Origin of the sequence: Ramlibacter agri (assembly GCF_012927085.1) — a bacterium.
Taxonomy (GTDB): Bacteria; Pseudomonadota; Gammaproteobacteria; order Burkholderiales; family Burkholderiaceae_C; genus Ramlibacter; species Ramlibacter agri.
The window spans coordinates 110329-164603 of the sequence record NZ_JABBFX010000006.1 but is presented as its reverse complement, the minus strand read 5'-3'; the positions used below and the strand labels follow the sequence as shown (position 1 = coordinate 164603).

At 68.8% G+C, this 54275-nt stretch carries 55 protein-coding genes (2 of these 55 only partly in view); 28 read left to right on the top strand and 27 right to left on the bottom strand.

Annotated elements, in window-relative coordinates:
* The 3 genes in view from HHL11_RS33600 to HHL11_RS33590 are tightly spaced (at most 17 nt apart) and all read left to right on the top strand, a layout consistent with a single transcriptional unit that may run on beyond the window.
* Positions 1-408, top strand: partial view of a MarR family winged helix-turn-helix transcriptional regulator gene (locus tag HHL11_RS33600; protein WP_169422991.1) — the 3' portion only. Its footprint begins 87 nt before the window's first position; 408 of the gene's 495 nt are visible here — the last part of the coding sequence; the start codon falls outside the window, past its left edge; the stop codon is at positions 406-408.
* Positions 405-1934, top strand: coding sequence for an MFS transporter (locus HHL11_RS33595; RefSeq protein WP_169422990.1), 1530 nt, complete (start codon positions 405-407; stop codon positions 1932-1934). The genes HHL11_RS33600 and HHL11_RS33595 overlap by 4 nt, the downstream gene beginning before the upstream one ends.
* Positions 1935-1951: 17 nt before the next feature.
* A complete protein-coding gene (locus HHL11_RS33590) occupies positions 1952-2464 on the top strand; it encodes a GNAT family N-acetyltransferase (protein ID WP_169422989.1) in 513 nt (170 codons plus the stop codon).
* 67 nt (positions 2465-2531) lie between these two features.
* Here HHL11_RS33590 and HHL11_RS33585 read toward each other — a convergent pair whose 3' ends face one another.
* From HHL11_RS33585 to HHL11_RS33560, 6 genes are read right to left on the bottom strand one after another with little or no spacing between them, the layout of a single operon-like run.
* Positions 2532-3200, bottom strand: a complete 669-nt coding sequence (locus HHL11_RS33585) for a helix-turn-helix domain-containing protein (RefSeq protein ID WP_169422988.1) — start codon at positions 3198-3200, stop codon at positions 2532-2534.
* A gap of 1 nt (position 3201) precedes the next feature.
* Complete coding sequence (gene lipA, locus HHL11_RS33580; RefSeq protein ID WP_169422987.1) at positions 3202-4197, bottom strand: lipoyl synthase; 996 nt, start codon at positions 4195-4197, stop codon at positions 3202-3204.
* Positions 4198-4210: 13 nt separating this feature from the next.
* A complete protein-coding gene (lipB, locus tag HHL11_RS33575; RefSeq protein ID WP_169422986.1) occupies positions 4211-4867 on the bottom strand; it encodes a lipoyl(octanoyl) transferase LipB in 657 nt (218 codons plus the stop codon).
* A 4-nt stretch (positions 4868-4871) separates the two neighbouring features.
* On the bottom strand, positions 4872-5174 hold the full coding sequence (locus tag HHL11_RS33570; RefSeq protein ID WP_169422985.1) for a YbeD family protein: 303 nt from the start codon (positions 5172-5174) through the stop codon (positions 4872-4874).
* A complete protein-coding gene (locus tag HHL11_RS33565) occupies positions 5174-6061 on the bottom strand; it encodes a D-amino acid aminotransferase (protein WP_240980542.1) in 888 nt (295 codons plus the stop codon). The genes HHL11_RS33570 and HHL11_RS33565 overlap by 1 nt, the downstream gene beginning before the upstream one ends.
* Positions 6062-6080: 19 nt before the next feature.
* Positions 6081-6524 (bottom strand): CopD family protein, encoded by a 444-nt coding sequence (locus tag HHL11_RS33560; protein WP_169422983.1) that lies wholly within the window; start codon positions 6522-6524, stop codon positions 6081-6083.
* A 110-nt stretch (positions 6525-6634) separates the two neighbouring features.
* Between HHL11_RS33560 and HHL11_RS33555 the strand changes: the two genes are divergently transcribed.
* From HHL11_RS33555 to HHL11_RS33505, 11 genes are all read left to right on the top strand, one after another.
* Positions 6635-7117: an ATP synthase subunit I gene (locus HHL11_RS33555; RefSeq protein ID WP_169422982.1), complete on the top strand. Its 483-nt coding sequence runs from the start codon at positions 6635-6637 to the stop codon at positions 7115-7117.
* Between the two features lie 6 nt (positions 7118-7123).
* Positions 7124-7993 (top strand): F0F1 ATP synthase subunit A, encoded by an 870-nt coding sequence (gene atpB / locus HHL11_RS33550; RefSeq protein ID WP_169422981.1) that lies wholly within the window; start codon positions 7124-7126, stop codon positions 7991-7993.
* 93 nt (positions 7994-8086) lie between these two features.
* Positions 8087-8350, top strand: a complete 264-nt coding sequence (gene atpE, locus HHL11_RS33545; RefSeq protein ID WP_112189215.1) for a F0F1 ATP synthase subunit C — start codon at positions 8087-8089, stop codon at positions 8348-8350.
* Positions 8351-8416: 66 nt separating this feature from the next.
* Positions 8417-8887 carry a F0F1 ATP synthase subunit B gene (locus tag HHL11_RS33540; RefSeq protein WP_169422980.1) on the top strand — a complete coding sequence of 157 codons (471 nt, stop codon included), beginning with the start codon at positions 8417-8419 and terminating at the stop codon, positions 8885-8887.
* 12 nt (positions 8888-8899) lie between these two features.
* Positions 8900-9430 carry a F0F1 ATP synthase subunit delta gene (locus HHL11_RS33535; RefSeq protein ID WP_169422979.1) on the top strand — a complete coding sequence of 177 codons (531 nt, stop codon included), beginning with the start codon at positions 8900-8902 and terminating at the stop codon, positions 9428-9430.
* Between the two features lie 33 nt (positions 9431-9463).
* Complete coding sequence (gene atpA, locus HHL11_RS33530; protein WP_169422978.1) at positions 9464-11017, top strand: F0F1 ATP synthase subunit alpha; 1554 nt, start codon at positions 9464-9466, stop codon at positions 11015-11017.
* Between the two features lie 71 nt (positions 11018-11088).
* Positions 11089-11967, top strand: a complete 879-nt coding sequence (atpG, locus tag HHL11_RS33525; RefSeq protein WP_169422977.1) for a F0F1 ATP synthase subunit gamma — start codon at positions 11089-11091, stop codon at positions 11965-11967.
* 41 nt (positions 11968-12008) lie between these two features.
* On the top strand, positions 12009-13418 hold the full coding sequence (gene atpD / locus HHL11_RS33520; protein WP_169422976.1) for a F0F1 ATP synthase subunit beta: 1410 nt from the start codon (positions 12009-12011) through the stop codon (positions 13416-13418).
* The gene (locus HHL11_RS33515; RefSeq protein WP_169422975.1) at positions 13419-13847 is read left to right on the top strand and encodes a F0F1 ATP synthase subunit epsilon; all 429 of its coding nucleotides are present in this window, start codon (positions 13419-13421) and stop codon (positions 13845-13847) included.
* 167 nt (positions 13848-14014) lie between these two features.
* Entirely contained in the window at positions 14015-14443 is a 429-nt protein-coding gene (locus tag HHL11_RS33510) for a F0F1 ATP synthase subunit epsilon (RefSeq protein ID WP_169422974.1), read from the top strand.
* On the top strand, positions 14440-15015 hold the full coding sequence (locus HHL11_RS33505) for a GrpB family protein (protein WP_169422973.1): 576 nt from the start codon (positions 14440-14442) through the stop codon (positions 15013-15015). Before HHL11_RS33510 ends, HHL11_RS33505 begins: the two co-directional genes overlap by 4 nt.
* 9 nt (positions 15016-15024) lie before the next feature.
* Here the strand turns inward: HHL11_RS33505 and HHL11_RS33500 are convergent, their stop codons facing one another.
* The 4 genes from HHL11_RS33500 to HHL11_RS33485 form a co-directional block, all read right to left on the bottom strand.
* Positions 15025-16128, bottom strand: coding sequence for a hypothetical protein (locus tag HHL11_RS33500; protein ID WP_169422972.1), 1104 nt, complete (start codon positions 16126-16128; stop codon positions 15025-15027).
* A complete protein-coding gene (locus HHL11_RS33495; protein ID WP_169422971.1) occupies positions 16125-17849 on the bottom strand; it encodes a molecular chaperone HscC in 1725 nt (574 codons plus the stop codon). Before HHL11_RS33495 ends, HHL11_RS33500 begins: the two co-directional genes overlap by 4 nt.
* Before the next feature lie 88 nt (positions 17850-17937).
* Positions 17938-18807, bottom strand: coding sequence for an NAD(P)H-hydrate dehydratase (locus HHL11_RS33490; RefSeq protein WP_169422970.1), 870 nt, complete (start codon positions 18805-18807; stop codon positions 17938-17940).
* Positions 18804-19565 (bottom strand): histidine phosphatase family protein, encoded by a 762-nt coding sequence (locus HHL11_RS33485; protein WP_169422969.1) that lies wholly within the window; start codon positions 19563-19565, stop codon positions 18804-18806. The genes HHL11_RS33490 and HHL11_RS33485 overlap by 4 nt, the downstream gene beginning before the upstream one ends.
* A gap of 165 nt (positions 19566-19730) precedes the next feature.
* Between HHL11_RS33485 and HHL11_RS33480 the strand changes: the two genes are divergently transcribed.
* The gene (locus HHL11_RS33480; RefSeq protein ID WP_169422968.1) at positions 19731-20831 is read left to right on the top strand and encodes an ABC transporter substrate-binding protein; all 1101 of its coding nucleotides are present in this window, start codon (positions 19731-19733) and stop codon (positions 20829-20831) included.
* A gap of 9 nt (positions 20832-20840) precedes the next feature.
* Here the strand turns inward: HHL11_RS33480 and HHL11_RS33475 are convergent, their stop codons facing one another.
* The 3 genes from HHL11_RS33475 to HHL11_RS33465 are packed head-to-tail and all read right to left on the bottom strand — an operon-like array spanning position 20841 to position 22846.
* Positions 20841-21350 carry a TPM domain-containing protein gene (locus tag HHL11_RS33475; RefSeq protein WP_169422967.1) on the bottom strand — a complete coding sequence of 170 codons (510 nt, stop codon included), beginning with the start codon at positions 21348-21350 and terminating at the stop codon, positions 20841-20843.
* On the bottom strand, positions 21350-22252 hold the full coding sequence (locus HHL11_RS33470) for a TPM domain-containing protein (protein WP_342593320.1): 903 nt from the start codon (positions 22250-22252) through the stop codon (positions 21350-21352). The genes HHL11_RS33475 and HHL11_RS33470 overlap by 1 nt, the downstream gene beginning before the upstream one ends.
* Before the next feature lie 3 nt (positions 22253-22255).
* Positions 22256-22846, bottom strand: a complete 591-nt coding sequence (locus tag HHL11_RS33465) for a LemA family protein (protein ID WP_169422965.1) — start codon at positions 22844-22846, stop codon at positions 22256-22258.
* A 53-nt stretch (positions 22847-22899) separates the two neighbouring features.
* Between HHL11_RS33465 and HHL11_RS33460 the strand changes: the two genes are divergently transcribed.
* Genes HHL11_RS33460 through HHL11_RS33450 form a run of 3 tightly spaced genes read left to right on the top strand, consistent with a single transcriptional unit; the run spans position 22900 to position 25120 of the window.
* Positions 22900-23667: a hypothetical protein gene (locus tag HHL11_RS33460; RefSeq protein ID WP_169422964.1), complete on the top strand. Its 768-nt coding sequence runs from the start codon at positions 22900-22902 to the stop codon at positions 23665-23667.
* A gap of 8 nt (positions 23668-23675) precedes the next feature.
* Positions 23676-24128: a YybH family protein gene (locus HHL11_RS33455; RefSeq protein ID WP_169423025.1), complete on the top strand. Its 453-nt coding sequence runs from the start codon at positions 23676-23678 to the stop codon at positions 24126-24128.
* An 8-nt stretch (positions 24129-24136) separates the two neighbouring features.
* On the top strand, positions 24137-25120 hold the full coding sequence (locus HHL11_RS33450) for a YheT family hydrolase (RefSeq protein ID WP_169422963.1): 984 nt from the start codon (positions 24137-24139) through the stop codon (positions 25118-25120).
* Positions 25121-25197: 77 nt separating this feature from the next.
* Here HHL11_RS33450 and mrdA read toward each other — a convergent pair whose 3' ends face one another.
* The 4 genes from mrdA to HHL11_RS33430 all read right to left on the bottom strand — a co-directional run bounded on the left by mrdA (position 25198) and on the right by HHL11_RS33430 (position 29978).
* A complete protein-coding gene (mrdA, locus tag HHL11_RS33445) occupies positions 25198-27375 on the bottom strand; it encodes a penicillin-binding protein 2 (protein ID WP_169422962.1) in 2178 nt (725 codons plus the stop codon).
* Positions 27372-27890: a rod shape-determining protein MreD gene (gene mreD, locus HHL11_RS33440; RefSeq protein WP_169422961.1), complete on the bottom strand. Its 519-nt coding sequence runs from the start codon at positions 27888-27890 to the stop codon at positions 27372-27374. The genes mrdA and mreD overlap by 4 nt, the downstream gene beginning before the upstream one ends.
* Positions 27887-28834 carry a rod shape-determining protein MreC gene (gene mreC, locus HHL11_RS33435; RefSeq protein WP_169422960.1) on the bottom strand — a complete coding sequence of 316 codons (948 nt, stop codon included), beginning with the start codon at positions 28832-28834 and terminating at the stop codon, positions 27887-27889. Before mreC ends, mreD begins: the two co-directional genes overlap by 4 nt.
* 100 nt (positions 28835-28934) lie before the next feature.
* Entirely contained in the window at positions 28935-29978 is a 1044-nt protein-coding gene (locus tag HHL11_RS33430; RefSeq protein WP_169422959.1) for a rod shape-determining protein, read from the bottom strand.
* 173 nt (positions 29979-30151) lie between these two features.
* On the opposite strand from HHL11_RS33430, the gene gatC reads away from it, so the two are divergent.
* From gatC to gatB, 3 genes are read left to right on the top strand one after another with little or no spacing between them, the layout of a single operon-like run.
* Positions 30152-30451: an Asp-tRNA(Asn)/Glu-tRNA(Gln) amidotransferase subunit GatC gene (gene gatC / locus HHL11_RS33425; RefSeq protein WP_169422958.1), complete on the top strand. Its 300-nt coding sequence runs from the start codon at positions 30152-30154 to the stop codon at positions 30449-30451.
* Complete coding sequence (gene gatA / locus HHL11_RS33420; protein WP_169422957.1) at positions 30448-31911, top strand: Asp-tRNA(Asn)/Glu-tRNA(Gln) amidotransferase subunit GatA; 1464 nt, start codon at positions 30448-30450, stop codon at positions 31909-31911. Before gatC ends, gatA begins: the two co-directional genes overlap by 4 nt.
* Positions 31912-33357 carry an Asp-tRNA(Asn)/Glu-tRNA(Gln) amidotransferase subunit GatB gene (gene gatB / locus HHL11_RS33415; RefSeq protein WP_169422956.1) on the top strand — a complete coding sequence of 482 codons (1446 nt, stop codon included), beginning with the start codon at positions 31912-31914 and terminating at the stop codon, positions 33355-33357.
* A 54-nt stretch (positions 33358-33411) separates the two neighbouring features.
* On the opposite strand, the gene HHL11_RS33410 is transcribed toward gatB, so the two are convergent.
* The gene (locus HHL11_RS33410) at positions 33412-34071 is read right to left on the bottom strand and encodes a DUF4124 domain-containing protein (RefSeq protein WP_169422955.1); all 660 of its coding nucleotides are present in this window, start codon (positions 34069-34071) and stop codon (positions 33412-33414) included.
* A 19-nt stretch (positions 34072-34090) separates the two neighbouring features.
* On the bottom strand, positions 34091-34768 hold the full coding sequence (gene pyrE / locus HHL11_RS33405; RefSeq protein ID WP_169423024.1) for an orotate phosphoribosyltransferase: 678 nt from the start codon (positions 34766-34768) through the stop codon (positions 34091-34093).
* A gap of 10 nt (positions 34769-34778) precedes the next feature.
* On the opposite strand from pyrE, the gene HHL11_RS33400 reads away from it, so the two are divergent.
* The 3 genes from HHL11_RS33400 (at position 34779) to HHL11_RS33390 (ending at position 37102) form a co-directional block, all read left to right on the top strand.
* Positions 34779-35570: an exodeoxyribonuclease III gene (locus HHL11_RS33400; protein ID WP_169422954.1), complete on the top strand. Its 792-nt coding sequence runs from the start codon at positions 34779-34781 to the stop codon at positions 35568-35570.
* Positions 35571-35708: 138 nt separating this feature from the next.
* Positions 35709-36884, top strand: a complete 1176-nt coding sequence (locus HHL11_RS33395; RefSeq protein WP_169422953.1) for a sensor histidine kinase — start codon at positions 35709-35711, stop codon at positions 36882-36884.
* A 53-nt stretch (positions 36885-36937) separates the two neighbouring features.
* On the top strand, positions 36938-37102 hold the full coding sequence (locus HHL11_RS33390; RefSeq protein WP_169422952.1) for a hypothetical protein: 165 nt from the start codon (positions 36938-36940) through the stop codon (positions 37100-37102).
* A gap of 42 nt (positions 37103-37144) precedes the next feature.
* Here the strand turns inward: HHL11_RS33390 and HHL11_RS33385 are convergent, their stop codons facing one another.
* Entirely contained in the window at positions 37145-38296 is a 1152-nt protein-coding gene (locus tag HHL11_RS33385; RefSeq protein ID WP_240980541.1) for an extracellular catalytic domain type 1 short-chain-length polyhydroxyalkanoate depolymerase, read from the bottom strand.
* 190 nt (positions 38297-38486) lie between these two features.
* Here HHL11_RS33385 and HHL11_RS33380 point away from each other — a divergent pair, with 190 nt between their 5' ends.
* Positions 38487-39641, top strand: coding sequence for a sensor histidine kinase (locus tag HHL11_RS33380; protein WP_169422951.1), 1155 nt, complete (start codon positions 38487-38489; stop codon positions 39639-39641).
* Between the two features lie 55 nt (positions 39642-39696).
* On the opposite strand, the gene HHL11_RS33375 is transcribed toward HHL11_RS33380, so the two are convergent.
* From HHL11_RS33375 to HHL11_RS33365, 3 genes are all read right to left on the bottom strand, one after another.
* Positions 39697-39912, bottom strand: a complete 216-nt coding sequence (locus HHL11_RS33375; protein WP_169422950.1) for a hypothetical protein — start codon at positions 39910-39912, stop codon at positions 39697-39699.
* Between the two features lie 93 nt (positions 39913-40005).
* Positions 40006-40959: a transglutaminase-like domain-containing protein gene (locus tag HHL11_RS33370; RefSeq protein ID WP_169422949.1), complete on the bottom strand. Its 954-nt coding sequence runs from the start codon at positions 40957-40959 to the stop codon at positions 40006-40008.
* A gap of 132 nt (positions 40960-41091) precedes the next feature.
* On the bottom strand, positions 41092-42402 hold the full coding sequence (locus tag HHL11_RS33365; protein ID WP_240980540.1) for a cation:proton antiporter: 1311 nt from the start codon (positions 42400-42402) through the stop codon (positions 41092-41094).
* A 129-nt stretch (positions 42403-42531) separates the two neighbouring features.
* Between HHL11_RS33365 and HHL11_RS33360 the strand changes: the two genes are divergently transcribed.
* Positions 42532-42690, top strand: coding sequence for a hypothetical protein (locus HHL11_RS33360; RefSeq protein ID WP_169422846.1), 159 nt, complete (start codon positions 42532-42534; stop codon positions 42688-42690).
* A 14-nt stretch (positions 42691-42704) separates the two neighbouring features.
* Here the strand turns inward: HHL11_RS33360 and HHL11_RS33355 are convergent, their stop codons facing one another.
* Both HHL11_RS33355 and HHL11_RS34225 read right to left on the bottom strand, forming a co-directional pair.
* Positions 42705-44072 carry a chloride channel protein gene (locus tag HHL11_RS33355; RefSeq protein WP_240980539.1) on the bottom strand — a complete coding sequence of 456 codons (1368 nt, stop codon included), beginning with the start codon at positions 44070-44072 and terminating at the stop codon, positions 42705-42707.
* A 43-nt stretch (positions 44073-44115) separates the two neighbouring features.
* Positions 44116-49992 (bottom strand): autotransporter-associated beta strand repeat-containing protein, encoded by a 5877-nt coding sequence (locus HHL11_RS34225; RefSeq protein ID WP_205964814.1) that lies wholly within the window; start codon positions 49990-49992, stop codon positions 44116-44118.
* A 120-nt stretch (positions 49993-50112) separates the two neighbouring features.
* On the opposite strand from HHL11_RS34225, the gene HHL11_RS33310 reads away from it, so the two are divergent.
* Positions 50113-50826, top strand: a complete 714-nt coding sequence (locus tag HHL11_RS33310; protein ID WP_169422948.1) for a response regulator transcription factor — start codon at positions 50113-50115, stop codon at positions 50824-50826.
* On the top strand, positions 50792-52741 hold the full coding sequence (locus HHL11_RS33305; protein ID WP_169422947.1) for a sensor histidine kinase: 1950 nt from the start codon (positions 50792-50794) through the stop codon (positions 52739-52741). The genes HHL11_RS33310 and HHL11_RS33305 overlap by 35 nt, the downstream gene beginning before the upstream one ends.
* Here HHL11_RS33305 and HHL11_RS33300 read toward each other — a convergent pair.
* The gene (locus HHL11_RS33300) at positions 52722-54002 is read right to left on the bottom strand and encodes an NnrS family protein (protein ID WP_169422946.1); all 1281 of its coding nucleotides are present in this window, start codon (positions 54000-54002) and stop codon (positions 52722-52724) included. The two genes, HHL11_RS33305 and HHL11_RS33300, sit on opposite strands and share 20 nt — an antisense overlap.
* A protein-coding gene (locus tag HHL11_RS33295) for an adenosylcobalamin-dependent ribonucleoside-diphosphate reductase (RefSeq protein WP_169422945.1) crosses the window boundary here: on the bottom strand, positions 53999-54275 show its 3' portion. The gene runs 2132 nt beyond the window's last position; the window shows 277 of its 2409 coding nt (coding positions 2133-2409); its start codon lies beyond the right edge, outside the window; it ends in the stop codon at positions 53999-54001. Before HHL11_RS33295 ends, HHL11_RS33300 begins: the two co-directional genes overlap by 4 nt.

The window sequence follows — 54275 nt, the reverse complement described above, 5'->3', positions numbered from 1 at the left end:
TTCCACGCGGTCTACAACCTGGAGCGCCGCATCGAGGAGGTCGTGGCGCCCTTCGGCCTGAGCATGCGCGAGTACCTGGCGCTGGCCATCCTCAACACCCGCGGCGGCGAAGCCATCCAGCCGTCCGAGCTGAGCGCCTCGCTGGACGCCACCCGCACGCAGATCACGCGCCTGCTGGATGGCCTGGAGCAGCGCAGCCTGATCAAGCGCAAGCCGAAGGTGGAGGACCGCCGGGGCCTGGAGCTCGAACTCACGGCGGCCGGCCGCAAGCTGTTCGCCCAAGCTTCTCCAGCGATGCACGAGGCCTACCGCAGCTGGTGGTCCGGCTTCGAGCCGGCGGCGTTGGACGGCATGATCCAAGGCCTGCGCGCCCTGAACAAGGCGACGGCGGACGAGGGCGAGGAATGAGCGCGACGCTGGTCAGCCACGACCTGCGCAAGCGGCTCGCGATGAACCTGCTGGGCCTGGCCGTGGGCGTGGAGTTCTTCGAGAACCTGATGTTCGTGTTCGCCGCCGGCCACATCCTGGGCGGCGTCGAGGGCGCGCCGCACGACCTGGTGGCCATCCAGGGGAGCTATGCCGCCGGCAGCCTGCTGATGATCGTGCAGCAGCAATGGCTGTCGCGCCGCTTCGGCTATCGCCGCTACGTCGCGGCTTCGCTGGCGCTGTTCCTCGCCGGCTGCCTGGCGAGCGGACTGAGCACCAGCGTCGGCGGCCTGGCCGCAGCGCGCTTCGTGCAAGGGCTGGGCGGCGGCGCGCTGTTCACCAGCAGCCGCATCCTGGTCAACCTGATGTTCCCGCCGGCCGAACGGGCGCCGGCCGTGCGCGTCTTCATCCTGTGGGTGTTGGGCAGTACCGCGGCCGCGCCCATCGTGGCCGCGTGGCTGGTGGACGCCGGCGGCTGGTCCTGGGTGTTCTTCGGCGCGATGCCGCCGGCGGCGATCGCGCTCGTGGGTGCGGCCTGGCTGTTGCCGGATGCGCACCCGCAGGCGGCGCGGCAGCCCTGGCCGCTGCTGGCGCTGGCCGGCTTCGCGCTCGGTGTGTTCGCACTGCAGTGGCTGCTGCTCAGCGCGCGCTACGACTTCCTCTCGCAGCCTGCGCACCTGCTGGTGCTGGGCGTGGCCGCGGTGGCCGCGATCGCCGCCTTCTTCTGGCACCAGTGGCGGCACCACGCGCCGCTGCTGCCCTTCCGCGAACTGGGCAACCCGACCTTCCTGATCGGGCTGGGGCTGTACTTCGTCTACTACCTGCTGTCCAACACCGGCAGCTACCTGTTCCCCGTGTATGCGCAGCAGGGCCTGGGCTTCTCGATCGAGGCGACGGGCTGGATGAACAGCGCTTCCTCGCTGGTCTCGCTGCTCGCGGTGTTCGTCTACATGCGGGCCGCGCGCCGCTTCCCCGACCGGCGGCCCCAGCTGGCGCTGGGCCTGGCGGCGCTGGTGTTCTCCGCCTGGTGGTTTGCGCAGATGCCGGCCGGCGTGGCGCACGCGCAGCTCTGGCCGGGCCTGGTCGCCAAGGGCGTGTTCGGCATGCTGGCGATCCTGCCGGTCGCCAACCTTACCTTCAGCCAGCTGGGCGAGCGCTGGGGCCAGGGCTATGCCACGAAGAACCTGGTGCGGCAGCTCGCGTCTTCGCTGGCCACCGCGGTCGCGGCGGTCGGCCTGCAGGAGCAGCAGCTGGACGCGCGGGCGGAACTGCTGCCGCACGTCTCGCCCGACCGGCCCGAAGTGGCGCAGTGGCTGCACGGCATGGAAGGCGTGCTGGCAGCCCGCGGCTACGGCGCGCAGGACGCGCACCAGGGCGCGCTGGAAGTGCTGTCGCGCACCGTCGACCAGCAGGCGCAGCTGGTGGCCTGCGAGCACCTGTACCTGGTGCTCGCCGCGATCGGCCTGGTCGTGGCTGCGGCCGTGCTGCTGCAGCGGCGCTTCAAGTGAGCCTATGCTCAGGGGTCATGGCCTCCCACGCTTCCGTCCGTCCCATGCAGCCCGCCGACCTGCCGCAGGTGCTGGCGCTGCAGGAGCAGGCTTATGCCGGCGCGGAGTTCGAGCCGGAGCGGGTGGAGGTGTACACCAACCGCATGCGGCTGGCGCCGGCGTTCTGCCTGGTCGACATCGCGCCCGGCGGCCGGCTGCTCGGCTACCTGGTCTCGCACCCGTGGCGTGAAGCCGCGCCGCCGGCGCTGGACGCCTTGCTGCCCGTGTTGCCGGCGGACGCCGATTGCTGGTACCTGCACGATTGCGCGGTGGATGCTGCCGCCAAGGGGCGCGGCGTGGCCGCGCGCCTGCACCACGTGGCGCTGGATCGCGCGCGGGCCCTGGGCTTGCGCAAGGCGGCGCTGGTGGCGGTGGGGACCGCCGCGGGATTCTGGAAGCGCCTGGGCTACGCGCCGCGTGCACTGCCCGGGATGGCCGAGCGCCTGGCCGACTATGGCGAAGGCGCGGTGTACATGGAACGCGCGCTGTAGGCTCGTCATTCCCGTGCAGGCGGGAAGCCAGGGCGCCCCAGGTTCCCGCCTGCGCGGGAATGACGAATCAGAGCTTCTTGAGCGCGGCGGTCAGGGCCGAGGGCGAGCGATAGCCCGTGCGCCGCGCGACCTCGTTGACCGGCAGGCCGAGATCGCGCAACTGCCTCGCCCGCGTGAGACGCTGCAGCCGCAGCCACTGCAGCGGCCCCATGCCTTGCGCCTCGTGGCAGCGCAAGGCGAACTGGCTGGAACTGAGGAAGACGCGTTTCGCCAGCTCCTCGACGTTCAGCGGCTGTTCGAGCCGCGCCTGCGCCCAGGCCGAAAGCGCCGGCCAGTCGATGCGCCGGCGCGGACGCCTGCTCGCGATCGGCGAACGCCACGCATCCAGCAGCAAGGCCGGCGCATGCGCCAGCGCGAGCGACTGGCCGTCCGCGACGACCTGCGCGAGATAGCGCGCGAGCGCACCGACCTGCTGCGGCCGGAAGGGCAGGGCGCCGCATTGCGTCCAGAGGGGATCGGCGCTATCGAGCACCAGGCAGCGGCTGCCGCGCGCGGATTCGAAATCGTGGCGCTCGCCGGGCGCGACCAGCAAGGCGTCGCCAGCCGCGACGCGCTGGCCGCGGCCTTCGACTTCCAGTTCGAGGATGCCTTCGAGCCCGACCAGCAGCTGGTGATGGTCGTGGGAATGGCTGCCATGGGCAGCCCCATAAGCGCGCAATGTCAGCGCGCCGAGCATGTCAGGCGTGGCCGACTTCCACGCCAGCCGCGTGGGCCTGCTGGTCGGCGTGGTACGAGCTGCGCACCATCGCGCCGACGGCGGCGTGCGTGAAGCCCATTTCGTAGGCCTTGGCCTCGAACATCTTGAAGGTGTCCGGGTGCACGTAGCGCCGCACCGGCAGGTGCGACATGGTCGGCGCCAGGTACTGGCCGATCGTCAGCATGTCGATGTCATGCGCGCGCATGTCGCGCATCACGTTAAGGATTTCCTCGTCGGTCTCGCCCAGGCCCACCATCAGGCCGCTCTTGGTCGGCACGCCGGGGTGCAGCGCCTTGAACTTCTTCAGCAGGTTCAGGCTGAACTGGTAGTCGGAGCCCGGCCGCGCTTCCTTGTACAGGCGCGGGATCGTCTCCAGGTTGTGGTTCATCACGTCCGGCGGCGCGGCCTTCAGGATTTCCAGCGCGCGGTCGTCGCGGCCGCGGAAGTCGGGCACCAGCACCTCGATGGTGGTCTGCGGCGACATTTCCCTTGTCTGGCGGATGCACTCGACGAAGTGGCCGGCGCCGCCGTCGCGCAGGTCGTCACGGTCCACGCTGGTGATCACCACGTACTTGAGCTTCAGCGCGGCGATGGTCTTGGCCAGGTTCTCCGGCTCGTTGGCATCCAGCGGGTCCGGGCGGCCGTGGCCGACGTCGCAGAACGGGCAGCGGCGGGTGCACTTGTCGCCCATGATCATGAAGGTGGCCGTGCCCTTGCCGAAGCATTCGCCGATGTTCGGGCAGCTGGCTTCCTCGCAGACCGTGTGCAGCTTGTGCTCGCGCAGGATCTGCTTGATCTCGTAGAAGCGGGAATTGGACGAGCCGGCCTTCACGCGGATCCAGTCCGGCTTCTTCAGCACCTCGCCGGCTTCCACCTTCACCGGGATGCGCGACAGCTTGGCCGCGGCCTTCTGCTTGGCGCTGGCCTGGTAGGTCTCGACGGACTGCGCCTCGCGCACGACGGGGTTGGAGCTCATGGAATCCTTGCGGTCAGGGAGCGAGCAGCGCCGCGAGCTTGTGGCCGAGGCGCAGGGCCGCTTCCTCCCAGGTGGTGGAAACCCCGATTGTAGAGAGGGCTACGGTTTCCAGCCCGGGATAGCCGCAAGGGTTGATCCGGCTGAAGGGTTCCAGGTCCATGTGGACATTGAAGGCCACGCCGTGGTAGGTGCAGTGGCGGGAGACCTTGATGCCGAGGGCGGCGATCTTGCCCAGCCCGGCGAACTGGTTGCCGGCGGGCAGCTTGGCGTGGCCGGCCGGGTCGTCCAGCCGCACATAGATGCCTGGCGCCCCACTCACCCGGTGCCCGGTGACACCGTAGTCGGCCAAGGTCCGGATCACCGCCTCCTCGACCCGGTAGACGTATTCCTTGACGAAGTAGCCCGCCCGCTTCAAGTCCAGCAGCGGATAGGCCACCACCTGGCCGGGGCCGTGGTAGGTCACCTGGCCGCCGCGGTTGGTCTGGACGACGGGAATGTCCCCGGGCGCCAGCAGGTGGTCTTCCTTGCCGGCCAGGCCCTGCGTGAACACCGGCGGGTGCTCACACAGCCACAGTTCGTCGGGCGTATTGGCCTGGCGGGCCTCCGTGAAGGCCGCCATGGCCTGGTACGTGGGCAGGTAGTCCACCCGCCCCAGCACCTTCAATTCCATGGATTTACAGGACGACCTTGACCATCGGGTGCGAGGTGAGCGCCCGATAGAGTTCGTCCAGCTGCTCACGGCTGGTGGCCGTCACCGTGATGGTGACGCCCAGGTAATTGCCCTTGCTGCTGGGACGCAGCTCCACCGTCGACGCGTCGAAATCAGGATCGAAGCGCTCGGCGATCTGCGTCACTTCGTGCACGAAGCCATCCGTCTTCACGCCCATCACCTTGATGGGGAAGCGGGACGGATATTCGATCAGCGAATCCTTGCGCGGATCGGGCTGCGGGGTCGGCGGGTGGATGGAGGCGGACATTAGTGGGTCGAGAGTTTGGCCTGCTGGTAGCCAGCAAACAGCTTCTCGTAGATAGGGCCGGGTCGGCCGTTTCCAACCGGCTTGCCGTCCAGCACCGTGCAGGGCAGGACTTCCTTGGTGGCCGAGGACAGCAGGATCTCGTCGGCGGCCAGCACTTCCTCGCGCGAGACGCGGCGCAGCTGGAAGGGGATGTTGGCGTTCTTGCACAGCTGTTCCAGCAGGCCGTAGCGGATGCCTTCCAGCACCAGGTTGTCCCGCGGCGCGCCCAGCACCACGCCGTCCTTCACCACCCAGACGTTGGACGAGGAGGCTTCGCTGAGGAAGCCGTCGCGGAACATGATGGTCTCGGTGGCGCCGACGTCGGCGCTGATCTGCCGCGACAGCACCGCGCCGGCCAGGCTGGTGCTCTTGATATGGGCCTTCTTCCAGCGGAAGTCATCCGCGGTGACGCAGGTCGCGCCCTTGGCGCGCTCCTCGGCTGGGTAGATGGACAGCCGGTTGACCATGGCGAACACGGTCGGCTCGATGTCCTTGGGCATCGCGTGGTCCCGCATCGCCACGCCGCGCGACACCTGCAGGTAAACGAGCTGGTTGGTCTCCTCGGCCTTCTTGCCGACATGCTTGGCGTAGGCGGCGATCAGCTGGTCGACCAGGCCACGCCAGCCGGCCCGGTCCATGGGGTTGGGGATGCGCAGTTCGTCCAGGCTGCGTTCCAGCCGGGCCATGTGCTCGTTGAAGCGGAACGGGCGGCCGTCGTAGGCCGGCACCACTTCGTAGAGGCCGTCGCCGAAGATGAAGCCGCGGTCGAGCACGCTGACCTTGGCGTCGCGGATGTTGCTCCACTCACCGTTGAGATAGCAGGGGAGGGCGGGGATCGGTTCGGTCATGGCCCGATTCTGCATGTTCTCAGCGCCACAGCATGACCGCGGCGATCGCCAGCCAGCCCAGCCCCAGGTTGAACTTCACCAGCACGACGATCTGTTGCACCCGCTTGCCGCCTTCGGGCCAGTTCTGTGCCGCCACCGCCTGCTTCAGGCGCCGCCACGGCGCGGCGACGACGTGGCCGAACACCAGCATCATCAGCACGCCCAGGCCCGCCATCGCGTGGAAGCCGGGCGGCGCGTGCGCCCCCACTTCGAGCAGCATCGGCACCCCCGTGGCGAGCAGCACCACGATGCTCACGGCGACCACGACGAAGAAGCGCGCCATCACCGCCACCACCAAGGGGAGCCTTTGCGGCGGCTGCAGCTGCGCGTGCAGCGCGGGGCGCAGGGCGAGCACCATGAAGGCCATGCCCCCCATCCAGAAGATGGCGGCGGCGACGTGCAGGAACAGGAAGAGGTTGTGCATGGGCGACAGGGTAGCCGGGGGGCTGGCGGAGCGTTGCTCGTTTCTACTTATAATGGGAGGCTTTCCCAAATTCTCGGGGCAATCAAGCGGCGTCGGATGCCAAGAAGAAGATGCCAACAAAAAGAATCGATCCGCTGCCCGAGGAACAGGAGGAGGCTTCCCCCGTCCAGCCGTTGACCGCCGAGGAGGCGCGTCGCGTGCGTGAACAGAACCCGCCGGTTTCGCCGTGGTGGGTGGTGGCGGGGCAAGCCGGGGTGGGCGTCGTGGCCGCATTGGTGGCCTGGGCGCTTACCGGAAAGCATTACGTTGGGTGGTCGGTCGCGTACGGGGCATTGGCTGTGGTGGTACCTGCAGCGGTGTTTGCGCGAGGCCTGACCGGGAGGGTTTCATCGCTCAACGCCGGAACCGCGGCAGTCGGGTTCCTGCTTTGGGAGATGGTCAAGATCGCCTTGACGATCGCCATGCTGTTGGTGGCGCCAAGGGTGGTGGCGGGGTTGAGCTGGCCGGCATTGCTGGTGGGCCTGATCCTCGCAATGAAGGTTTACTGGGTGGCACTCGCATTCGCGCCCAAGCCCAAGAAGACATCGAGCTGAAGAAACATGGCTGCTGAAAACATGGCTGCGGAAGCCGCCGAACACGGACAGACCGCGGGCGAATACATCGTCCACCACCTGACGTTCTGGCAGAACCATCCGCCCAAGAACGTCGTCGACTTCTCGGTCTTCAACTGGGACTCGATTTTCTGGGCGTTGTTCCTGGGCGTCCTGACCTGCTTCATCCTGTGGCAGGCCGCGCGCAAGGCGAGCTCCGGCGTGCCAGGCCGCTTCCAGGCCGCCGTCGAAGTGCTGGTGGAAATGGTGGACGCGCAGGCGCGCGGCATCGTGCACAACGCCACCAGCCGCAAGTTCGTCGCCCCGCTGGCGCTCACCGTGTTCGTCTGGATCATCATGATGAACACGATGGACCTGCTGCCGGTGGACCTGATCCCCGCGATCTGGGGCGCCCTGCACCACGATCCGCACCATGCCTACATGCGCAGCGTGCCGACCGCGGACCTCTCCATCACCATGGGCCTGTCGGTCTCGGTGCTGCTGATCTGCATCTTCTACAACATCAAGATCAAGGGCCTGGGTGGCTGGGTCCACGAGCTGTTCAACGCTCCCTTCGGCTCGCACCCCGCGCTGTGGATCCCCAACTTCCTGATGCAGGTCATCGAGTTCATCGCCAAGACCGTGTCCCACGGCATGCGGCTGTTCGGCAACATGTATGCCGGCGAACTGATCTTCCTGCTGATCGCCATGATGGGCGGCGCCTTCTCCATGACCGGCACCGGCATCGGCCTGGCCATCGGCCACATCATCGCGGGCTCGGCCTGGGCGATCTTCCACATCCTGATCATCGTGCTGCAGGCCTTCGTGTTCATGATGCTGACGCTCGTCTACGTCGGCCAGGCCCACGACTCGCACTGATTTAAAGAAGCTTGAGTCGCGGCATGGCCGCAGAACAAGAACCGCCTTCGTTTCCCTTTTTCTCGTCAACCACCAAAGTCCTTAGGAGCAATCATGGAAGTCATTAGCTTTGTCGCGCTGGCCGCTGGCCTGATCATCGGCCTGGGCGCCATCGGTGCCTGCATCGGCATCGGCATCATGGGCAGCAAGTACCTGGAATCCGCCGCCCGCCAGCCCGAACTGATGAACGAGCTGCAGACCAAGATGTTCCTGCTGGCCGGCCTGATCGACGCCGCCTTCATTATCGGCACCGGTATCGCCCTGTGGTTCGCCACCGCCAACCCGTTCCTGGGCCAGATCGCGAACCTGCCGAAGTAAGTCACCCCATCCTTCGGTTCCACGCATCCCCGCACGCAATTGGCGGCGGGAGCAAAGGATGAAAAAGTGAGCATCACCGGTACCCTCATCATTCAGATCATCGTCTTCCTGATCCTGGTCGGGTTCACGATGAAGTTCGTGTGGCCGCCGATCACGGCTGCGCTGGACGAGCGTGCGCGCAAGGTCGCCGATGGCCTGGCCGCCGCCGACAAGGCGAAAGCCGACCTCGCCGCCGCCGACAAGCGGGTGGAAGAGGAACTGGCGAAGTCGCGCAACCAGGTGGCCCAGCAGCTGGCTGACGCCGAGCGCCGCGCCCAGGCGATCGTGGACGAGGCCAAGGGCCGCGCCACGGAAGAAGCCAACAAGATCGTCGCCGCCGCCCGCGCCGAAGCGGAGCAGCAGACGGTCAAGGCCCGCGAAGCCCTGCGCGAGCAGGTGGCCGCGCTGGCGGTGAAGGGCGCCGAGCAGATCCTGCGCAAGGAAGTCAACGCCGGCGTGCACGCCGACCTGCTCAAGCGCCTGCAGACCGAGCTGTAAGAAGGACCCGCCATGGCTGAACTCGCCACCATCGCCCGCCCGTACGCCGAGGCCCTGTTCGACGCGTCGAAGAACGACCAGAACGGCACGGCGCAGTGGCTGGAAGCTCTCGCCCCCGTGGCGGGAAATGAGCAGCTGCTGCAGTTCGCGGGCAACCCGAAGGTCAGCAACCAGCAGGTGTACGACCTCGTCGCCGACGTCGCGCGCGTGCAGTTGCCCGAAGCGGGCAAGAACTTCCTGCGCACGGTCATCGACAACGGCCGCCTGGCCGCGTTGCCCGAAATCGCCGAGCAGTTCCGTGCCATGGTGAACGCGCAGAGCGGCACCTCGGACGCCATCGTCTACAGCGCCTTCCCCATTGCCGCCGACCAGCTTGGCGCCGTGGGCACGGCCCTCGAGAAGCGCTTCGGGCGTAAGCTCAATGTCACCGTGCAGCAGGACGCCGACCTCATCGGCGGCATCCGCGTGGTGGTGGGCGACGAAGTGCTGGACACCTCGGTGAAGGCCCGCCTGGAACAAATGAAAGTCGCGCTGACGGCCTGAAGCCGTTACGCCCCAAGGACCAAGGAACGAGACATGCAGCTCAATCCCGCAGAAATTAGCGAACTGATCAAGAGCCGGATCGAAGGCCTGGCCGCCAGCGCCGACATCCGTAACCAGGGCACGGTGCTTTCCGTGACCGACGGCATCGTGCGCGTCCACGGCCTGTCCGATGCGATGGCCGGCGAAATGCTGGAATTCAAGGCCACTGCCGACGGCACGCCTACGTTCGGCCTGGCGCTGAACCTCGAGCGCGACTCCGTCGGCGCCGTGATTCTGGGCGAGTACGAGCACATCTCCGAAGGCGACACCGTCAAGTGCACGGGCCGCATCCTGGAAGTGCCCGTCGGCCCCGAACTGATCGGCCGCGTGGTGAACGCCCTGGGCCAGCCCATCGACGGCAAGGGCCCGATCAACGCCAAGATGACGGACGTGATCGAAAAGGTCGCTCCCGGCGTGATCGCCCGCAAGTCCGTGGACCAGCCGGTGCAGACCGGCCTGAAGTCCATCGACTCGATGGTGCCGATCGGCCGCGGCCAGCGCGAGCTGATCATCGGCGACCGCCAGACCGGTAAATCGGCGGTGGCGGTCGACACGATCATCAACCAGAAGGGCCAGAACATGGTCTGCGTCTACGTGGCCATCGGCCAGAAGGCGTCGACCATCAAGAACCTGGTGCGGGCCCTGGAGCAGAACGGCGCGATGGAATACACCATCGTCGTCGCGGCTTCCGCGTCCGAATCCGCCGCCATGCAGTACGTGTCCGCGTACGCCGGCTGCACGATGGGCGAGTACTTCCGCGACCGCGGCCAGGACGCGCTGATCATTTATGACGACCTGTCCAAGCAGGCCGTTGCCTATCGCCAGGTGTCGCTGCTGCTGCGCCGTCCCCCGGGCCGCGAAGCCTACCCCGGCGACGTGTTCTATCTCCACAGCCGCCTGCTGGAGCGCGCGGCTCGCGTGAACGAACACTACGTCGAGCAGTTCACCAAGGGTGAAGTGAAGGGCAAGACCGGTTCGCTGACCGCCCTGCCGATCATCGAAACGCAGGCCGGCGACGTGTCCGCCTTCGTGCCGACGAACGTGATCTCGATCACCGACGGCCAGATCTTCCTGGAAACCAGCCTGTTCAACGCCGGCATCCGTCCCGCCATCAACGCGGGTATCTCGGTGTCCCGCGTGGGCGGTGCGGCGCAGACGAAGCTGATCAAGGGCCTGTCCGGCGGTATCCGTACCGACCTGGCGCAGTACCGTGAACTGGCTGCCTTCGCGCAGTTCGCTTCCGACCTCGACGCCGCCACCCGCAAGCAGCTGGATCGCGGTGCGCGCGTGACGGAACTGCTGAAGCAGGCCCAGTACAGCCCGCTGCCCATCTCGCTGATGGCGGCTTCGCTGTTCGCGGTGAACAAGGGCTACTTCGACGACATCGACGTCAAGAAGGTCCTGCCGTTCGAGCACGGTCTGCACCAGTTCCTGAAGGACAAGAACGCGGCGCTGCTGAACAAGCTGGAAACCAACAAGGCCATGGACAAGGATGCCGAGGCCGAGCTGACCAGCGCGGTCGAAGCGTTCAAGAAGACCTTCGCCTAACGTCCAGTAGTTTTGCGGGACAGACCAGCGAGCGAAGCGGCTGCTCTGTCCTCAACTGATTAAGGAAGACGATGGCTGCAGGCAAGGAAATTCGCGGCAAGATCAAATCGGTGGAGAACACCAGGAAGATCACGAAGGCCATGGAAATGGTGGCCGCGAGCAAGATGCGCAAGGCGCAGGAACGCATGCGTGCGGCCCGGCCTTACAGCGACAAGGTTCGCAACATCGCCGCCAACCTCGGCAAGGCCAACCCGGAGTACACGCACCCGTTCATGAAAGTGAACGACGTGAAGGCTGCGGGCGTCATCGTGGTCTCCACGGACAAGGGCCTGTGCGGCGGCCTCAACACCAACGTGCTCCGCGCGGTCACGCAGAAGCTGCGCGACCTGCAGGGCGAGGGTTCGAGCGTCCAGACCGTTGCCATCGGCAACAAGGGCCTGGGCTTCCTGAACCGCATCGGCGCGCAGGTGGTCTCGCACGTCACGCAACTGGGCGACACGCCGCACCTCGAACGCCTGATCGGGCCGGTGAAGGTGCTGCTGGACCAGTATGCCGAGGGCAAGCTGAACGCCGTGTACCTGTCGTACACGAAGTTCATTAACACGATGCGCCAGGAAGCGGTCGTCGAGAAGCTGCTGCCCCTGGATGCCGGCAAGATGGAAGCCGAGGACAAGGCCGCCGGTGGCGAGCACGGCTGGGACTACATCTACGAGCCGGACGCGAAGACCGTGATCGACGAGCTGCTGCTGCGCTACGTCGAAGCGCTGGTGTACCAGGCGGTGGCCGAGAACATGGCCTCCGAGCAGTCCGCCCGCATGGTGGCCATGAAGGCCGCGACGGACAACGCCGGCAACCTGATCAACGAACTCAAGCTGGTCTACAACAAGACGCGCCAGGCCGCGATCACGAAAGAGCTTTCGGAGATCGTGTCCGGGGCCGCGGCCGTCTAGGCCGCCTTTCCAGCTTACTGTTTAAATATTTGGAGCAACGAATGGCTCAGGCTCAAGGAAAAATCGTTCAGTGCATCGGCGCCGTGGTGGACGTCGAGTTCCCGCGCGACGCAATGCCGCGCGTGTACGACGCGCTGAAGATGGAAGGCAGCCCGCTGACGCTGGAAGTGCAGCAGCAGCTGGGTGACGGCGTGGTGCGTACCATTGCCCTCGGTTCGTCCGACGGCCTGCGCCGCGGCTACACCGTGTACAACACCGGCGCGCCGATCACGGTGCCGGTCGGCAAGGCCACCCTCGGCCGCATCATGGACGTGCTGGGCAACCCCATCGACGAGCGCGGCCCCGTGGACCAGGCCCTGACGGCCCCGATCCACCGCAAGGCCCCCGCGTACGACGAACTGTCCCCCTCGCAAGAGCTGCTGGAAACGGGCATCAAGGTGATCGACCTGATCTGCCCGTTCGCCAAGGGCGGCAAGGTCGGCCTGTTCGGCGGCGCCGGCGTGGGCAAGACCGTGAACATGATGGAGCTGATCAACAACATCGCCAAGGCCCACTCCGGCCTGTCGGTGTTCGCCGGCGTGGGTGAGCGCACCCGTGAAGGCAACGACTTCTATCACGAGATGGCCGACTCCGGCGTCGTGAAGCTGGACAACCTGGGCGAGTCGAAAGTGGCCATGGTGTACGGCCAGATGAACGAGCCCCCGGGCAACCGCCTGCGCGTGGCCCTGACCGGCCTGACCATCGCCGAATCCTTCCGCGACGAAGGCCGCGACGTGCTGTTCTTCGTGGACAACATCTACCGCTACACGCTGGCCGGTACAGAAGTGTCCGCGCTGCTGGGCCGCATGCCTTCCGCCGTGGGCTACCAGCCGACGCTGGCCGAGGAAATGGGCCGCCTGCAAGAGCGCATCACGTCGACCAAGGTCGGCTCGATCACCTCGGTGCAAGCCGTGTACGTCCCCGCGGACGACCTGACCGACCCGTCGCCTGCCACGACCTTCGCCCACCTGGACTCCACCGTGGTGCTGTCGCGTGACATCGCTTCGCTGGGCATCTACCCCGCCGTGGACCCGCTGGACTCGACCTCGCGCCAAGTGGACCCCAACGTCGTCGGCGAAGACCACTACACCACGACCCGTTCGGTGCAGGCCACCCTGCAGCGCTACAAGGAACTGCGCGACATCATCGCGATCCTGGGCATGGACGAACTGGCGCCGGAAGACAAGCTGGCCGTGGCTCGCGCTCGCAAGATCCAGCGTTTCCTGTCGCAGCCTTTCCACGTGGCCGAAGTGTTCACGGGCTCGCCCGGCAAGTACGTGCCGCTGTCCGAGACCATCCGCGGCTTCAAGATGATCGTGGCCGGCGAATGCGACCACCTGCCCGAGCAGGCGTTCTACATGGTCGGCACGATCGACGAAGCCTTCGAGAAGGCCAAGAAGCTGGCGGCCTAAATGGTTGACGCGACGCACACGATCCACGTCGACGTGGTGAGCGCCGAAGAGCAGATCTTCTCCGGTGAAGCGCGCTTCGTCGCGCTGCCCGGCGAGGCTGGCGAACTCGGCATCTACCCGCGCCACACGCCGCTCATCACGCGCGTGAAGCCGGGCTCCGTGCGCATCGAGATGGCCGACGGCAACGAGGAATTCGTGTTCGTCGCCGGCGGCATCCTGGAAGTGCAGCCGAACAAGGTCACCGTGCTCTCCGACACCGCCATCCGCGGCAAGGACCTGGACGAGGAAAAGGCCAACGAGGCGCGCCTGGCCGCCGAGGAAGCCCTGAAGAACGCAAAGAGCGACATCGACATCGCCCGCGCGCAAAGCGAGCTGGCGATCGCGGTTGCCGAGATGGCGGCCCTGCGCCGCTTCATCACCAAAAAGTAATGACCAGGGGACGGACCAGAAGTGAAACGCTGCTCGGTCCCCTCTGAATAAGAACGCGCTAAAAACCAGCGCACTGAGCCCCGTGCCGCAAGTCACGGGGCTTTTTTACGTCCGGCGCCTGCCAGCTCTGCTGGCAAACCTGGGCCGCTGAGGGTACAAACGCGGGCATGGCGGAACCGGACCACACCATCCATGTCGACATCGTTAGCGCCCACGAGTCCATCTACGCGGGCGAGGCGCGCTTCGTCGCCTTGCCGGGCGAGGCCGGCGAGCTGGGCATCTACCCGCGCCACACGCCGCTGATCACGCGCGTCAAGCCGGGCGCCGTGCGGGTCGTCAAGCCGGACGGCGAGGAGGAGTTCGTGTTCGTCGCCGGCGGCATCCTCGAAGTGCAGCCGAACCGCGTCACCGTGCTGTCGGACACGGCCATCCGCGGCAAGGACCTGGACGAGGAGAAGGCCAACGAGGCGCGGCACGCGGCCGAAGAGGCGCTGCGCAATGCCAAGAGCGAAGTCGACCTCGCGCGCGCACAGTCGGAGCTGGCGGTGGCGGTGGCCGAGATGGCGGCGCTGCGCCGCTACCTGCACAAGAAATGAAGCTGGCGATCACGATCGTTCCGCCGCAGCGCTCGTGGGCCGGCGAATTCGCCGGCGCGGCCAGGAAGCTGAGAGACGCGCTGGGTGGACTGGCGCTGCGCATCGACCACATCGGCTCGACCTCCGTGCCGGGACTGGCGGCGAAGGACATCATCGACGTCCAGCTCACCGTCGGCGCACTCGAGCCGCAGCTCGATGAAGCGCTCGTTCGTGCCGGCTACGAACGCCTGCCGCACATCACGCAGGACCACGTGCCACCGGGCGCGACCGAAGATCCGCGGCAATGGGCCAAGTGGTTCTACAAGCCGCGGCAAGGCCGGCCCGTGAACCTGCACGTGCGCGTCGCAGGCTGCGCGAACCAGCGCTATGCCTTGCTGTTCCGGGACTACCTGCGCGCCAACGCGGCGGCCGCGGCCGCCTACCAGCAGGTCAAGCTCGCACTGGTGGAACATCACGCAGACGACGTGGATGCGTACTACGCGATCAAGGATCCGGTGTGCGACGTCATCATGGCGGCGGCGGAGGCTTGGGCTGCGCATACCGGTTGGGCCGCTGGGCCGACGGACCAGTGAACGCCGTGTTCAAGGCGGACCGAGTTTCATCGGCTCGCGCTTCAGGCCCAGGCCATCCGGCTCGCGGTTCGCTGGCGCCCGGCCGTCTGGCAGCAGGCGGTAGTTGGCCGGCGCGGGATCGCGCAGCGCTGGCGGCGCCAACCGCGACGAGCTTGGCACCTCGCGCACTGGTGGCGTTGGACTGGACCGCGGCTCGGACAGCTTGGCAAGGATCCCGACCGCGACGGCGATGAACCACACGGCGCCGAAACTCCAGCTTGCGCGCTTCAACATCGGCATGTTGACCGGACGCTTGTGGCGGCGCCGGCGGCCATGAAGCCATCGCCTCCAGTTCGGCACATCCGCGTCCCAGCGCTTCCACGCCTCCAGCTGCTGCGGCCGGGTGACCACGTGCAGCCAGGCCGGAAAGGCGCCCGCCAGCTGCGTGCCCAGCGGCAGCCAGGCCAGCAGGTCCGAGGTGGCCGGCCTCGCGTCGGCGCGCAGCGCGCGCAGCACGTCGCGCTGCGTTCCGCGCACGGCGAACTCCTGCAGGTCGAAGGTCGCGAGTTCGTCGATGGCCTGGTCCAGCACCCGCCCCGGGTGCCCCAGCCACAGCAGGCGCGAGCGATCGTCCTGCCAGCCGAAGGCTTCCACCGCCGGCACGAACAGCCGCTCGTGGCCCGGCCGCCAGCCATTGGCCAGGAGGGATGCCACGCCCCATTCGAAATACTGGCGGGCGTCGAGGCTGGACAGGCGTTCGTCCCGCAGGCAGTGCGCGAGCAAATCTTCCGCCTCGTCGTTGCTGGCGAGGGGTGGCGGCTGCTGCAGGCACTCCAGCAGCAGGTTCAACACCTGGGCGCCGGAGTCCTCCGCGCTCGGCGCGGGCTGCGGCGCCGCGCTTTGTTGCGGAACGGCCGCTTCCTGCGCGACCGGCTGCGCCACGGAAGCCTCGCGCTCCTGCGACTGCAACCAGCCCAGGAGCCGCTCGTACGTTTCCCGCAGCTCCTGGAAAGCTTCCGCCTGCGTCGCCTGGTCGATCCTCTTCAGCTCGCGCGCATAGGCGCGGCGCACGTCCTGCACGGTCGCATCGGGGCGCAGCTGCAGGCGGGCGAAGAGGGCGCCGGCGTCGCTCATGGCCGCGGCGCGGGTTCGTCGTCCAGCACGCCGTTGCGCTCGATCTCCTGCAACTGCTGCTCCAGCTGCTCGCGGGCGGCCGCGACGGTACGGCGGTCCTGCGTGCCCAGCGCCGCCTCGAAAACGAGGATCTGGTTCGCGAGCCACTCGCGCACTTCGCCGCGCAGCATCTGGTAGATGCGTTCGGCGCGCGCCAGCGCCGTGCGGTTCTCCAGCATGTCGCGCGGATGGATCTTCAGTTCGTCCAGCGCCTTCAGGCGGCGGGCGATCTCCGCTTCGTCCATCACGCCGGGGTTGCCTTCGATCAGCACGGCGAACTTGTCGCCGGTCTTCTGCACGGTGGCTTCCACCTGCAGCAGGCCGTTGACGTCGTAGGTGAAGCGCACGTCCACCGGGCAATCGTTCGCGCGCCCCGGAGGCAGCGAGATCGCCAGCTGCCCGAGGTGAACGTTGTCGGCCACCATGCGCGACTCGCCCTGGAAGATGTGCAGGTCGATCCGCGCCTGGTCGGTCTTGGTCGGCCAGTAGGTCTTGACGCGGCTGATGGGGACCGGGCTGTTGCGCTCGATCACCGGGTCGAAGTGGCCGCTGGAGTCCTGCGTGGCGGACAGCTTCTTGCTGACCGCGACGCCCAGCGAGTAGGGCGCCACGTCGGTCATCACCACGTCGTCCAGCGCGGCGTCGCGGGCCTTCAGGCCGGCCTGCACCGCGGCGCCCAGCGCGACGACCTCGTCGGGGTTGAAGTCGAGGGCCGGAAAGCGGCCGAACATGCTGGTCACCAGCTTGCGCACCAGCGGCATGCGCGTCGCGCCGCCGGCCAGCACGATGTTGTCCAGTTCGCTGCTGCGCAGGCGCGCATCGCGCAGCGCGCGCTCCACCGGCGCGCGCAGCCGCTTCAGCAGGGAGGCGCCGGCGTCCGCGAGCAGAGCCTCGGTGATTTCGAGGCGCAACGTGCGGTCGTCCTGCGAGACCAGCATCGTCGCGCTCGCACTGGTGCTCAAGGCGCACTTCGCGGCTTCCGCCTGGCCGGCGAGCCGCTGCATGAACAAGGCGTTGCGCCGCAGGTTCGGGGAAAGCTCGTGTTCGGCGAAGAAGCGGTCGACGAGCGCGTCGACGAAATCCTCGCCGCCCAGGAAGTTGTCGCCGGCCGAGGCGCGCACTTCCATCACGCCCTCGAACATCTCGAGGATGGAAACGTCGAAAGTGCCGCCGCCGAGATCGAACACGAGGAAGCGGGTCTCGGCCCCGAGCTGGTGGATGCCATAGGCGAGCGAAGCCGCCGTCGGTTCGTTCAACAGCCGCTCCACCTTCAGGCCGGCCAGTTGGCCCGCGGCCCGCGTGGCCTTGCGCTGCGCGTCGGAGAAGTAGGCGGGCACCGTGATGATGGCTTCGGTGACGGGCTCGCCCAGCGCCGCTTCGGCGTCGGCCTTGAGCGACTTCAGCACCAGTGCCGACAACTCCTCGGGCCGGAAGGACTGCTTGCCCAGCGCGAAGGTCTTGTTGCTGCCCATCGCGCGCTTGAAGGCGCGCGCGGTGCGGTCCGGGTGCGTCTGCACGCGCTCGCGTGCGGCGCGGCCCACGAGGATGGAGCCGTCCTCGTCGACGCTCACGCATGACGGCGTGAGGACTTCACCCAGCGCGTTTGGCAGCAGCTGCGGCTTGCCGTCGCGCCAAACCGCCACCAGGCTGTTGGTGGTGCCCAAGTCGATTCCGACGATCATTCGCCCTGCTCCTCCCGCGCCGATCCTACTGGATGGGCCCCGGGACGGCCCGATCAGGAAGGAGGAGTGTGGCGGGCAGGCAGCGTGCTCAGGACAAGGCCTGCATCAGCGCCGGCACTTCCGCCGCGAGGTCCCGCGCGAGATAGCCCACCGCGCCGATCCGCGCCCCCAGCGCCGCGCCGGCGCGGGCATGCAGTGCGACGCCCCACACGGCCGCCTGTTCCGGCGGCGCGCCGCGCGCGGCCAGGCCGGCGACCAGGCCCGCCAGCACGTCGCCCGATCCGGACGTGGCCAGCCCCGGTGTTTCGGCACTATGACGCCAGGCGCGCGCGTCAGGGGACGCGATACAGGTGGTCGCGCCTTTCAGCGCCACGACCGCGTTCCAGGCGGCGGCCTGCCGCGCCGCCACCTCCATCGGCCGCTCGTGGATCTCCTGCTTGTCGCCGCCCGTCAGGTGCGCCATCTCGCCCGCATGCGGCGTCAGCAGCACCGGTTGGCGGAAGCGCAGGCCATTGCGCACGCAATCCATGGCCAGCGCATCGAGCACGAAGGTGGAGCCCGCGAACAGCGCCAGCAGGTCCTGCACGAACATCGCGGTGGCCAGGGTGTCGGCCATGCCGGGACCGACCAGCACCGCCGCGGTGTCGGCGGCGCAGGAGGCGAGGGCGCGGAAGCTGCCGGGTTGCGGCCCGCCGCTGCTGGTTTCCGCCAGCGGCACGACGCGCGCTTCCGGCAAGGCCGCGGCCACCAGTGCCCAAGCCGATTCCGGCGTGGCGACGACCAGCTTGCCGGCGCCGGCCCGCAGCGCCGCTTCCGCCGCCAGCACCGCCGCGCCCGGCACTTCCCTGCTGCCCGCGACCACGAGGACGCTGCCGCGGCTTTCCTTGTCGCCGTCCCCGTCCACCGCGGGCAGGGGCCAGCCGCGCAGCAGCGCCTCGTCGACCTCCCGCGCCGTCATGGCTTGGGCGCAGCTGGCGCATCGGGCGCCGCCGTGACCGGCGCGCCGGACTCGAGCAGCGGCGCGATGAAGTTCACCAGGTCCAGCACCAGTTCTTCGCGTTCCGTATGCAACTGGTAGGAGGTGATCGCGCAGTTGGGCACGTCGCCCATGCGGTCGATCTCCAGGATCTTCGCCTCGTCCAGGTTCTCGACCAGGTAGCGCATGCAGTTGACGATCACCTGGTGCGCCACCACCAGCACGCGCTCGCCGGCATGTTCGCGCGTGATCATCTCCGTCATGCTGCGCAGGCGCAGGATCACGTCGCACCAGCTTTCGCCGCCGGGTGGCCGGAAGTAGAACTTTCCTACGTGCCGCCGCTGCTGATCGAGCTCCGGGTACTTCTGCTGGATCCCGAACCTGGTCAACCGGTCGAGGACGCCGAACTCCTTCTCGCGCAGCCGCTCGTCCACCCGCAAGCGAACGTCGCGCCCGGAGCGCAGGCCGGCCTGCTCCATCAGGTGGCGCGCGGTGTCGCGCGCCCGCGCGTAAGGCGAGCAGAGGATCACCTCGGGCCGCAGCCCGGGCGGCAGCTGGCCGAACCAGCGGCCCAGCGCCAGCGACTGCTGCACGCCCAGCTCGGACAGCGGCGTATCGATGTCGCGGAATTCGATGTCGATCAGCGCCAGGCCGGCGGCTTCCGCCGCGTCGCGGGCAACGTTGCCCGCGCTCTGGCCGTGGCGCGCGATCCAGAGGACTTGCGGCCATTGGACTCTCATGGCCAGCCAGTCTGGCCCAGCGGGCCTGGCGGCGCTGTGGATGGAGCTTGGCGGACGCTGTAGGAAGCGGGCGCGGCACGGGCGTTAGGAAAAAGTCTTAAGGGGTAGCTCCCGATGCACCGTCGCGCTGTAGGCGTATGGTCTCCGCTGCTGTAGAGAGGACCCATGCGCATTCTTGCCTGTTCGCTGCTGCTCGTCGCGGCCTCCGCCTTGGCGCAGGACATCGTCGTCGGCCAGTCCGCTCCGCTCACCGGCGGCAATGCCGACCTCGGCAACGACATCCGCAACGGCGCGCTCGCCTATTTCGCCAAGGTCAACGCCGCGGGCGGCCTGCCCGCGGGCAAGCTGAAGCTGGTCACGCTGGACGACCGGAACGACACCAAGCTGTCGGCGGAGAACACGCAGAAGCTCGTGGCGGATCCTTCGGTGGTGGCGCTGTTCGGCTATGCGTCCTCCACGCTCAGCATCCCGGCGATGCCGATGGTGGTGGAGAACCGCATTCCCTTCTTCGCGCCCTTCACCGGCGCGGACACCATCCGCAAGCAGAACGAGTACGTCTACACCGTGCGCTCCACCTATGCGGACGAGATCGAGAAGATCATCAACTTCTGGGGCAACCTCGGCACGACCAAGGTGACGGTGCTGCACTACGACGACGCCGTGGGCAAGCAGAACTTCGAAACGGTGGCCGCGGTGCTGCAGAAGTTCGGCCGCAAGCCCGTGTCGGTGCAGATCAAGCGCAATGCCGACATCACCGACGCCAACGTGCATGACGTGATCCAGTCCGATCCCAGCGTGCTGGTCATCACGACGCTGTATGCGCCGGCGGCGCAGATGATCCGCAAGCTCAAGGCCGCCAACCGCGCGACCATGGTCACCAGCCTGTCCTTTGCCGGCGCCAGCCAGCTGGCCAAGGCGCTGGGCCCGGATGCGACCGGCGTGTCGGTGGCCATCACGGTGCCGCCGCCGCGCACGCAGAGCGTGCCGGTGGTTCGCGAGTGCGGCGACGCCTGGTCGGCGGCCGGGCACAAGGAGATGATGTCGGTGACCGCGCTGGAAGCGTGCATCGCCGCCAAGGTGCTGGTGGAAGGGATGCGGCGCTCCGGCAAGGACTTGACGCGCGCGAGCCTGCATCGGTCGCTGACTGCGCTGGGGCGCTATGACGCGGGCGGATATGTCGTCGACTTCAAGCCGAACTTCCACCATGGCGGCAGCTATGTCGGAATGGCGCTGTTGAAGCCGAACGGCGAAGTCCGCGACAACTAGCCGCGCCGATCACCGGACCACGGGTTCGTCCGGCAACTCGTTCGGGTTGGCTTCGCCGGGCGCCAGGGGAAAGTGCGCCACGAGCAGCGTGGTGACTTCGTCCACGGCCCGCCCCAGCCCTTCCTCGAACTGCCCGCCCTGGAACGCCGAGCGCATGCGCTCCACCAGCTGCGTCCATTGGATCGCGTCGATGCGCGCATTCAGCCCGCGGTCCGCCACGATCTCGATCGCGTGCTCCGCCAGCAGCAGGTAGATCAGCACGCCGTTGTTGTGCTCGGTGTCCCACACGCGCAGCTTGCCGAACAGGGTGACGGCGCGGTCGTGCGCGGTGTGCCCGCGCCAGACATAGCCGAAGGGCAGGCCGGACTCGACGCAGATGCGCAGCTCGCCGCTGTGGCGCGTCTCGCTGGCCGCCACGCGCTGGCGCAGGCGTTCCAGCGCCTCGGGTGGCAGCGCGCGGCGGGTGTCGGACTCATCGTGCCAGCGATGGCGGAACAGGCGCAGCAGCTTGTGCAGCATCACCACCGCCCCGAGGCGCCGCCGCCGCCGAAGTCGCCGCCACCGCCGGAGCTGAAGCCACCGCCGCCGCCGCTCCAGCCCCCGCCGCCACTGCCTCCACCCCAGCCGCCGCCGCTGCCCGGGAAGAACACCGGCCCGCCCCAGCCGCGCCGGCGCATGCCGCCGCCGAAGCCGGAGAGCAGGGAGAACAGCAGCGCGATCACGCCGGCGATGAGCGCGATGAAGAGGCTGGACGACATCAGCATCGCGACGAAGCCGACCCCGGCGCCGGTGGCCAGCGAACCCAGCTTGCTGCCCAGGATGGCGCGCAGGATGCCGCCCACGATGGGCGCGAACACGAACAGGAAGATCGCCGCCGCGCCCCAGTCGAAGCCGGCGGGCCCGCGCGCATTCCGCGCGCTGGGCTGCGCGGGCGCCGGCAGCGGCTCGCCGCTGATGCGCGCGATCAACTGGTCGGCCGCGGCTTGCAGGCCGCCGGCGAAATCGCCTTGGCGGAAGCGCGGCACCATCGCGTCTTCGATGATCTGGCTTGCGGCCAGGTCGGGCACCGCGCCTTCCAGCGTCTTCGCCACCTCGATGCGCGCGGTGCGGTCGTTCTTGGCGACGATCACCACGATGCCATCACCCACGCTCTTGCGTCCGACCTTCCAGGCGTTGGCCACGCGGTTGGCGTAGCTCGCGATGTCTTCCGGCTTGGTGGTGGGCACCATCAGCACGACGATCTGCGTGCCCTTCTTCTGCTCGAAGGCGGCGAGCTTTTCCTCCAGGCCCTTGCGCTGGATCGCGTCGAGCGTGTCGGTCTGGTCGATGACGCGAGCGTTGAGCTCCGGCACCGGCAGCACGCCCTGCGCTCCTGCGCACAACGCCAGGAGCGCCAGCAGGAAAGCCAGGAAGGTGCGCACCACTTACTTCTTCGTCCCGAAGTCCACCGTCGGCGGCTGCGAGATCTGCGCTTCGTTCTGCACCGTGAAGTTCGGCTTGGGCTGGTAGCTGAACACCATCGCCGTCAGATTGCTGGGGAAGCTGCGGGCCAGCACGTTGTACTCCTGCACCGCCTGGATGTAGCGGTTGCGGGCCACGGTGATGCGGTTCTCGGTGCCTTCCAGCTGCACCCGCAGGTCGCGGAAGGACTGGTTGGACTTCAGGTCGGGGTAGCGCTCGCTCACCACCAGCAGCCGCGACAGCGCGCTGGAGAGCTCGCCCTGCGCCTGCTGGAACTTCTGGAAGGCCTCGGGGTTGTTCAGCGTCTCCGGCGTCACCTGCACCGAGGTGGCCTTGGCGCGCGCCTCGATGACCTTGGTCAGCGTGTCCTGTTCGAAGTTGGCTTCGCCCTTGACCGTGGCCACCAGGTTGGGTACGAGGTCGGCGCGCCGCTGGTACTGGTTGAGCACTTCGCTCCAGGCGGACTTGGTCTGCTCGTCGAGCCGCTGGAAATCGTTGTAGCCGCAGCCGGACAGCGCAAGCACGCAGGCGAGGATCGCGAACCATCTTTTCATGCGTGGAACCATCCTTCCTTGGATCAGGGCGGGGCAACGGTAGCATAGATGGGATGCGCCAGGACCCGCTTCAAGTGCTGCACGCGGGCTTGCGCCCCGTTTCTTCTTCTTCCGCCACCAAGCCGCGGCTGGTGATCGCCGGCGCCACCGGCACGCTGGGCAACGAGGTGCTGCGGCGACTGGGCGGCTCGACCCGCTATTCCCACACGCAGGTGCTGGCGCGCGAACCCGTCGTGGAAAGCGTGCGCGGCCTGCAGGTGCGGGTCGTGCCCGGCGACGATCCCGCCACCTGGCCCGCCACGCAGGCGGAAGAGGCGGTGGTGCTGTTCGACCCGCCGCGGATGTTCTACGAGCGCGAACGCGCGCTGTGGACGCCCGCGCCGGAGCAGTTGCTGGCGCTGGCCCGCTGGCTGCTCGCCAGCGGCGTGCGCACCTTGGCCGTGGTGCTGCCGCATGCGCCGGGCCAGTTGCCCGACGCGCTGAAGCGCGGCCTCGCGACGCTGGACGAACAGGCGCTGGCCTCGCTTGGCTTCGAGCGCGTGCTGCTGCTGCGATCGGCGCAGAAGCCCGGCGCCGGCCCGCGCCGCAGCTTCCCGAGCCGCCTGGCGCACTGGATGCTGGGCATCTTCAGGTACATGGTCCCCAGCCACGAGCAGCCGGTGCGCGCCGTCAAGGTGGCGGAACTGCTGGCGGCGTCGCTGCGCCTGGCGCCAAGGGGCATCCATGTGGCGCCCCCGGAAACGGTGTGGCTGGCGGGCCAGGACAACACCGAAAAGGTGGCGCGCGACTGGCTGGCCGGAACCTTGGCAAAATGGCCCTGACGGCAACCATGCGCAAGTCCAAACTCCAGGCCGCCAGCCTCGAAGGCGATGCGGACGACATCGAAGCAGCGTTCTACGCGGCGCTCCAGAACGGCGACATCGACAAATTGATGGCGTGCTGGGCCGACGAGGACGACATCTTCTGCATCCACCCCGGCGGGCCGCGGGTGGTGGGCGCGACCGCGATCCGCGCCACCTTCGAATCCATGTTCTCCAACGGCGGCGCCGTGCGGGCCTGGCCCGAGCGGGTGCGCAAGACGGAGTGCGTCGGCAGCAGCGTGCACAACGTGCTGGAACGCGTGGAGGTGCTCTCGCCGCAGGGCCCGACCCAGGCGTGGGTGATCGCCACCAATGTCTACCACCGCACGGCGCAGGGTTGGCGCCTGGTGGCCCACCATGCCAGCCCGGGCACCACGAGCGAGATCCAGGAAGTGTCGGACGCGCCGTCCATTCTCCATTGACGCCGGGGATGCAAGACTACCGAGCACCTTTGTGGCTGCCCGGCGGCAACCTGCAGACGATCTGGCCGGCGCTGTTCGCGCGCCGCACCCGCGGGCCCGCGCCCGACTACCAGCGCGAGCGCTGGTTCACGCCCGACGGCGATTTCCTCGACCTCGACTGGCTGCAGGCGCCGGTGACCAACGACACGCTGCTGGTGTTGTTCCACGGCCTGGAAGGCTCCTCGCGCAGCCACTATGCCGAGGCTTTCGCGGACTTCGCCGCCCGCAACGGCCTGGCCTATGTGGTCCCGCACTTCCGCGGCTGCAGCGGCGAGATCAACCTGGCGCCGCGCGCCTACCACTCGGGCGACGTCGAGGAGATCGGCTGGATCCTGGCGCAGTTGCGGGCGCGCCATGCGGGGCCCATCCTGGCGGTGGGCATCTCCATGGGCGGCAACATGCTGATGCGCTGGGCCGGCGAGGTGCAGGAGGATGCGGCGCGCAGCGTCACGGCGGTGGCTTCGGTCTGTTCGCCGCTGGACCTGGCGGCGGGCGGGCGTGCCATCGGCCGCGGCTTCAACAAGATGGTCTACGGAACCATGTTCCTGCGCACCATGAAGCCCAAGGCGCTGCTGAAGTGGTCGCAGCACCCGGGCCTGTTCGACCGCGACGCGCTGCTGGCCGCGCGCGACCTCTACGAATTCGACCAGGTATTCACGGCGCCGGTGCACGGCTTCAAGGGGACCACGGACTACTGGACGCAGGCCTCGGCGCTGCCGCGGCTGGAGCGCATCCGCGTGCCGGCGCTGGCGCTGAACGCGCGCAACGATCCCTTCGTGCCGGCCGACAGCCTGCCGAAGGCGCGCGAGGTGGGGCGCTACGTCACGCTCTGGCAGCCGCGCTCGGGTGGCCACGTGGGCTTCGCTTCCGGCTTCCCGCCGGGGAATGTGTGGACGATGCCGGACGCGGTGGGCGGCTGGCTGCTGTCGCACGTCTCGCGTCATGGCCGGTAACCGTTGACGTGTAGGGTGCGTAGCTTCGCTGCGCACCGCGCGAGGTAGTGCCCGGTGCGCAGCAAAGCTGCGGCACCCTACGGCCTGGCGGGCGGGCGCGGCGGCGGGGCTGCGGCCGAAGCCGCAGGCACGGGTGCTGCCGGTGCCGGAGGCGCCGCGGGCTGCGTAGTAGCCGCCACCGCCTGCGCGAAAGCCGGATGGATCCCCGTCGCTGCCACCGTGCGCACCTGCGCCGGCGGCACGTTGCTGGCCAGCTTCGCGGCCGAGGCCGGCGAGGTCGGGGCGCCCGGGGTGGCGCCGCCGCCGGCCGGCGGCCAGGCGACGTCGGCGGCCTGGCGCGGCTGGCCGACCGGGGTGGAGGCCTTGCCCTGGCGAACCAGGGCGATGTCCTCGTCACTGGGGTACAGGCCCTGCAGGTAATAGTCGAACACGCGGCGGGCGATCGGCGCGGCGGCCGAGGCGCCGAAGCCCCCGTTTTCCACCACCATGGCAATGGCGATCTTCGGGTCTTCCGCCGGCGCGTAGGCGATGAACAGCGCGTGGTCGCGATGGCGCTCGTCGACTTCGCTGGCCTTGTACTTCGCGTTCTGGGCGATGGTGATCACCTGCGCCGTGCCGGTCTTGCCGCCGCTGGTGTAGCCGGCGCCCTTGAAGGCCGCGGCGGACGTGCCCTCGATGTTCACGCCCACCATCGCCTTGCGGATGATGGCCACGTTCTCCGGCTTGGCGGTGAGGCGGCCGACGTGCTGCGGCTGCACCGGCTCCACCTTCTTGCTCACCACGTCGATCACTTCCTTCACCAGGTGCGGCTTCATGCGCGAGCCGTTGTTGGCCAGCGTGCTGACGGCGGTGGCCAGCTGCAGGATGGTGAAGTTGTTGTAGCCCTGGCCGATGCCCAGCGAGATGGTCTCGCCGGCGTACCACTTCTGCTGCTCGGGCCGCTTGTAGGCGGCGCGCTTCCAGGCGGTGGACGGCAGCAGGCCCTTGGCCTCGCCGGCGATGTCGATGCCGGTGATCTCGCCGAAGCCGTATTGCTGCAGCTGGTCGTGGATCAGGTCCACGCCCATGTCGTTGGCCAGCTGGTAGTAGTAGGTGTCGCAGGACAGCACGATCGACCGGTACATGTCGATCACGCCGTGGCCGCCTTCCTTGTCGTCGCGGAACTTGTGGCCGCCGAACCAGAAGAAGCCGGGGTCGTTGATGGCCTGCTCGGGCCGGCGCTTGCCGGTTTCCAGCGCCGCCAGCGCCATGTAGGGCTTGAAGGTGGAGCCGGGCGGGTAGGTGCCGCGCAGGGCCCGGTTCAGCAGCGGCTTGTCGATGGACTCGTTGAGCGCCTGCCAGTTTTCCTGGTCGATGCCGTCGACGAACAGGTTCGGGTCGAAGGTGGGCTTGGAGACGAAGGACAGCACTTCGCCGGTGTGCGGGTCCAGCGCCACCAGCGCGCCGCGGCGGTCGCCGTACAGGTCTTCCACCAGCTTCTGCAGCTTGATGTCCAGCGACAGCCGCACCGTGTTGCCCGGCGTCGCCGGCGTGCTGGCCAGCTTGCGCATGGCGCGGCCGGAAGCCGAGGTCTCCACCTGCTCGACGCCGGTGATGCCGTGCAGCTGCTGCTCGAAGCTCTGCTCCACGCCCAGCTTGCCGATGTATTCCGTGCCCCGATAGTTGGACTGCTCGTCGTCGGGCCAGTCATCCATCTGCTTCTTCTCGGCCTGGTTGATGCGGCCGATGTAACCGATGGCGTGGCTGGCCAGTTCGCCCCAGGGGTAGCTGCGGAACAGGCGGGCCTTGATCTCGACGCCGGGGAAGCGGAAGCGCTGGGCGGCGAAGCGGGCCACTTCCTCGTCCGTCAGCTTGGTGCGGATCGGCACCGAGTCGATGCTCTTGCTTTCCTCCAGCAGCTTCTTGAAGCGGCGGCGGTCGCGCGTCTGGATCTCGATCACCTGGCCCAGCTGGTCGATCAGCGGGTCCAGCGCCTGGTTCACCTTCGAGGGCGTGATCTCCAGCGTGTAGGCGGAATAGTTGGTGGCCAGGACGACGCCGTTGCGGTCCAGGATGAGGCCTCGGTTCGGCACGATCGGCACGATGGCCGTGCGGTTGGCTTCAGCCTGCTCGTCGAGGTCCTGGTGGCGGACGACCTGCAGGTAGACCAGGCGCGAGACCAGCAGCACGAAGCAGACGAGCACCGCGGCGCTCGCCACCAGGACCCGGCCGCGGAAGCGGGACAGGTCCTGTTCGACATTTCTCAGTTCAGTCACAGCGGCCGATTTTCATCGGGATCCGGTGCCCTGCGCTGCGGCAGGAGTAAGAGCACGCTCACTACCGGCCAAAGTGCGGCTTCCAGCACAGGTGCCAGCAGCAGGGTCGGGCCCGGGTAGCTGCCGCCCGCCAGCATCCGGATGGCGATCTCGATCGCGTGGGCGGCCACGAACAGCGGCAGCACCTGCAGCGCCTGCGACGGCACCGTGAACCACAGCAGCCGGCGGTGGATGGTGATCGCGAAGAAGCTCAGCGTGGTGTAGGCCAGCGCATGCTGGCCCAGCAGTGAGGCCTGGTGGACGTCGATGGCCAGCCCGAACAGGAAGGCGGCGACCACGCCCACGCGCAGCGGCTGGTGGACGCTCCAGAACACGATGACGACCGCCAGGAAGTCCGGCATCCAGGGGATGCGGCCCACCGGCAGCATGTTCAGCATCATCGCCACGATGAGGCTGAACCAGATGAAGAGCGGGTTGGCCGGCAGCAGCAGCTGCTGGCCCTGGCGCATGATCATGGCTTGGCGGCTCCCTTTTGCAGCGCGCTGCGCTTGCCCGGCGCCGTCGGCGGGGCGTCCTCGGGCTGCGGCCGCGGCGGGATCTGGTTCAGCAAGGGCTTCAGCACCATCACGTGCCGCGCGCCATCTACCAGCGCCTGCGGCTGGCAGGAGATGCGGGCGAAAGCCGAATCGGGCCGCCGCTCCACCTTCTGCACCTTGCCCACCGGGATGCCGGGCGGGTAGACGCCGTCCACGCCGCTGGTGGTGAGCAGGTCGCCCTCCTGCACGTCCGCGTTGGCGGCCATGTAGCGCAGTTCCAGGCCGCCGCTGCCATGCGCGCCGGCGTCGCCGTAAGCGATGCCGCGGGCGCCGGTGCGGGTGTTGATGATCGGCACCGCCTGTTCGCGGTCGGTCACCAGCGTCACTTCGCTGATCAGGGGATGCACCCGCGTCACCTGGCCCAGGACGCCGGATTCGTCGATCACCGGCGAACCGGCCTCGATGCCGGCCATCACGCCCTTGTCGATGATCACCTTGCGGGTGTACGGATCGGCGGCGTCATAGAGCACTTCGGCCGCGGTGGAGGGCGTGGTCAGGCGCTCGCGCAGGCCCAGGAGCTTGCGCAGTTGCGCGTTCTCGATGGTGAGCTGCTCCACCTGGTTGGCGCGCTGCGCCTGCAGGATCAGCTTGCGCCGGGCTTCCTCTTCATCGACCTTGGCCTGGTGCAGCCCGGAGAAGTAGTCGCCGACATAGCGCACGGCCAGCACCGGCCGCATGGCCAGCCACTGCGCCGGGAACACCACGAGGGCGACCGCGGACCGCACCGGCTGCGTGATCTTGAAGCGGGCGTCCGCGACCATCAGGAACAGCGCCAGTGCGCTGCACACCATCAGCTTGGAAAGCGCTGACGGGCCCTGCTTGAAAAACGGCGGTGGGGTTCGGTCGAGGGTGCCGAGAGGCATGACGGAATGACTTCGCTTCGCTCAATGACGAAATGACATGGATCGTATTGTCATGCCAGCCGCAGCCGGCGTGTCATGACGCGCGAAGCGCGTCATTCCGTCATTCGGACGTGAAGATCGAACCCAGCCGTTCCATGCGTTCCAGCGCGATGCCGCAGCCTCGCACGACGCAGGTCAGGGGATCTTCGGCCACCAGCACCGGCAGGCCGGTTTCCTCGGCGAGCAGGCGGTCCAGGTCGCGCAGCAGCGCGCCGCCGCCGGTGAGCATCATGCCGCGTTCGGCGATGTCGGCGCCCAGTTCCGGCGGGGTCTGTTCCAGCGCGTTCTTGACGGCCGACACGATGTTGTTCAACGGGTCGGTCAGCGCTTCCAGGATCTCGTTGGAGCTGATGGTGAAGCTGCGCGGCACGCCCTCGGAGAGGTTGCGGCCCTTCACTTCCATTTCCTTCACCTCGCTGCCGGGGAAGGCGGAGCCGATCTGCTTCTTGATGCTTTCGGCGGTGGGCTCGCCGATCAGCATGCCGTAGTTGCGGCGGATGTAGCTGATGATGGCTTCGTCGAACTTGTCGCCGCCGACGCGCACGGAGCCCTTGTAGACCATGCCGCCCAGCGAGATGACGCCCACTTCCGTGGTGCCGCCGCCGATGTCGACGACCATGGAGCCCGAAGCTTCGGACACCGGCAGGCCGGCGCCGATGGCCGCGGCCATGGGTTCCTCGATCAGGTAGACCTCCGACGCGCCGGCGCCGAGCGCCGATTCGCGGATGGCCCGGCGTTCCACCTGGGTGGAGCCGCAGGGCACGCAGATGATGATGCGCGGGCTGGGCTTCAGGACGGACCGGGGGTGGACCATCTTGATGAACTGCTTGAGCATCTGCTCGGTCACGGTGAAGTCGGCGATCACGCCGTCCTTCATCGGCCGGATGGCTTCGATGTTGCCGGGCACCTTGCCCAGCATGGCTTTGGCTTCATGGCCGACCGCCTGGATCGACTTCTTGCCTTGGGGGCCGCCTTCGTGGCGGATCGCCACCACGGAGGGCTCGTCCAGCACGATGCCTTTGTCGCGAACGAAGATCAGGGTGTTGGCCGTGCCCAGGTCGATGGCCAGGTCGGTGGACAGGTAGCGTCGGAATGCTCCGAACATTTGGGGGAATCCTCGTTTCTTCTGTGAAAGCGGCCGCTTTGCGCGGCCGTTGCACCAGGCGGCGGAGCACCGTCGCCGAAGGCGGGATAATACCCGATCCCCTATGCTCGACAGCCAGCGCGGCAATGCGCTTGGTTACACCTTGTTAGGGCGCAGGCCGCCCGCCACGAACCATGTCCCTGAATTCCCAAGACATCAGCCGGATCGCGAACTTAGCACGGCTGGAGCTGACTCCGCAGGAGAGCGAGCGCATGCTCTCCCAGATCAACGGCTTCTTCGACATCGTGGAAAAGATGCGCGCCGTCGACACCACCGGTGTCGAACCGTTGCCGCATCCGGTGGCAACCGTGCAGGAAGTCGCACTGCGGCTGCGCGAGGACGTGGCGAACCCCGCCATCGACCGCGAAGCCAACCAGCAAAGCGCGCCCGCCATCGAACGCGGCTTGTTCCTGGTGCCAAAGGTGATCGAATGACGCAGTTGCACGACCTGACCGTCGCCCAGCTGGCGCAGAAGCTGAAGGCCAGGGAAGTTTCCGCGGTCGAGGCCGCCGGCCATTTCCTGGGCCGGGTGAAGGCCCAGGCCGACCTGGGCGCCTTCCTGGCGACCAATGAGGACGCGACCCTGGCCCAGGCACGGGCCGCCGACGCGCGCATCGCCGCCGGCGAGGCCGCGCCGCTGCTGGGCGTGCCGATCGCCCACAAGGACATCTTCGTCACCCAGGATTTCCCCAGCACCGCCGGCTCGAAGATGCTGGAGGCCTACCGCTCGCCCTTCGATGCCACCGTGGTCAGCAAGCTGGCCGAGGCCGGCGCGGTGAGCCTGGGCAAGCTCAATTGCGACGAGTTCGCCATGGGCTCGTCCAACGAGAACTCCGCTTACCAGGTGGTGAAGAACCCCTGGGACAAGAGCCGCATCCCCGGCGGCTCCTCGGGCGGCAGCGCGGTCGCCGTGGCGGCGCGCCTGGCGCCGGCCGTGACCGGCACCGACACCGGCGGCTCCATCCGCCAGCCGGCCAGCTTCTGCGGCATCACCGGCATCAAGCCGACCTACGGCCGCGCCTCGCGCTACGGGATGATCGCCTTCGCTTCCAGCCTGGACCAGGCCGGCCCGATGGCGCGCACGGCCGAAGACTGCGCGCTGCTGCTGTCGGCGCTGTGCGGCCCGGACCTGGACCGCGACTCCACTTCGCTGGACGTGCCGGCGGAAGATTTCACGCGCGGGCTCGATGGCTCCGTCGCCGGCCTGCGGATCGGCGTGCCGAAGGAATTCTTCGGTCCCGGCCTGTCGGACGACGTCCGCTCCGCCCTCGAAGGAGCGCTGAAACAGTACGAGGCGCTCGGCGCCCGCATCGTCGAAGTCTCGCTGCCTCGCACCGAGCTCGCGATCCCCGTGTACTACATCATCGCCCCGGCCGAGGCGAGCTCGAACCTGTCGCGCTTCGACGGCGTCAAGTTCGGCCACCGCGCCAGGCAGTACGGCGACCTGCTGGACATGTACAAGAAGACGCGGGCCGAAGGCTTCGGCGACGAAGTGAAGCGCCGCATCATGATCGGCACCTACGTGCTTTCGCACGGCTACTACGACGCCTACTACCTGCAGGCGCAGAAGATCCGCCGCATGATCGCCGACGATTTCCAGCAGGCCTTCAAGCAGTGCGACCTGATCGCCGGCCCGGTGGCGCCCAGCGTCGCCTGGAAGCTGGGCGAGCACGGCAACGACCCGCTGGCCGACTACCTGGCCGACATCTTCACGCTGCCCGGTTCGCTGGCGGGACTGCCGGGCATGAGCATCCCCGCGGGCTTCGGCGTCGGCGGCATGCCCGTGGGCCTGCAGTTGATCGGCAACTACTTGCAGGAAGGGCGTCTCTTGAACGCGGCCCACAAGTTCCAGCAGGCCACCGACCACCACCTGCGCCAGCCGGAAGGCTTTTAAATGAGCAAGCTCGTCCAAGGCTACGAAGTCGTCATCGGCTTCGAGACGCACACCCAGCTGTCCACCGACAGCAAGATCTTCAGCCGCGCGCCGACGCAGTTCGGCGCCGAGCCCAACACGCAGGCTTCGCCGGTGGACCTGGCGCTGCCCGGCACCTTGCCCGTGATGAACAAGGGCGCGGTCGAACGCGCCATCCGCTTCGGCCTGGCGATCGGCGCGCACGTGGCGCCGCGCAGCATCTTCGCGCGCAAGAACTACTTCTACCCGGACCTGCCCAAGGGCTACCAGATCTCGCAGTTCGAGATCCCGGTGGTGCAGGGCGGCAACGTGGAGTTCTACCTGGGCGACGAGAAGAAGTCGGTGCGCCTGGTGCGCGCCCACCTCGAGGAAGACGCGGGCAAATCGCTGCACGAGGACTTCATCGGCCAGTCCGGCATCGACCTGAACCGCGCCGGCACGCCGCTGCTGGAGATCGTGACAGAGCCCGACATGCGCTCGTCCGACGAGGCGGTGGCGTACGCGAAGGAACTGCACAAGATCGTCACCTGGATCGGCATCTGTGACGGCAACATGCAGGAAGGCAGCTTCCGCTGCGACGCCAACGTGTCGGTGCGCAAGCCCGGCTCGCCTTATGGCACGCGGCGCGAGATCAAGAACCTGAACTCCTTCAAGTTCATGAAGGAAGCCATCGACTTCGAGGTGCGCTGGCAGATCGAGCAGATCGAGGATGGCCACGAGATCGTGCAGGCCACGGTGCTGTTCGATCCCGACACGGGCGAGACGCGAGCGATGCGAACCAAGGAAGACGCGGCCGACTACCGCTACTTCCCGGACCCGGACCTGCCGCCGCTGGTGATCGCTTCCGACTGGGTCGAGCGGGTGAAGGGCGAGATGCCGGAGCTGCCGCGCGTGATGGCGGCGCGCTTCGTCGCCGACTTCGGCCTGCCCGAATATGACGCCACGACGCTGACGCAGAGCAAGGCGATGGGCAGCTACTTCGAGGAAGCCGCGAAGGCCAGCGGCCAGGCGAAGCTGGCCAGCAACTGGATCATGGGCGAGGTGTCGAAGCGACTGAATGCCGCCGACATCGCCATCGAGCAGGCGCCGGTGCAGGCCGCCACCCTGGGCAAGCTGATCCAGCGCATCCAGGACGGCACGGTATCGAACAACGCCGCGCGCCAGGTGTTCGATGCGCTGTGGAATGGCGAGGGGAGCGAGGTCGATGCGGTCATCGAGGCCAAGGGCCTGAAGCAGATGAACGACAGCGGCGCGCTGGAGAAGATCATCGACGAGGTGATCGCCGCCAACGCCGCCAACGTCGAACAGGTCCGCGCCGGCAAGGACAAGGCCTTCAACGCCCTCGTGGGCCAGGCCATGAAGGCGAGCAAGGGCAAGGCGAACCCGCAGCAGGTCGGCGACATGCTGCGGAAGAAGCTAGGGGCCTGAGCGGGCGGTGCGCAGCGAAGCTGTGCACCCTGCACGGCTGCAGCCGCGACGGCGTCAGGGTTTCGCCGGCGTCGAACTCGCCGCTGCCGCGACCCCGGCCTGCGCGGCCCACACGGGTTTCAGCTTGGCCAGTTCATCGTCGAAGCGCGCGTTCACGCGCGCTTTTTCTTCGTCCTGGCCGGCAATGAAGCGCCGCTGCGAAGCGGTCTGGCTGTCGTTCTCCTCCAGCTGGCGCCGCAGCAGGCCCGGCATCTTGGAGGGGTTCTTGTTGTAGAACTCCTTCTCCTGCAGCAGCTGCGTGCGCTCCTTCTGCAGCGTGGTCACGCGCTGCTCGGCCACCTGGGTCGCCTCGTCGATGGAACGCAGCGCCTTCGCGCGTTCGCCGTCGTGGATGCCCCGATTCGGGTAGCGCAGGGCCAGTGCGCGCAACACGCGCTTTTCCTCGGCTTGGCGCTGCAGCTCGTCGGCCTTCTTGCGCTCCTGCGCCTCGCGCGCTTCCCGCTCCTCGTTCGTCCACGTGGGCGGCACGACCTGGCGGACCGTGCCCGAGTTGTTCAGCAGCTTCTGCTCCCGGTCGCTGCAGTCGGCGATGTAGCGGTCCGACGTGATCCGCTTGCCCTTCGCGTCGATGCAGGTGTAGATGCCCTGGGCGTGGGCCGCGCCCAGCACCGCAACCAGTCCGGCCGCCAGCGCGGCCTGCTTCCAAGCACCCATCGACGTTCTCCCCCTTGCTTCAGCCGGCCCCGTAACGGTCCCGGTATGCCAGCACCTTTGCATGATGCGTGCCCAGTTCCGCGCCGTTGGCCCCCAGGTAGGCCAGCAGGTCTTCCAGCTTCGCGATGGTGCAGACCTGCATGCCCAATCTTTCACGGACATATTGCACGGCGGACCAGGGCACGTCCTGCCCGTTCTCGGTCGCCTTCTCCTGCCGGTCCAGTGCGATGGCCACGGCATGCGGCGTGGCGCCCGCGGCCTGGATCAAGGCGATGGACTCGCGGGCGGCCGTGCCGGCGGACATGACGTCGTCGACGATCAGCACCTTGCCTTGCACCGGCGCGCCGACCAGGGTGCCGCCTTCGCCGTGGTCCTTGGCTTCCTTGCGGTTGTAGGCGAACGGAACATTGCGGCCCAGGCGGGCCAGTTCGACGGCGACGGTCGCGGCCAGCGGGATGCCCTTGTAGGCCGGGCCGAACAGCATGTCGAACTCGATGCCGGACGCCAGGATGCGCTGTGCATAGAATCGGGCCAGCCGCCCGAGCTTGGCGCCGTCGTCGAACAGGCCGGCGTTGAAGAAATAGGGCGAAAGCCGGCCTGCCTTGGTCTTGAATTCGCCGAAGCGCAGCACCCCGGCCTCCACCGCGAAGCCAACGAATTCCTGCGCCAGGGCGTCCTGGCTGCCATCCTTCACCATGGGAAAATCCTTGTTCAAACTCACCAGCCTGAACCTCAACGGCATCCGCTCGGCGGCCAGCAAGGGCGTCGAAGGCTGGCTTCACAAGACGCAACCCGATTGTATTTGCGTGCAGGAAGTCAAGGCGCAGGCGGCCGACGTGCAGGGCAAGCACGACGTCCTGGCCGGCCTGAAGGGCCACTTCCACTTCGCCGAGAAGAAGGGTTATTCCGGGGTCGGCGCCTTCACGAAGCACGAGCCCAGCGACGTGATCGTCGGCTTCGGCTCGGGCGAGTTCGACGCCGAAGGCCGTTACGTGGAGCTGCGCTTCGACACGCCGGCACGAAAGTTGTCGATCATCAGCTGCTATTTCCCCAGCGGCTCGTCCGGCGAGGAGCGGCAGGCGGCCAAGTTCCGCTTCCTGGACGAGTTCGACCCGTACCTGATCGCCCTCAAGAAGAACCGTGAATTCGTGCTGTGCGGCGACATCAACATCGCCCACCAGCAGCAGGACCTGAAGAACTGGAAGGGCAACCAGAAGAACAGTGGTTTCCTGCCCGAGGAACGGGCCTGGATGACAAAACTGTTATCCGAAACGGGCCTGGTCGACGTTTATCGTCGCCTGCAGCCGGACACCACCGACGCCTGCTACACGTGGTGGAGCAACCGCGGCCAGGCCTACGCCAAGAACGTGGGCTGGCGGCTGGACTACCAGATCGCGACCGCAGGGCTCGCGCGCACTGCGCGGACAGCCGACATCTACAAGGCCGCGCGTTTCAGCGACCATGCTCCGCTCACGATCCAGTACGAATGGCTCCTGTGAGCGTCGCCCCGGCGGTACCGAGGCCACCGGCAACGGAATGCGTTGCAGGGCGCAGGGGGCCGGCACGCGCTCAGCGGTGGGAAAAGGCGCACACTGGCGTCAGCCGTCCGGTGGATCCAGTCGGGCGTGGAACTCACCATGGAAGAATTCCTCATCCACAACCGCGAGCAACTCTGCGAAAGCTGCAAGGCAAAGGTCGCCCAGCGCCCGCTTCGTGCCGCCACTCCGGAGCAACTGAAGAACGGTGTTCCCATGTTCCTGGATCAGTTGATCCGGACCCTGGAAGCAGAGAAGGCGGACCGCCCCGCCGAGAGTCTCAGGATTTCCGGTGCCTCGGGTGGCTGGTCGAGCGATCCCTCCGAGATGGGCGCCGCTGCCGCCTTGCATGGAAGGCAACTGCTGGAGCTCGGGTACACGGTGGACCAGGTCGTCCACGACTACGGAGACCTGTGCCAGGCCATCACGGATCTTGCCGTGGAGCGGGATGCGCCTTTCAGCGTCGGCGAATTCCGGACCCTCAACCGCTGCCTGGACAACGCTATTGCCGACGCCGTGACGGCCTTCAGCGCCCAGCGCGATGCTGCCCAGTCCCTCCGGGCCGCAACGGAGTCGAACGAGCGGCTCGGTTTCCTTCTGCACGAGCTTCGAAACTCGTTGCTGAGCGGCAGGCTTGCCTTCACGGCGCTCGAAAGCGGCCAGTTGCCCGTCACGGGAGCAACGGGCGGAGTGTTGAAGCGCAGCCTGGAAGCGCTGGCGGCCCTCGTGAAGCATGCGCTCGACGAGGTTCGCGTTGACGCGCATCTTTCGCGGGAGCCAGTTGTCTTCTTCGTCGCGGAGTTCATAGCCGATGCTGGAAGTGCGGCCATGCTGGACGCCGATGCGCGAGGCTGTTCGTTCACGGTGAGGGAGATCGACCCCGGACTCGAAGTCGAGGGGGAACGCCAGATTCTCATGGGCGCGCTGATGAACCTGCTGCAGAACGCCTTCAAGTTCACCCGCCCGCAGACGGAAGTCTCCCTGAACGCGTTCGCGAGCGATGACGGCGGCGTTCTGATCGAAGTTGCGGACCACTGCGGAGGTCTGGCTCCCGGCTTTTCGGAGTCCATGTTCCGGCCGTTTTCCCGCGGGCCGCAGGACAAGAGCGGTCTGGGCCTGGGGCTGTGCATCGCGCGGGCGAACGTGGAGGGCGCCGGAGGCAACCTGACAGTGCGGAACGTGCCCGGCAGCGGTTGCGTGTTCACGATCCGCCTGGCCCGCCACGCACGCCCCGGCGCGGTGGCAGGCACGTCCGAGCCGACCGACGACGCGAACTAGGAGACTCCTGGTCGGCCCGTCCATGCCCGACAGAGCGCAAAGACCCTTCCCGCATGAACCGCCCCTGGGAAAAGCATTTGAGCCTTGCAATCGCGCTGGCGTCGATCGCTTTTGCGCTCGGCGTGCTCTGGCGCCCCGGCGCCGGCGCCGCCGTGGGTGCCGCGGCGGTCTTCGTGGCGCTTCGGCCCCTGTTCCGGAACCGCGGCACGAGGAAATAGGCTCGCAGCTTCCTGGGCAGGCGCAGGCCATCGAATCGTCTCTCAGGTCGGCGGTGGCGCGTCCGGCGGCAGCTGTTGCGCGAGGAAGAAGTCGATCATGGCGGCGGATGCGCTCGGGCCCGAAGGGTCGGTAAACGTCCCGGCCGCGCGCCCGCCCGACCAGGCGTGTGAGCCGCCGGGGAGGTCCCAGTGCTCGATGCGAGGCACGCCCAGCGGGTCGTGGTAGGCGGTGCGGCGCACGGTGCGGCCGGCTACCGTGACGGTCTGCTCCCGCGGCAGCAATGGGATGCCCGAGGAACTCGCACGCGCAAGCGCCTCGGCGATGAGCCGGCGGCCATTGTCCGGATGCACGGTGCGGTCCGAACCGCCATGGAACACGATCGTGGGGACGACGGCTGCCGATGTGGCGCCGGTCGCCGCCGTGCGTGCCGGCCTGCGCATCGCCGCATGGGCGGAGGGGACGTCCCTCGCGGCGCCCGCGGGCAGGCCCGAGTGCACCCCCACTGCGGCGAACGTGTCCGGATAGAGCTGCGCAACGAGCGCCGCCATGGCGCCGCCCGCGGACAACCCGGCCACATACACGCGCCGCGGATCGCCCTGGCATCGCTGCACCACGTCGGCCGCGAGCCCTGCGATCATCGCCGGCTCGCCGCGCCCGAGTTGCTGGTGCGATGGTTCGAACCAGTTCCAGCAGCGCATGCGGTTCGAGCGTGCCAGCTGCTCGGGGTAGACGACGATGCATCCGCGCTGTGCCGCCAGCTCGTTCATCGCCGTGCCCGTGGCGAAATCGGCGGCGTCCTGCGTGCACCCGTGCAGCATGACGATCACCGGCAGCAGCCTGTCGTCTGTCCTTGGTGGCAGGTAGAGCCGGTATGCGTAGGTCCGACGGTTCGAGGCGAATCGGTGCGCCTCGAACGTCGCCGGCCTGAAGTTTCCTTGCGGGGCTCCCGCGCGGTCGAGGTACGGCACGAGGCTGCGCGGCCTCTCGTGCGTCTGCGCAGGCAGCTCCCGGAACGCCACGTCCGTGATCTTCTCGCCACGCTGGCGCGTCCCGCGCGCGCCTTCCGTGGGGGCCTGGGCTGGCGCTTCTGCCGGCACCTCCAGGGCCCGCCGCAGGATGCGGGTGGCTTCCAGCAGCCGGCCTTCACGGGTGAGCTGGGTCGCCTTCTTCATTTCATCGAGGGAGATGGACATCACGTTCCTTGGTCTTTGCTGCACCGCGTCATGACCATATTGACGCATCGCGGGCGGTTGCAAGCCCTTGCGAAGCAACTTTGTTCCCGGCTCTGCCGTGTCGTGCCGATGGCGGGTGGAGCAAGCCCAAGGAGCGTGATCTGTGGAATCATGGCCGGATCGTCGATCCGAAGAATGGCCAGGCGCTGCTATGAACTTAGCTCAGGTTGCGATCGATGAAATCGAGAGCATCGTCGACGAATGGGTTGAGTTCGCCCGCGGCAAGGAGGTCGCATCGCAGGCGATGACGCCCGAGCAGCTGGCAGACCATGCGAAACTCCTGCTGCTGGCGATCGTCGCGGACGTCGGAAGCTCCCGGGAGGCCGGGGCGCCGCACGACAAGTCGACGGGGACAAGCGCGGACAGTTCACCCGACATCACGCGCACCGCGCGGAAGCACGCAGCCCAGCGCTTCCAGCAAGGCTTCTCGCTTCCGCAGCTGGTCTCCGAATTCAGGGCGTTGCGCGCTTCCGTGATCCGCCGGTGGGCCGGGCAGCTGCCGCCGGTGCGGGCCGAAGACCTGGATGAACTCACGCGTTTCGGCGAAGCGATGGACCAGGCTCTGTCGGAGTCGACGTCGCTGTACTCCCGCAAGGTGGACGATTCGCGGAATCTCCTGCTGGGGGTGCTGGGACACGACCTGCGAACGCCGCTGGGCGTGATCCACATGAGTGCCAGCTACCTGCTTCGCACCGATACGCTGGACGGCGCCCAGACGAAGTCGGTGGCGCGGATCCTCACCTCCGCCGAACGGATGACCGGCATGGTCAGGGACATCCTGGAATTCACCCGGACGGCGCTCGGGGAGACGCTGCCCCTTATGACCGCGCCGGCGGACCTCGGGGAGATCGCCAGGCAGATCGTCGCCGAGGTGGCGACGGTCCACCCCGAAGCCCGCATCGACCTGGCCTGCGAAGGCACGATCACCGGACACTGGGACGCGGCGCGCGTCGGGCAGATGCTGGCGAACCTCGTTGCCAATGCCGTCCAGCACGGCGCCGCGCAACCGGTCAGCGTCACGGTCACCGGAGCTGACACGGCCGTCACCGTGCAGGTCCACAACAAGGGTGCCCCGATTCCCGCCGAGGCCCAGCAGAACCTGTTCGTTCCCCTGCGGCAGACGGCCGGCGGCGCGCGCGAGCGCCGCGCGGGCTCCTCCGGCCTCGGCCTGGGGCTCTACATCACCCGGGAGATTGCCGTCGCGCACGGAGGCTCCGTGACGGTGCGGTCCGATGACGAGGGCACCACCTTTTCCGTCCGGCTGCCGCGCACGCCACCTTCGCGCGAAGGCGGGGGCGGCGCGTGAGCTTGCGCGTCGCGCCCCGCCGCCGCGATGACGCTGAGGCCCGGGACGCCGACCCTCAGCGGCCAGCCGCCGCCGGCCCCTCCGGACCTTCGTGTGGCGCGCGCTTACCAGCCGCGTCCTCGAGCGTGCCGGCACCGCGCGAGCCGCTGCGGTGGCCGCCTCCCCGGGTGAGATCGTCGTGCGTCTGCGCGGGGCGCGACTCGTCGCCGCTGACTTCGTGTGGATTCCTGTTGCCCTTGGCGGGCGGAGGCAGAGGGCGGGCGTTGGTCATGGCGAGCTCCTTGGACAAGTTCCCATGCTCCCCCTTTCGTCCGCGCCGGATGTGGGCGCATGGCGACGCGATCCGTGGGACAGGGAGCGGCTCCTAGCGCGGGGCCTGCACGAGGAGCGGGCGCGTTGCCATCGCGGCATCGGCTTGCCCGCCGAACGAAGCACAGCCCGACACCGGGCCGGGCGATGCGGCGGCCGTCGACAACGCCTCGCGGCAATGGTGGGGCAGTTCCAGTCCAGGACCTTCGAGGGCGTGCACGCTGATGGCGGGCGTCGCCGGGGCGACGTCACCGAAGATCGTCGCGAACGCCACATCCGCGGCGTCCCTCCCGGTGCCGAAGCGCAGGAACCCCATCGGGATTCCCGTGCCCGAGGCATCGAACACGTACCAGCGGTCACCGAGGTAGACCTCCACGTAGGCGTGGTAGTCCGGCGGGCCCAGCGCCGGATCGGCGCCGTAGTCGGTGCCGGTCGCGATGCGCGCCGGGATGTTCAGTGCGCGGCACATCGCGATCATCAGGTGGGCGAAGTCGCGGCAGACGCCGACCCGCTCGACCAGCGTGTCGACAGCCGAAGTGTTGCTGTTGCTGGTCTCGGAGGCGAACGCGACTTGCTCCTGCACCCAGTGCTGGACCGCCAGGATGCGGCTGTAGCCTTGCCAGAGCCGCCCGAAGTTGCGGGATGCCAGTCCCAGCAGGCGGTCGGACTGGCAATAGCGGCTGGGATACACGTAGGGAAGTACCTCCAGCGGCAGGCAGCGCACGGGAACCTCGTTCAGCGTGTCGGGTTGGGCGCGATGGTGCGCGATGTCGAGGGTGGCGGCGTAGCTCAGGTGCAGCGGGCCGGGCCACGCATGCAGGCGCATGAAGCGGGTTCCGGTCCCGGCATCGGTGGCGATGTCGGGCGTCAGGTCCTGGCTCAGGACCAGCTGTTCACTCTCGACCGTCTGATGCGCGGTGCGGGCCGCATGGACGTTGAAGATGAAGTCGGTGCCGGCCGGGTCGGCGATCTCGTAGGCGAGGTCCACCTGCAGTTGGAGACGGATCATGGCGGGTGAACAGGTTGAACTGCGGGCAGGTCGAAGTGACGGCGCGGGCGATGCCGCTCCATCCCCCAGTGTGCGCTTTCCGCTGCTGCAGCGGTGGCTAGGCACAATGAGTTGCCGGCCGGCGGCTCGCGCTCAGTCGCCGGGCCTGCGCACGCCGGGGCCCCCGAGAGCCCAGCGCATCAGCGGGCGGGCGCTCAGCCCGTGCAACAGGATGGATGCGGCGATGGTCCAGAGGGTGAGCGACAGCAGTGTCCCGGCCTCGGGTCTGGTCACACCCATGCGCACCACCAGCAACAGGTAGAAGAGCGACCCGATGCCGCGGATGCCGAACCAGCCGGCGAGAGCGAGTTGCCGGACGGCCGCTCCTTCCCCCACATAGGACGGCAGCACCGACAAGGGCCGCAGCACCAGGAGCAGCAAGGGGACGAACCAGCATGTGGTCCACGTGAACGGCGCATAGGGCAGCATCGCCCCGACCAGAAGCACGAGGCCCATTTCCGAGATCTTCTCCATCTGCTCGTTGAAATCCTCGACCGAGGCCCGCATCGTGGCGCTGGCGTGATGTGAGTGTTGGGCCAGGGTCGTGTACGAATGGCCGGCAGAGGTCAAGGGCGCCTCGAGGTCGGCGGAGCCCGGTGCCGGCCGCTCCCGCACGCGTCCCAGCGCCAGGCCGGCCGCGAAGACCGCCAGGAAACCGGACGCGGCGCACAGGTGCGCCAGCCCGTAGGCCGTCCCGATAAGCCCGAGCCCGAGGAACACGTCCAGGCCGAGAGCCCGGCCGTACCGGCCGCGCAGGACCACGACGCACCGGCCCACCGTCGCGCCCAGCGCGAAGCCGATCCCGAGCCCACCCGCGGTCGCCCACGCAAAGTCCACCAAGGCCCATTCGAGCAGCGGCCGGTCGATCAGGCCGGCCAGGGCCAGGCCCAGGATTACGAACGGGTACGATGCGCCGTCGTTGAGCGCGCCCTCGGCGGCGAGCGTGAAGCTCACCGGCTGTTCGTCCGACCCCTCCTGCGGCTGCAACGCGGAAGCGAGCACGGGATCGGTAGGTGCCAGGATGGCGCCGAGCACGATGGCCAGGCCCGGAGGCAGGCCGAGGGCGAAGATGCCCACCGCCGCCACCAGCGCGACGATTACGCCCAGCGACACGAAGGCGAGCTTGAAGGGAAGCCGCCAACGCCTGTCCCCTAGGCGGACCCTCAGTTGCAGGCCGACGGCGAAGAGCGAGACGAGCAGGCCCAACTCGGCGATGTTCCCGAGCATGGTCGCGTGCAGGAAGGGATCGGGTCGCAGAGCCCCTAGGACGGACGGACCCAGCAGCCACCCGGCGGCCAGGTACACCATGGGACTGGTGAGAGGCAGACGGTGCAACGTACTGTTGACCAGCACCATCGCCAGCAACAGCAGCCCCAGCACCAGCAGCCAGTCGGGAGTGTTCATCCAGCCTCTTCATCCGGGCGGCCCGCGCCGCGCCGCGGAACCTGCTGGGCTCATTGCGTGGATCAAAAGCTTCTCCCTCGGGGAGGTAGTATGCGGCTTCACCGCACCCGCCAACGAGCATCCAGAGCAATGCCGGTATTCCGAGCGACCTGCTACCGCCTGGCCACGCCCGGCCTGGCGGAACTGGCCCGCACCGAGGCCATCTACAAGACCGAGCGCTTTTCGGACCACGCGCCGATCACGGTCGAATACGACCTGGCGCTGCAAACCCCCGCGCATCACCGGTGATGCGGCTCCCTTGGTCACGCCCGGGAGGAAGCCTTCAACTTCGCCAGCTGCGCCGCCGCCAGCGCCCCATAGAGCGGCGCCGCCAGCCAACGTGCCAGCAGGCTCGCCCCCAGCGCCGCCGCCATCAGGCTCAGCACCATGGCGTGGCCGTCCACCATTTCCATCACGATGATGAAGGCAGTGATCGGCGCCTGCGTCACCGCCGCCAGGAAGCCGGCCATGCCCAGCGCGATCAGCGCCGGCGCCTGGGCGTCCCAGCCGACCAGCAGCGCCACGTCGGCCCCGATTCCCGCGCCGATGGCCAGCGACGGCGCGAACAGCCCGCCCGGCACGCCAGACCACAGCGCGAGCCAGGTGGCGACCAGGCGCAGCGTCACGTACAGCACCGGCATGTCCGGGTGCCCCTCCAGCAGGTGGCGGGTGGACGAATAGCCGCTGCCGAAGGTGGAGCCGCCGCTGGCCCAGCCGACGACGGCGATGGCCAGGCCGCAGGCGGCGGCGAAGACCACCGGATGCGAAGCACGCCAGCGGCTGAAACGGTCGGCCTGGCCGCCGACCAGCGAAGCGTGCAGCAGCCGCGAGAAGAGGCCGCCCAGCAGCCCGCTGCCCAGCACCACCAGCAGCGCCGGGCCGGCGAAGGACGCCTGCAGCTGCGGCACGTAGATCACGCCGAAATAGGTGGAGTTGCCGAACACGGACACGGCAATCAGGCCGGCCAGCACGATGGCCGAGATCACCAGCCCACTGGTGCGGGCCTCGAAGCGGCGCGTCAGCTCCTCGATGCCGAACATGATGCCGGCCAGGGGCGCGTTGAAGGCGGCCGCGATGCCCGCGGCGCCGCCGGCGACCAGCAGCGCCTGCGGGCCGATGCTGGCCTTGCGCGGCAGCCAGCGCCGCGCATGCAGCATCACGCCGGCCGCGACCTGCACGGATGGTCCTTCGCGGCCGATCGCCAGCCCGCCCAGCAGGGCCGTCGTGCACATCGCGATCTTGGCGACCGCCAGCCGCAGCGAGACGAAGCGCTTGCGCTGGGTGGCGTCCACCGTTTCGTTCAAGGCCACCATCACCTGCGGGATGCCCGAGCCGGACGCGCCGGGGAAGAAGCGTGTGGTGCACCACACGAGCACCGCACAGATCGACGGGGTCAGCAGGAAGGGGAGCCAGGGCCAGTCGACGCGCCACGTGGTGAACAGGCGCGAGGCGATCTCGCACAGCCAGGTGAAGCCGACCACGCTGGCGCCGGCCAGCGCGGCGAAGGCCAGCACGATGGCGCGCGCGAACCATTCGTGGGAGTTGGCGAAGTCCTGGCGGATCGCGGCCAGGACGTCCGGCTGCCGGTGATGAGCTTCGTCGCCGTGGTGCATGTCGGCCCGGAAATGCATTGGGTCAAAACCATCGATGGTAGTCGATGGCTTGTCCTGCGCATCACCAGGTCTTGCGCACCCCGGCGGTGAACTGGTACGCCTGCTGCCCGCCGCCGCGCATCTCGTACACCGCGTCGAGATAGCCGCTGATGCTGCGCGAGAACTGGCCCGAGACGGTGGCGCCTAGGGTCAGCGCGTCGCGGCGCAGCGGCGTGCCGTCCGCGCTGAAGCGGGCGGACTGGCCGGCCAGCGTGGCGACCACCGGCGTGTCGTTGTCGCCCAGCAGCCGCGAAGCCACCGCGCGCAGCTCGAGCCCGCCGGCGTCCTGCTCGAACAGGCGGACGAAGTGCATGCCGGCGGAGACCACGGCGTTCTGCGTGGTGCGCGAATCGACCGCCAGGTTGGCCGCGCCCGCGCCGTTTTCGGTGAAGCCGTCCTCCTGCAGGCGCGCCAGGCGCACGCCGGCCAGCGGGCGCAGTTCCCAGCCGCCGGCTTGCAGCGGCATCTCGGCCTGCGCGGCCAGGCCCAGCTCGTGGCCGCGGTGGCTGGAGTTGGCCGTGGCGCTGGTGCCGCCGAAGGCCACGGTGCGGTCGGTGGAGAAGGAGTAGTCGGACCAGGTGCCGTCGAAGCGCAGGCGCCAGGCATCGCTGGCGTAGCGCGCGTACAGGCCTGCCTGCGGCGACTCGATGGTGCCCGAAGCCGGCGCCAGGCCGTTCGTGCTCGCGTCCCATTGCGTGCGGCTGTAGCCCACGGCGCCGCCGGCCAGCCAGCGCGCGTCCACCGGCTGGTCGAAGCCCAGCACGAAGCCGTTGCCGGAGTAGTTCGAGGACGGCCCGTTGCCGTCGCTGGGCGAGCGGCCGCCGCTGCCCAGCGTCTGCACCCACAGGCCGCGTTCGCGCGCCGAGGGCAGCGGCGTCTCGACGCCGCGCGCTGGGCCCGCCTGCGCCAGCAGCGGGGTGTCGCTCACGACCTGGCTGGCGGGGGCTAGCAGCGACGGCTCCAGGCTCGCATAGCGCACGCCGGCATAGCGCGCCAGCGCGTTACCGTTGCCCGCCACGCTGAAGCCGCTGCGCGCGGCCAGGCTGGCGGAGAAGTTGCGGCCCAGCGCGCCGGCGATCTGGCTTGCCGACGCGTGCGGGCTGCCGGACAGGTTGTCGAAGGCGACACGCGCCTCGTCGGCCGACAGGTTGTCGAGCCGCTGGATCAGGCCGGCGGCGGTGGCATTGCCCGGCGTGTTGGCAAAGCCGTTGAGGAAGTTCGCCACCTTCCGCTGGTTGGCCGTGCGCGCCACGCTGGCGTAGTTGGTCACGTCGCTGGACAGCAGGTTCAGCAGCACCGCGTTGTCCTGGTAGACCAGCGTGGGCGTGAGGAAGGCCAGGTTGGACGTCACGCTGTCGAACCGGCCCGTGGTGGTGCCGGCGGAGCTGAGGATCGTGTACGTCGTGTTGCGCTGGTAGCCCGCACCACCTGCCAGCACCGACACCGTGCCGCCATGGAGGGTGATGCTGCCCGCACCCACCGTGTTGACGCGGTCGGAGGCACCGGCGGCGTTGGCTTCCACGCGGTAGGTGGAGCCCGCGGCGAAGTCCAGGTTACCGGCGACGGTGAGCGTGCCGATGGAGTTGCCCGGCGCCAGCACGCCGCCGCTGGCGACGTTGACGCTGCCGACGGTGCCGTTGCCGCCCAGCGTGCCGCCGGCGTGGACCGTGGTCAGGCCGGTGATGGAGCCGTTCACCGACAGCAGGCCGTTGTTGACGAACGTGCCGCCGCTGTAATCGTTGCTGCCGGCCAGCACCAGGTTGCCGCCGCCGGCCTGCGTCAGGCTGCCGGTGCCGGTGATGCCGTCGGCCAGGCTGTAGGTGTCGGCATGGCTGAACACCAGGCTGCCGTTGTTGGTGATCGCGCCGCTGCCCAGCGTGCCGCCGGCGCCGACCACCAGCGTGCCGGCGGCGATGACGGTACCGCCCGTGTAGCTGTTGGTGCTTGCGAGGGTGAGCGTGCCGCTGCCGGACTGCGTGAGCGTGCCCGAGCCGCTGATGGCGTTGGCTGTCGTGATGTCATCGGAGCGCTTGTAGACCAGGTTGCCGTTGTCCACCACATTGCCGGTGCCCAGCGAGCCCGTCGTGCCGCCGTCGCCGACCTGCAGCGTGCCGGCGCTGATGATGGTCGTGCCGCCGTAGCTGTTGGCGCCGGTGAGCGTAAGCGTGCCGGTGCCGGCCTGCGTGACCGTGCCGCTGCCAGAGATGGCATTGGCGACCGTGGTCGCATCGGAGCGATTGAAGGACAGCGCGGTGTCGTTGACCACGTTGCCGGTGCCCAGCGAACCGGTGGTGCCGCCGCTGCCCACGTGCAGCGCGCCGGCGCTGATGGTGGTCGTGCCGCCGTAGCTGTTGGCGCCGGTGAGCGTCAGCGTGCCGCTGCCGGCCTGCAGGAGTGCGCCCGTGCCGCTGATGCCGTTGGCCACGGTGAGGTCGTCGGAGCGGTTGAACACCAGCGTGGCGTCGTCCACGACGTTGCCCGTGCCCAGCGTACCGGTGGTGCCGCCGGCGCCGACCTGCAGGGTGCCGGCGTGGATGCTGGTGATGCCGTAGCCGCTGGCGCCTGTGAGGATCAGGGTGCCGCTGCCGTTCTTCGTGAGGCCGCCCGTGCCGCCGATCGTGCCGGCGAAGCTGGTGCTGGCGTTGTCGCCGCCGGTGGTGAGCGTGGCGGTGCCCAGCGTCACGTTGCCTGCGCCAGCCAGCGAGGCTATGGCCTGGTCGTAGCCGGCCAGGTCCAGCGTGGCGCCGTTCGCCACGTTCACCGCGCTGGCTGCGGACCAGGTGTTGGCCGCTCCCGCGCGCAGCGTCCCGGCGCCGACGGTGGTCGCGCCGCCGTAGCTGCTGGCGCCGGCCAAGGTCAGGGTGCCGGTGCCGCTCTTGGTGAAGCCGCCCGTGCCGCCGATGGCGCCGCTGAAGGTGGTGCTGCTGTTGTCGTCGCCCGCAGTGAGCGTGGCGGTGCCCAGCGTCACGTTGCCGGCGCCGGCCAGCGAGGCTATGGCCTGGTCGTAGCCGGCCAGGTCCAGCGTGGTGCCGCTGGCCACGCTGACCGCGCTGGAGGCGGAGAAGGTGTTGGCCGCACCCGCTCGCAGCGTGCCGCCGTCGACGGTGGTCGCGCCGCTGTAGTTGTTGGCGCCGGCCAGGGTCAGCGTGCCGCTGCCCACCTTGGTGAGGCCGCCCGTGCCGCTGGTCACGCCGCTGAAGGCGGTGCTGGTGTTGTCGTTGCCGCTGGTGAGCGTGCCGCTGCCCAGCGTGACGTTGCCGGCGCCGGCGAGCGAAGCCACCTCCTGGTCTTGGCCGTCGAGGTCCAGCGTCGCGCCGCTGGCCACGTGCATCGCGCTGCCTGCGGACAAGGCGCCGGCACTTCCGGCGCGGAGCGTGCCGCTGTCGACGAAGGTGCCGCCCGAGTAGCTGTTCGCGCCGCTCAGCACCAGGGTGCCGCTGCCCGCCTGCGTGAGCGTGCCGGCGCCGCTGATGGCGTTGGCGACCACGGTGGTGTCCGAGCGCTTGAACACGAGCGCACTGTTGTCCACCACGTTGCCGATGCCCAGCGTGCCGGTGGTGCCGCCGTCGCCGAGCTGCAGGGTGCCGGCGTTGATGGTGGTCGTGCCTTGATAGCCATTCGCGCCGGTGAGGGCCAGCGTGCCGGCGCCATTCTTCGTCACGCTGCCGGAGCCGCTGATGGCATTGGCGACGGTGAAATCGTTCGAGCGGTCGAACACCAGGGTGGCGTCGTTCACGACGTTGCCGGTGCCCAGCGAGCCGGTGGTGCCGCCGTTGCCGACCTGCAGCGTGCCGCCGCTGACGGTGGTGCCGCCGGTGTAGGTGTTGTCGCCGGACAGCAGCAGGGTGCCGCTGCCGGTCTTCTGCACGCGGTCGCTGCCGCTGATGACGCCGGCGAAGTTGCCGGCCTGGATGCTCACGGTGTTGCCGGGCGTGGCCGAGGTGACCAGGTTGCCGCTGCCTTGCAGATCCACGAAGCCGAAGGTGTAGCCGTTGGTGTCCAGCGTGGCATGGGCGGCAATGTTCGCGGTGGAGTAGTTGGTCACGTTTCCGAGGATGCTGTTGCCGGCCTTGAGCGTGCCGCCGTCGATGGCGATGCTGGCGGCCGGCAAAGTGACGCTGAGGGAGCCGAACGCGGCAACGACGGTTCCGGTGTCGGTGCTGGTGCCGAAGTGCAGCGCCGCGTTGGCGCTCCAGCCCGCCGATCCGGTGAGCGTCAGCGTCGTGCCGGTCGCGGCTGCGATCGTGCCGCTGGATCCCGTCCCGATGACCACGGTGTTGCCGAGGGTCAGCGTGTCCTGGGCCAGCAGCTTGCCGCCGTCCAGGGTCACGGCTCCCGTGCCGAGGGCGTTGCCGTCCGTGATGGCCAGCGTGCCGCTGGAGATCGTCGTGCCGCCCGCGTAGCTGTTGCTGCCGTTGGTGAGCGTGAGCGTGCCGGTGCCGGCCTGGGTCAACGAGCCGCTGCCGCTGATGGCGTTGGCCACGGTGAGGTCGTCGGAGCGCTTGAACACCAGCGCGCCGTCGTCCACGACGTTGCCGCTTCCCAGGGAGCCGGTCGTGCCGCCTTCGCCGACCTGCAGCGTGCCGGCGCTGATGGTGGTGGTGCCCGAGTAGGTGTTGTTGCCGCTGAGGACCAGCGTGCCGGCGCCGCTCTTGGTGATGCCGACGCTGTTCGCCGCGGACCCGCCCGAGCCGGCCTCGTCGGCGATCACGTCGCGGACGGCCTGCGTGGTGTTGCTCCCGGGGCTGAAGGTCAGCGACGCGGCGCTGCCCTGCAGGAAGATGGCGGAGCCGAAGGCCGAACCGCCCTGGGCACCCGCGCCGCCTGCGCCGCCGGTGACGCTGCTGCCGTCCAGGGTCAGGTTGCCCGCGAGGGTGATGCTGCCGCCCGACTCGACGAAGATCGCGCCGCCCATGCCGGCCCCGCCGCCGCCGCCGCCTGCGGTGTTGCCGCCTGCGACGAAGCCGTTGGAGCCCGCGCCGCCACCGAAGCCGCCGCTGCCGCCGTAGTCGTAGAGGGTGCCGCCGCCGCCGGCACCAAAGCCGCCATTGCCGCCGTTGTCGAAGAGGGCCCCGCCGCCGCCGCCGCCGAAGCCACCGTTGCCGCCGTTGTCAAAGCCACCGCCACCGCCACCGCCGTAGCCGCCATTGCCGCCGTCATCGACAAGGCTGCCGCCACCGCCCGAATAGTCGCCCCCGGCGCCTGCGCCGGCGCCAGTGGAGCCGGCGCCGCCGGTAGGCCCGCCCCCAGCGCCGCCGTAGCCTCCAGCGGCCGGAGCGCCCGCGGCGTACAGGCCGCCGCCGCCGGCGCCTGGGGTGGAGCCGCCACCGCCGCCGGACCCGCCCATGCCGCCACCGCCGCCGAACCCCGGACCGCCGACGTTGCTGCCGCCCGCGCCGCCTGTCGCGCTGTCGTTTTGCAGGGCGACGTTGGTCAGCGTGACGGAGGCGCCGCTGCGCACGAACAGTGCGCCGCCTGCTCCCAGGCCACCACCCCCGCCGACCTCGCTGGATCCGCCATCGCCGCCCTTGGCGCTCAGGTTGCTCAGCGTGAGGTCGCTGATGGCCACGTTGCCCGCACCGACGAAGAAGCCGCGGTAGCTGCCGGCGCCGTCGATGGTGTAGCCGTTGCCCACGATGGTGGCGTTGCTGGAGAGCACGCCGATGTTGCCGGTGAGCGTGATGTTCGCCGTGATGTTGATGGTGCCGTCGCTGGCCGCGTTGGCCACGCAGGCGGCCAGCGTTGCGGTGTCCGACGCATTGCAGGCGAAGGCCGCCGGCGTCGCGGCCCAGGCCAGCACGCAGGCGATGGCAAGGGGACGCAGGGGCGGGCGCGCGCCATTGCGAACCAAGGGGCTGCGCCGGTGCGACGCGACGAGGTGGGGGGCGGACTGCTGCACTTGTTCTTCCTCTTTCCCAACAACGGGTTCGGCGCGCATGCTACGAAGGCCGCCGCCGGCTGTATGTCCCCAGAACAGAGGACAGTTGAGGCGCCGCGGCCAGCCGGGATAATCGCGCCCATGCTTTCCGGCAATACGTCACCCTTCACCGACTGGCCCAGGTCCCTGCGCGTCGGCGTGGTGGAGGACGACGCCCGCAGCCGCGAGACGCTGGTGGCCATGGTCGGCGCAGCGGCGGGCCTGCAAGTGGTGCTCGTGGCGGCCAACCGCAAGGAGGCGCTGGACCTGTTGCCGCGGCAGGAGATCGACGTGCTGCTCGTCGACCTCGGACTGCCGGATGGTTCCGGCCTGGACGTGATCCGCGCGGCGCGCGCGCAGTGGCCTGCTTGCAGCGTGCTCGTGAGCACCATCTTCGGCGACGAGAGCCACGTGCTGCGCTCGATCGAGGCGGGCGCCATGGGCTACCTGCTGAAGGACATCGGTGCGGCCGAACTCGTGGAGGAGATCCGCAGCATCCACGCCGGCGGCAGCCCGATCAGCCCGATGGTCGCGCGCACGATCCTCGCGCGCGCGGCCGCCAGCCTGATGCCGCTGCCGCAATCGCCGCCGCCGGATGCGGCGCCGGCGGAGCCCACCGCGACCTTGTCCGCGCGCGAGCAGCAGGTGCTGCGGCACGTCAGCAAGGGTTTCACCACGGAGGAGACGGCCCGCGCCATGGGCGTTTCGAGCAGCACCGTGCTCACCTTCGTGCGGCGCATCTATTTCAAGCTGCAGGTCAACACGCGGGCCGAAGCCATCCATGAAGCGCATCGCCAGGGCCTGCTGCCGGATTAGCGCCTGGCTGGCCTTCGCCCTCGTTGCCGCCATGCCGGCAGCGTGGGGCGAACCCGTCCACCTGCTGCGCGCCATCGCCGTGGAAGAAGCCGGCGCGGGATGGGATGCGCCGTCGGCGCCGCCGGCCGCGGTGAGCTCCGGCGCGGGCGCGAACCCCGTCACGCTGCCGCATGCGACGCAGCGGGCGATGGCGGCGTCCGCGGCCACGGCCTACGCCGGACCCGAAGTGACGTGGTACCGCTTCGACCTGCCGCCCGGCCTGCGCGCCGACGTGGTGGCGAACGACCTGGTGTTCTACCTCCCGCGCTGGCAGACGGTCGGCACGGTGGCCGTGTACGCGGGCGAGCGCATCGCATGGCGGTCTTCCGGCAGCCGCGTCTGGAATTCGTTCAACCGGCCCTTGTGGGTGCCGCTGGCGCCGGGCGCCGGCGATGCGGCGCCGTCCGTGGTGTGGGTGCGCATGGCGAGCCAGCCGGGCGTGGGCGGCGCCGTGTCGACCGCCTGGGCGGGCGACGCCGACGAATTGCGCTGGCGCTGGCGCATGCGCATGCTGCTGCAGGTCGACGCGATCACCTTCAGCACGGGCGCCTTCCTGGGCATCGGACTGTTCGCGCTGGCGGTGTGGTGCGTGCGCCGGCGGGAGCCGGTCTATGCGCTGATCTTCCTGGCCGCGGTGGCGCACGCCATGCGCAACGCGCACCGCCTCATCGGCAACCAGCCGCCCTGGCTGTCCGACGCCTGGTTCGGCTGGATGACGGTGAACTCGCTGGCGTGGGGACAGATGTGCGTCTTCGCGTTCGCTTTCCGCCTGCATGGCCGGCGCATGCCGCGGCTGGCGACGGCGATGGTCACGCTGGTGGTCCTGGTGTCCCTAGCGACCATGCCCTTGCCCTGGTTTGCGCCGCACCTGAGCACGATGCTGCCGGCGGCGTACGTCGTCATCGCGTTGCAGACCGCCGTCATCGCCGGGACGGGGCTGTGGGCGTCGTGGGCCAGCCGCTCGCGCGAGGGCCTGGCGCTGTTCGCCTTCTTCGCGCTGAACCTGCCGGTGGGCGTGCACGACCTGCTGCTGCAGACTTACAAGATCGACATCGAGTCCGTCTACCTCGGCGCCTACACCTCGATCGGCGTGTTTGCGCTGTTCCTGGCGATCGTGTGGCGCCGCTACGTGGGCGCGATCCGCGAGGTGAGCGAGCTCAACGCGGGGCTCGAAGTGCGGCTGGCCGCGCGCGAACGCGAGCTGACGGCCAGCCACGAGCAGCTGCGCGGGCTGGAACGCGAGCAGGCGCTGGCCGCCGAGCGCCAGCGCCTGATGCAGGACATGCACGACGGCATCGGGTCCTCGCTGATGTCGGCGCTGCGCATGGTGGAAGGCGGCCAGGCCAGCAACGTCGACACGGCGCTGGTGCTGAAGGACTGCATCGACGACCTCAAGCTCGCCATCGACTCGCTGCAAGCGACGGATGCCGACCTGCTGGCGCTGCTGGCGGCCGTGCGCTTCCGCCTGGCCCCGCGGCTGAAGGCGGCCGGCATCGCATTGACCTGGAGCGTGCAGGACCTGCCGCCGCTGCCCTGGCTGGACGCGCAGCGGGCGCTGCACGTGCTGCGCATCCTGCAGGAGGTGCTGACCAACATCCTCAAGCACAGCGGGGCCGACGCCATCGATGTGGCGACATCGCATGAAGGCGAAGAAGTCGAGGTGCGCGTGCGGGACAACGGCGCGCCCTTCGTGGCGGACGGAGCCGCGGCCAGTTCACCGGCCGGCCACGGCCTGTCGAACGTGCGCAATCGCGCGCAGGCCCTCGGCGCGCGCTGCCGCTGGTCCGCCTGGCCCGGCGGTGGCGAGTTCAACCTGCGTTTGCCGCTGGCGGGTCCTTCGCCGACGGCTGCTTTCCCTACCGCTGCTCTCCCGTAGGCTGGGTTCGCGCAGCGACCCCGGCATGCTGGCGCGCCGACACGAACCGCGGCCTCCCATACCAATCGGCATGGCGCACGCCCCAGGCCAGCATCGTGACCGCCCAACCCAGCGCAGCCACTGTCAACAGGCCTTGCAGTGGAACCACCGCCGCCGCCACGCGCAGCACCACCGCGACCTGCAGCAAGCAGAACAGCCCCCACAACCAGGCGTCTCCGGTGTCCGGCCGTCCCCCATGCCCGGCCGACACGCGACTCACCATCGCCAGCATCAGCGACCCCAGCCCTCCCATCGCCAGCGCATGCAATCCTGCGAGCGGCAACACGTCTTCACCGGTCCCAGTGGTCAACAGGCGGCCGGCGCCGGCCAGCAGCAAGGACAGCGCGAGCCACAACAAGCCCGTGTGGAACATGACCAGCAGCCGGCTGGCGAGCCGCTTCACGCGGGTCCATGCAATGGCCAGCGCGAGCAGCAAGACCGTCGCGACGCATTCCAGCAAGCCGACTGCGACCTGCAGATGCGGCCACGTAACCCGGATCGAAGCACCCTCCAGCGCCGCCAGCGCCAGCAGCAGCGCAAGACTGTGCCGCGCAAAGGCCAGGCGTCCCGCCGGCAGCGCATCGGCCGAGAAGAACGGAATCAGCCGGTCGGCCGCTGCGAGGAACACCGGCACGATGAACCACCACAAGCCCGTGCGTGCGGCCTCGATCGCAACTGCGCCGTCGCCAGCCAGCGACGCAGCCAGCACGCCCGCGAGGCAGGCGCAGCCGACGATGTGCGCGCCGGCGATCACCCGCGCATGCACACGGTCGTCCGCCATGCTCGCGCGCACGAGCGCGGCGAAGCGCCAGGTCACGACGACGAATCCGGCCAGGACGAGCGCGAGACCCGCCTGCGCGATACGTTCACCGAGATGTGCCCCAAGCAGCCACGACAGCCAGCCGATGGCCTGCACACCCAGCGGCGCAACCAGTGACGACGCACGCTGCGGTGGCAGCTCCAGCCAGCGCGGCCCGGCAGTGAACAGGAAACCGGCGAAGAAGGCCGGCATGAAGCCGAACACCATGATCGTTGCATGCGTGAGCGTGGGCGACACCGCGTAGCGCAGCCCCGGCCCGAGTCCCGAACGATCTGCTTGCACCAGCGCCCACCACGCGCTCGCGGCAACCAGCACCGCCATGCCGGAGAGAAAGCCGACGCGATGCGGCGACTGCAGCACGTTCCGCCAGCGCCAGGCCTGCGCGCCGGCGGGCTCGCTCACCCGCAGGTTCCCACGTGCCCGCACTGGGTGCAGAAGTCGCAGCCGTCCTTGCGGATCATCGCGTGGGCACCGCATTCGGGGCACTTGGCGCCAGCCATCAGGCCCGGCGTGGCCACCGTCGCGGGCGCCGCTGCCGGTGGCGTGGCCAGTTGCGCGACAGGCTCGCCCTGGCGCCGCGCGATGATGTTCTGGATCGCATAGGCGATGGCGGCCACTTCCGAGTCGTGCCACATCGGCACGGCGGTGCCGTCGGCCTTCGTGTACGTGCCCAGG

What these genes read in the sequence shown, in the direction of transcription:
- HHL11_RS33595 (WP_169422990.1), top strand. Translation starts at nt 405, where the DNA reads ATGAGCGCGACGCTGGTCAGCCACGACCTGCGCAAGCGGCTCGCGATG.
- HHL11_RS33590 (WP_169422989.1), top strand. Translation starts at nt 1,952, where the DNA reads ATGGCCTCCCACGCTTCCGTCCGTCCCATGCAGCCCGCCGACCTGCCG.
- HHL11_RS33585 (WP_169422988.1), bottom strand. Translation starts at nt 3,200, where the DNA reads ATGCTCGGCGCGCTGACATTGCGCGCTTATGGGGCTGCCCATGGCAGC.
- lipA (WP_169422987.1), bottom strand. Translation starts at nt 4,197, where the DNA reads ATGAGCTCCAACCCCGTCGTGCGCGAGGCGCAGTCCGTCGAGACCTAC.
- lipB (WP_169422986.1), bottom strand. Translation starts at nt 4,867, where the DNA reads ATGGAATTGAAGGTGCTGGGGCGGGTGGACTACCTGCCCACGTACCAG.
- HHL11_RS33570 (WP_169422985.1), bottom strand. Translation starts at nt 5,174, where the DNA reads ATGTCCGCCTCCATCCACCCGCCGACCCCGCAGCCCGATCCGCGCAAG.
- HHL11_RS33565 (WP_240980542.1), bottom strand. Translation starts at nt 6,061, where the DNA reads ATGACCGAACCGATCCCCGCCCTCCCCTGCTATCTCAACGGTGAGTGG.
- HHL11_RS33560 (WP_169422983.1), bottom strand. Translation starts at nt 6,524, where the DNA reads ATGCACAACCTCTTCCTGTTCCTGCACGTCGCCGCCGCCATCTTCTGG.
- HHL11_RS33555 (WP_169422982.1), top strand. Translation starts at nt 6,635, where the DNA reads ATGCCAACAAAAAGAATCGATCCGCTGCCCGAGGAACAGGAGGAGGCT.
- atpB (WP_169422981.1), top strand. Translation starts at nt 7,124, where the DNA reads ATGGCTGCTGAAAACATGGCTGCGGAAGCCGCCGAACACGGACAGACC.
- atpE (WP_112189215.1), top strand. Translation starts at nt 8,087, where the DNA reads ATGGAAGTCATTAGCTTTGTCGCGCTGGCCGCTGGCCTGATCATCGGC.
- HHL11_RS33535 (WP_169422979.1), top strand. Translation starts at nt 8,900, where the DNA reads ATGGCTGAACTCGCCACCATCGCCCGCCCGTACGCCGAGGCCCTGTTC.
- atpA (WP_169422978.1), top strand. Translation starts at nt 9,464, where the DNA reads ATGCAGCTCAATCCCGCAGAAATTAGCGAACTGATCAAGAGCCGGATC.
- atpG (WP_169422977.1), top strand. Translation starts at nt 11,089, where the DNA reads ATGGCTGCAGGCAAGGAAATTCGCGGCAAGATCAAATCGGTGGAGAAC.
- atpD (WP_169422976.1), top strand. Translation starts at nt 12,009, where the DNA reads ATGGCTCAGGCTCAAGGAAAAATCGTTCAGTGCATCGGCGCCGTGGTG.
- HHL11_RS33515 (WP_169422975.1), top strand. Translation starts at nt 13,419, where the DNA reads ATGGTTGACGCGACGCACACGATCCACGTCGACGTGGTGAGCGCCGAA.
- HHL11_RS33510 (WP_169422974.1), top strand. Translation starts at nt 14,015, where the DNA reads ATGGCGGAACCGGACCACACCATCCATGTCGACATCGTTAGCGCCCAC.
- HHL11_RS33505 (WP_169422973.1), top strand. Translation starts at nt 14,440, where the DNA reads ATGAAGCTGGCGATCACGATCGTTCCGCCGCAGCGCTCGTGGGCCGGC.
- HHL11_RS33500 (WP_169422972.1), bottom strand. Translation starts at nt 16,128, where the DNA reads ATGAGCGACGCCGGCGCCCTCTTCGCCCGCCTGCAGCTGCGCCCCGAT.
- HHL11_RS33495 (WP_169422971.1), bottom strand. Translation starts at nt 17,849, where the DNA reads ATGATCGTCGGAATCGACTTGGGCACCACCAACAGCCTGGTGGCGGTT.
- HHL11_RS33490 (WP_169422970.1), bottom strand. Translation starts at nt 18,807, where the DNA reads ATGACGGCGCGGGAGGTCGACGAGGCGCTGCTGCGCGGCTGGCCCCTG.
- HHL11_RS33485 (WP_169422969.1), bottom strand. Translation starts at nt 19,565, where the DNA reads ATGAGAGTCCAATGGCCGCAAGTCCTCTGGATCGCGCGCCACGGCCAG.
- HHL11_RS33480 (WP_169422968.1), top strand. Translation starts at nt 19,731, where the DNA reads ATGCGCATTCTTGCCTGTTCGCTGCTGCTCGTCGCGGCCTCCGCCTTG.
- HHL11_RS33475 (WP_169422967.1), bottom strand. Translation starts at nt 21,350, where the DNA reads ATGCTGCACAAGCTGCTGCGCCTGTTCCGCCATCGCTGGCACGATGAG.
- HHL11_RS33465 (WP_169422965.1), bottom strand. Translation starts at nt 22,846, where the DNA reads ATGAAAAGATGGTTCGCGATCCTCGCCTGCGTGCTTGCGCTGTCCGGC.
- HHL11_RS33460 (WP_169422964.1), top strand. Translation starts at nt 22,900, where the DNA reads ATGCGCCAGGACCCGCTTCAAGTGCTGCACGCGGGCTTGCGCCCCGTT.
- HHL11_RS33455 (WP_169423025.1), top strand. Translation starts at nt 23,676, where the DNA reads ATGCGCAAGTCCAAACTCCAGGCCGCCAGCCTCGAAGGCGATGCGGAC.
- HHL11_RS33450 (WP_169422963.1), top strand. Translation starts at nt 24,137, where the DNA reads ATGCAAGACTACCGAGCACCTTTGTGGCTGCCCGGCGGCAACCTGCAG.
- mreD (WP_169422961.1), bottom strand. Translation starts at nt 27,890, where the DNA reads ATGATCATGCGCCAGGGCCAGCAGCTGCTGCTGCCGGCCAACCCGCTC.
- mreC (WP_169422960.1), bottom strand. Translation starts at nt 28,834, where the DNA reads ATGCCTCTCGGCACCCTCGACCGAACCCCACCGCCGTTTTTCAAGCAG.
- HHL11_RS33430 (WP_169422959.1), bottom strand. Translation starts at nt 29,978, where the DNA reads ATGTTCGGAGCATTCCGACGCTACCTGTCCACCGACCTGGCCATCGAC.
- gatC (WP_169422958.1), top strand. Translation starts at nt 30,152, where the DNA reads ATGTCCCTGAATTCCCAAGACATCAGCCGGATCGCGAACTTAGCACGG.
- gatA (WP_169422957.1), top strand. Translation starts at nt 30,448, where the DNA reads ATGACGCAGTTGCACGACCTGACCGTCGCCCAGCTGGCGCAGAAGCTG.
- gatB (WP_169422956.1), top strand. Translation starts at nt 31,912, where the DNA reads ATGAGCAAGCTCGTCCAAGGCTACGAAGTCGTCATCGGCTTCGAGACG.
- HHL11_RS33410 (WP_169422955.1), bottom strand. Translation starts at nt 34,071, where the DNA reads ATGGGTGCTTGGAAGCAGGCCGCGCTGGCGGCCGGACTGGTTGCGGTG.
- pyrE (WP_169423024.1), bottom strand. Translation starts at nt 34,768, where the DNA reads ATGGTGAAGGATGGCAGCCAGGACGCCCTGGCGCAGGAATTCGTTGGC.
- HHL11_RS33395 (WP_169422953.1), top strand. Translation starts at nt 35,709, where the DNA reads ATGGAAGAATTCCTCATCCACAACCGCGAGCAACTCTGCGAAAGCTGC.
- HHL11_RS33390 (WP_169422952.1), top strand. Translation starts at nt 36,938, where the DNA reads ATGAACCGCCCCTGGGAAAAGCATTTGAGCCTTGCAATCGCGCTGGCG.
- HHL11_RS33385 (WP_240980541.1), bottom strand. Translation starts at nt 38,296, where the DNA reads ATGTCCATCTCCCTCGATGAAATGAAGAAGGCGACCCAGCTCACCCGT.
- HHL11_RS33380 (WP_169422951.1), top strand. Translation starts at nt 38,487, where the DNA reads ATGAACTTAGCTCAGGTTGCGATCGATGAAATCGAGAGCATCGTCGAC.
- HHL11_RS33375 (WP_169422950.1), bottom strand. Translation starts at nt 39,912, where the DNA reads ATGACCAACGCCCGCCCTCTGCCTCCGCCCGCCAAGGGCAACAGGAAT.
- HHL11_RS33370 (WP_169422949.1), bottom strand. Translation starts at nt 40,959, where the DNA reads ATGATCCGTCTCCAACTGCAGGTGGACCTCGCCTACGAGATCGCCGAC.
- HHL11_RS33365 (WP_240980540.1), bottom strand. Translation starts at nt 42,402, where the DNA reads ATGAACACTCCCGACTGGCTGCTGGTGCTGGGGCTGCTGTTGCTGGCG.
- HHL11_RS33360 (WP_169422846.1), top strand. Translation starts at nt 42,532, where the DNA reads ATGCCGGTATTCCGAGCGACCTGCTACCGCCTGGCCACGCCCGGCCTG.
- HHL11_RS33355 (WP_240980539.1), bottom strand. Translation starts at nt 44,072, where the DNA reads ATGCATTTCCGGGCCGACATGCACCACGGCGACGAAGCTCATCACCGG.
- HHL11_RS33310 (WP_169422948.1), top strand. Translation starts at nt 50,113, where the DNA reads ATGCTTTCCGGCAATACGTCACCCTTCACCGACTGGCCCAGGTCCCTG.
- HHL11_RS33305 (WP_169422947.1), top strand. Translation starts at nt 50,792, where the DNA reads ATGAAGCGCATCGCCAGGGCCTGCTGCCGGATTAGCGCCTGGCTGGCC.